50 protein-coding genes (1 of these 50 running past the window's edge) are annotated in these 56,865 nt (G+C 61.3%); 10 read left to right on the top strand and 40 right to left on the bottom strand.

Features of this window, described 5'->3' with window-relative positions; genetic code table 11:
• Together IGW03_RS10935 and IGW03_RS10930 are read right to left on the bottom strand one after the other, a co-directional pair.
• Positions 1–406 (bottom strand): porin (locus IGW03_RS10935; RefSeq protein ID WP_194722578.1); only part of this gene is annotated, 406 nt, incomplete at its 3' end.
• Between the two features lie 349 nt (positions 407–755).
• Positions 756–2,813 carry a UvrD-helicase domain-containing protein gene (locus tag IGW03_RS10930; protein ID WP_194722577.1) on the bottom strand — a complete coding sequence of 686 codons (2,058 nt, stop codon included), beginning with the start codon at positions 2,811–2,813 and terminating at the stop codon, positions 756–758.
• A 212-nt stretch (positions 2,814–3,025) separates the two neighbouring features.
• Between IGW03_RS10930 and IGW03_RS10925 the strand changes: the two genes are divergently transcribed.
• Complete coding sequence (locus IGW03_RS10925) at positions 3,026–4,483, top strand: hypothetical protein (RefSeq protein WP_194722576.1); 1,458 nt, start codon at positions 3,026–3,028, stop codon at positions 4,481–4,483.
• 3 nt (positions 4,484–4,486) lie between these two features.
• Here IGW03_RS10925 and IGW03_RS10920 read toward each other — a convergent pair whose 3' ends face one another.
• Both IGW03_RS10920 and IGW03_RS10915 read right to left on the bottom strand, forming a co-directional pair.
• Positions 4,487–5,383 (bottom strand): amidohydrolase family protein, encoded by an 897-nt coding sequence (locus tag IGW03_RS10920; protein WP_194722575.1) that lies wholly within the window; start codon positions 5,381–5,383, stop codon positions 4,487–4,489.
• A gap of 95 nt (positions 5,384–5,478) precedes the next feature.
• Positions 5,479–5,934 (bottom strand): DnaJ domain-containing protein, encoded by a 456-nt coding sequence (locus IGW03_RS10915; RefSeq protein WP_194722574.1) that lies wholly within the window; start codon positions 5,932–5,934, stop codon positions 5,479–5,481.
• Between the two features lie 209 nt (positions 5,935–6,143).
• Here IGW03_RS10915 and IGW03_RS10910 point away from each other — a divergent pair, with 209 nt between their 5' ends.
• Complete coding sequence (locus IGW03_RS10910; protein ID WP_194722573.1) at positions 6,144–7,355, top strand: EAL domain-containing response regulator; 1,212 nt, start codon at positions 6,144–6,146, stop codon at positions 7,353–7,355.
• A 92-nt stretch (positions 7,356–7,447) separates the two neighbouring features.
• Entirely contained in the window at positions 7,448–7,918 is a 471-nt protein-coding gene (locus IGW03_RS10905) for an SRPBCC family protein (RefSeq protein ID WP_194722572.1), read from the top strand.
• Between the two features lie 434 nt (positions 7,919–8,352).
• Here IGW03_RS10905 and IGW03_RS10900 read toward each other — a convergent pair whose 3' ends face one another.
• Both IGW03_RS10900 and IGW03_RS37975 read right to left on the bottom strand, forming a co-directional pair.
• Positions 8,353–9,705 carry a YsnF/AvaK domain-containing protein gene (locus IGW03_RS10900; RefSeq protein ID WP_228535319.1) on the bottom strand — a complete coding sequence of 451 codons (1,353 nt, stop codon included), beginning with the start codon at positions 9,703–9,705 and terminating at the stop codon, positions 8,353–8,355.
• Positions 9,706–9,819: 114 nt separating this feature from the next.
• On the bottom strand, positions 9,820–10,494 hold the full coding sequence (locus IGW03_RS37975) for a YsnF/AvaK domain-containing protein (RefSeq protein WP_228535317.1): 675 nt from the start codon (positions 10,492–10,494) through the stop codon (positions 9,820–9,822).
• Between the two features lie 274 nt (positions 10,495–10,768).
• On the opposite strand from IGW03_RS37975, the gene IGW03_RS10890 reads away from it, so the two are divergent.
• Positions 10,769–11,371, top strand: coding sequence for a glycine zipper domain-containing protein (locus IGW03_RS10890; RefSeq protein ID WP_194722571.1), 603 nt, complete (start codon positions 10,769–10,771; stop codon positions 11,369–11,371).
• Positions 11,372–11,412: 41 nt separating this feature from the next.
• On the opposite strand, the gene IGW03_RS10885 is transcribed toward IGW03_RS10890, so the two are convergent.
• The 24 genes from IGW03_RS10885 to mnmG form a co-directional block, all read right to left on the bottom strand.
• On the bottom strand, positions 11,413–12,147 hold the full coding sequence (locus IGW03_RS10885; protein ID WP_194722591.1) for an endonuclease/exonuclease/phosphatase family protein: 735 nt from the start codon (positions 12,145–12,147) through the stop codon (positions 11,413–11,415).
• A gap of 8 nt (positions 12,148–12,155) precedes the next feature.
• Positions 12,156–14,309 carry a VTT domain-containing protein gene (locus IGW03_RS10880; protein ID WP_194722570.1) on the bottom strand — a complete coding sequence of 718 codons (2,154 nt, stop codon included), beginning with the start codon at positions 14,307–14,309 and terminating at the stop codon, positions 12,156–12,158.
• A 132-nt stretch (positions 14,310–14,441) separates the two neighbouring features.
• Positions 14,442–15,113 (bottom strand): glutathione S-transferase, encoded by a 672-nt coding sequence (locus IGW03_RS10875; RefSeq protein WP_194722569.1) that lies wholly within the window; start codon positions 15,111–15,113, stop codon positions 14,442–14,444.
• Positions 15,114–15,211: 98 nt separating this feature from the next.
• On the bottom strand, positions 15,212–15,724 hold the full coding sequence (locus tag IGW03_RS10870; RefSeq protein WP_194722568.1) for a class IV adenylate cyclase: 513 nt from the start codon (positions 15,722–15,724) through the stop codon (positions 15,212–15,214).
• 239 nt (positions 15,725–15,963) lie between these two features.
• Complete coding sequence (locus IGW03_RS10865; protein ID WP_323744956.1) at positions 15,964–18,030, bottom strand: primosomal protein N'; 2,067 nt, start codon at positions 18,028–18,030, stop codon at positions 15,964–15,966.
• Positions 18,031–18,742: 712 nt separating this feature from the next.
• The gene (gene hemE, locus IGW03_RS10860; RefSeq protein WP_194722567.1) at positions 18,743–19,825 is read right to left on the bottom strand and encodes a uroporphyrinogen decarboxylase; all 1,083 of its coding nucleotides are present in this window, start codon (positions 19,823–19,825) and stop codon (positions 18,743–18,745) included.
• 157 nt (positions 19,826–19,982) lie between these two features.
• Positions 19,983–20,480: a hypothetical protein gene (locus tag IGW03_RS10855; protein WP_194722566.1), complete on the bottom strand. Its 498-nt coding sequence runs from the start codon at positions 20,478–20,480 to the stop codon at positions 19,983–19,985.
• 34 nt (positions 20,481–20,514) lie between these two features.
• Positions 20,515–21,300, bottom strand: a complete 786-nt coding sequence (locus IGW03_RS10850) for an SGNH/GDSL hydrolase family protein (RefSeq protein ID WP_194722565.1) — start codon at positions 21,298–21,300, stop codon at positions 20,515–20,517.
• Position 21,301: 1 nt separating this feature from the next.
• Positions 21,302–22,108 (bottom strand): polyphosphate kinase 2 family protein, encoded by an 807-nt coding sequence (locus IGW03_RS10845; protein ID WP_194722564.1) that lies wholly within the window; start codon positions 22,106–22,108, stop codon positions 21,302–21,304.
• Positions 22,109–22,402: 294 nt separating this feature from the next.
• Entirely contained in the window at positions 22,403–22,825 is a 423-nt protein-coding gene (locus IGW03_RS10840; RefSeq protein ID WP_194722563.1) for a F0F1 ATP synthase subunit epsilon, read from the bottom strand.
• Positions 22,826–22,971: 146 nt separating this feature from the next.
• Positions 22,972–24,372: a F0F1 ATP synthase subunit beta gene (gene atpD / locus IGW03_RS10835; RefSeq protein ID WP_194722562.1), complete on the bottom strand. Its 1,401-nt coding sequence runs from the start codon at positions 24,370–24,372 to the stop codon at positions 22,972–22,974.
• 61 nt (positions 24,373–24,433) lie between these two features.
• Entirely contained in the window at positions 24,434–25,303 is an 870-nt protein-coding gene (gene atpG, locus IGW03_RS10830) for a F0F1 ATP synthase subunit gamma (protein ID WP_151632305.1), read from the bottom strand.
• 41 nt (positions 25,304–25,344) lie between these two features.
• Positions 25,345–26,880: a F0F1 ATP synthase subunit alpha gene (gene atpA / locus IGW03_RS10825; RefSeq protein ID WP_151632307.1), complete on the bottom strand. Its 1,536-nt coding sequence runs from the start codon at positions 26,878–26,880 to the stop codon at positions 25,345–25,347.
• Positions 26,881–26,939: 59 nt separating this feature from the next.
• Positions 26,940–27,473 carry a F0F1 ATP synthase subunit delta gene (locus tag IGW03_RS10820; RefSeq protein ID WP_194722561.1) on the bottom strand — a complete coding sequence of 178 codons (534 nt, stop codon included), beginning with the start codon at positions 27,471–27,473 and terminating at the stop codon, positions 26,940–26,942.
• Between the two features lie 2 nt (positions 27,474–27,475).
• Positions 27,476–27,946: a F0F1 ATP synthase subunit B gene (locus IGW03_RS10815; RefSeq protein ID WP_194722560.1), complete on the bottom strand. Its 471-nt coding sequence runs from the start codon at positions 27,944–27,946 to the stop codon at positions 27,476–27,478.
• Positions 27,947–28,040: 94 nt separating this feature from the next.
• On the bottom strand, positions 28,041–28,286 hold the full coding sequence (gene atpE, locus IGW03_RS10810) for a F0F1 ATP synthase subunit C (protein WP_151632313.1): 246 nt from the start codon (positions 28,284–28,286) through the stop codon (positions 28,041–28,043).
• A gap of 102 nt (positions 28,287–28,388) precedes the next feature.
• Positions 28,389–29,213 carry a F0F1 ATP synthase subunit A gene (gene atpB / locus IGW03_RS10805; protein WP_194722559.1) on the bottom strand — a complete coding sequence of 275 codons (825 nt, stop codon included), beginning with the start codon at positions 29,211–29,213 and terminating at the stop codon, positions 28,389–28,391.
• Position 29,214: 1 nt separating this feature from the next.
• Positions 29,215–29,553, bottom strand: a complete 339-nt coding sequence (locus IGW03_RS10800) for an ATP synthase subunit I (protein ID WP_194722558.1) — start codon at positions 29,551–29,553, stop codon at positions 29,215–29,217.
• Positions 29,554–29,952: 399 nt separating this feature from the next.
• The gene (locus IGW03_RS10795) at positions 29,953–30,504 is read right to left on the bottom strand and encodes an RBBP9/YdeN family alpha/beta hydrolase (RefSeq protein WP_194722557.1); all 552 of its coding nucleotides are present in this window, start codon (positions 30,502–30,504) and stop codon (positions 29,953–29,955) included.
• 34 nt (positions 30,505–30,538) lie between these two features.
• Positions 30,539–31,438, bottom strand: coding sequence for a ParB/RepB/Spo0J family partition protein (locus IGW03_RS10790; RefSeq protein WP_194722556.1), 900 nt, complete (start codon positions 31,436–31,438; stop codon positions 30,539–30,541).
• 17 nt (positions 31,439–31,455) lie between these two features.
• Positions 31,456–32,226 carry a ParA family protein gene (locus tag IGW03_RS10785; RefSeq protein WP_194722555.1) on the bottom strand — a complete coding sequence of 257 codons (771 nt, stop codon included), beginning with the start codon at positions 32,224–32,226 and terminating at the stop codon, positions 31,456–31,458.
• Between the two features lie 6 nt (positions 32,227–32,232).
• Positions 32,233–32,865, bottom strand: a complete 633-nt coding sequence (leuE, locus tag IGW03_RS10780) for a leucine efflux protein LeuE (protein ID WP_194722554.1) — start codon at positions 32,863–32,865, stop codon at positions 32,233–32,235.
• Complete coding sequence (rsmG, locus tag IGW03_RS10775) at positions 32,862–33,515, bottom strand: 16S rRNA (guanine(527)-N(7))-methyltransferase RsmG (protein WP_194722553.1); 654 nt, start codon at positions 33,513–33,515, stop codon at positions 32,862–32,864. The genes leuE and rsmG overlap by 4 nt, the downstream gene beginning before the upstream one ends.
• 12 nt (positions 33,516–33,527) lie before the next feature.
• The gene (gene mnmG / locus IGW03_RS10770; protein ID WP_194722552.1) at positions 33,528–35,453 is read right to left on the bottom strand and encodes a tRNA uridine-5-carboxymethylaminomethyl(34) synthesis enzyme MnmG; all 1,926 of its coding nucleotides are present in this window, start codon (positions 35,451–35,453) and stop codon (positions 33,528–33,530) included.
• Between the two features lie 337 nt (positions 35,454–35,790).
• Here mnmG and IGW03_RS10765 point away from each other — a divergent pair, with 337 nt between their 5' ends.
• Positions 35,791–36,966, top strand: coding sequence for an iron-containing alcohol dehydrogenase (locus tag IGW03_RS10765; RefSeq protein ID WP_194722551.1), 1,176 nt, complete (start codon positions 35,791–35,793; stop codon positions 36,964–36,966).
• 51 nt (positions 36,967–37,017) lie between these two features.
• Here IGW03_RS10765 and IGW03_RS10760 read toward each other — a convergent pair whose 3' ends face one another.
• From IGW03_RS10760 to IGW03_RS10730, 7 genes are all read right to left on the bottom strand, one after another.
• Entirely contained in the window at positions 37,018–38,004 is a 987-nt protein-coding gene (locus tag IGW03_RS10760; RefSeq protein ID WP_194722589.1) for a branched-chain amino acid ABC transporter permease, read from the bottom strand.
• A gap of 25 nt (positions 38,005–38,029) precedes the next feature.
• Positions 38,030–38,914, bottom strand: a complete 885-nt coding sequence (locus tag IGW03_RS10755) for a branched-chain amino acid ABC transporter permease (protein ID WP_194722550.1) — start codon at positions 38,912–38,914, stop codon at positions 38,030–38,032.
• Between the two features lie 315 nt (positions 38,915–39,229).
• Positions 39,230–40,438, bottom strand: a complete 1,209-nt coding sequence (locus IGW03_RS10750; RefSeq protein ID WP_194722549.1) for an ABC transporter substrate-binding protein — start codon at positions 40,436–40,438, stop codon at positions 39,230–39,232.
• Between the two features lie 44 nt (positions 40,439–40,482).
• Positions 40,483–41,193 (bottom strand): ABC transporter ATP-binding protein, encoded by a 711-nt coding sequence (locus IGW03_RS10745; RefSeq protein ID WP_194722548.1) that lies wholly within the window; start codon positions 41,191–41,193, stop codon positions 40,483–40,485.
• A 2-nt stretch (positions 41,194–41,195) separates the two neighbouring features.
• On the bottom strand, positions 41,196–41,966 hold the full coding sequence (locus tag IGW03_RS10740) for an ABC transporter ATP-binding protein (RefSeq protein WP_194722547.1): 771 nt from the start codon (positions 41,964–41,966) through the stop codon (positions 41,196–41,198).
• Positions 41,967–42,418: 452 nt separating this feature from the next.
• A complete protein-coding gene (locus IGW03_RS10735; protein ID WP_194722546.1) occupies positions 42,419–44,101 on the bottom strand; it encodes a GMC family oxidoreductase in 1,683 nt (560 codons plus the stop codon).
• Positions 44,102–44,450: 349 nt separating this feature from the next.
• Positions 44,451–45,959 (bottom strand): CoA-acylating methylmalonate-semialdehyde dehydrogenase, encoded by a 1,509-nt coding sequence (locus tag IGW03_RS10730; protein ID WP_194722545.1) that lies wholly within the window; start codon positions 45,957–45,959, stop codon positions 44,451–44,453.
• Positions 45,960–46,066: 107 nt separating this feature from the next.
• Here IGW03_RS10730 and IGW03_RS10725 point away from each other — a divergent pair, with 107 nt between their 5' ends.
• On the top strand, positions 46,067–46,942 hold the full coding sequence (locus IGW03_RS10725) for a LysR family transcriptional regulator (protein WP_194722544.1): 876 nt from the start codon (positions 46,067–46,069) through the stop codon (positions 46,940–46,942).
• 354 nt (positions 46,943–47,296) lie between these two features.
• Positions 47,297–48,064, top strand: a complete 768-nt coding sequence (locus IGW03_RS10720; RefSeq protein WP_194722543.1) for a 5'-methylthioadenosine/adenosylhomocysteine nucleosidase — start codon at positions 47,297–47,299, stop codon at positions 48,062–48,064.
• Positions 48,065–48,815: 751 nt separating this feature from the next.
• On the opposite strand, the gene IGW03_RS10715 is transcribed toward IGW03_RS10720, so the two are convergent.
• The gene (locus IGW03_RS10715; protein WP_194722542.1) at positions 48,816–50,789 is read right to left on the bottom strand and encodes an AsmA family protein; all 1,974 of its coding nucleotides are present in this window, start codon (positions 50,787–50,789) and stop codon (positions 48,816–48,818) included.
• A 203-nt stretch (positions 50,790–50,992) separates the two neighbouring features.
• The gene (putA, locus tag IGW03_RS10710; RefSeq protein WP_194722541.1) at positions 50,993–54,685 is read right to left on the bottom strand and encodes a trifunctional transcriptional regulator/proline dehydrogenase/L-glutamate gamma-semialdehyde dehydrogenase; all 3,693 of its coding nucleotides are present in this window, start codon (positions 54,683–54,685) and stop codon (positions 50,993–50,995) included.
• Positions 54,686–54,831: 146 nt separating this feature from the next.
• On the opposite strand from putA, the gene IGW03_RS10705 reads away from it, so the two are divergent.
• Positions 54,832–55,290 (top strand): Lrp/AsnC ligand binding domain-containing protein, encoded by a 459-nt coding sequence (locus IGW03_RS10705; RefSeq protein ID WP_057288946.1) that lies wholly within the window; start codon positions 54,832–54,834, stop codon positions 55,288–55,290.
• 5 nt (positions 55,291–55,295) lie between these two features.
• Here the strand turns inward: IGW03_RS10705 and IGW03_RS10700 are convergent, their stop codons facing one another.
• Positions 55,296–56,288, bottom strand: a complete 993-nt coding sequence (locus IGW03_RS10700; protein ID WP_194722540.1) for a GlxA family transcriptional regulator — start codon at positions 56,286–56,288, stop codon at positions 55,296–55,298.
• A 93-nt stretch (positions 56,289–56,381) separates the two neighbouring features.
• On the opposite strand from IGW03_RS10700, the gene IGW03_RS10695 reads away from it, so the two are divergent.
• Together IGW03_RS10695 and IGW03_RS10690 are read left to right on the top strand one after the other, a co-directional pair.
• A complete protein-coding gene (locus IGW03_RS10695) occupies positions 56,382–56,690 on the top strand; it encodes a DUF1272 domain-containing protein (protein WP_194722539.1) in 309 nt (102 codons plus the stop codon).
• 142 nt (positions 56,691–56,832) lie between these two features.
• On the top strand, positions 56,833–56,865 hold the start of the coding sequence (locus IGW03_RS10690) for a hypothetical protein (RefSeq protein WP_194722538.1). It continues 174 nt past the right edge of the window; only the first 33 of its 207 coding nucleotides appear in the window; it begins with the start codon at positions 56,833–56,835; its stop codon lies beyond the right edge, outside the window.

Here is a 56,865-nt window from a genome sequence, read left to right as displayed (position 1 = left end):
CGGCATTGCCGGCCAGGCCCAGGCCGAACGGGTCGATGTTTTCGACGGCGGTGCGGATGGGGTTGTACTGGCGGCCGAGCTTGACGGCGCCGAAGCCGCCCTGCAGGCCGACGAAGGCCTGGCGGCCGAACAGGCGGCCGCCCTGGCCGAGGGTGCCGTCATCGATGTTGAAGCCGTTTTCCAGGGTGAAGATGGCGGAGAGGCCGCCGCCGAGGTCTTCGGTCCCGCGGAAGCCGATGCGGCTGCCGGACTGCTGGCCGCTCTGCAGGGCGGTGGTGTTGACGCGGCCGTTGTCGATGCGGGCGAGGCCGGCGTCGGCGACGCCGTAGACGGTGACGTTGGTCTGTGCGAAGGAGGCGCCGGCAACCGTGCCGAGTACCGCCAGTGCGATGAGCGATTTTTTCATTCTTGATTTCCCTGATTGATGTGTTGACTGGGCTGCGCGCCTCCTCCGCATGCCTGAACGTGGCTTGCGTGCCTTGCGTACCTTTCCTGTTTGGGCCCGGGAGGCAAGGCGGCCGTCATTTTTTGCGGCACTGTAGCATCGGCCGGCGCAAGCGCTCTACGTATTTGTCGTCATAAGCAAATGCGCCGCGCAGGCATATCGACATGCATTCCGCGATCGATGCTTCGATCTTCAGTGCACGCGATGGAGGCGAGAAGCAACCAGCCGGGATTCTGCCGGCCTCAGATGACCGGGTGATGACATCCCGGCATGCGGGACGGTTGGGAGCGGCGAGTGCGGCGGGCGCGGCTCATGCCGCCTTGGGACGATTCAGCAAGGCCTTGAGGTTGGCCAGCCTGTCCTGCGGCGACAGCTTTTCTTCTTCCTTGGGCACGGCATCGCCTTCGTCGAGCTTCATTTCCTTGATGAAGCGCGAGACGTCGCAGTTGATGCTCTCCCGTGCGCGCTTGCGCCGCTTGCACCAGGTGATGTGCAGGCTGCGCTGGGCGCGCGTGATGCCCACGTACATCAGGCGCCGCTCTTCCTCGATACGCGCCGCGAGCAGCTCGGCCGGCGCATCCGGGTCGCCCTTGTGCGGCAGGATGCCCTCCTCCACGCCGACCAGGAACACATGCGGAAACTCCAGTCCCTTCGACGCATGCAGCGTCGACATGCGCACCGCATCGGGCTCTTCGTCGCGGCCTTCGAGCATGGTCATCAGCGCGACCATCTGCGTCAGTTCGAGCAGGCTCTTTTCCTCATCGGTGCCGTCGCGCCCGCCGGTGCCCTTCTCCTTGAGCCAGGTGGTGAAGTCGAGCACGTTCTGCCACTTCGACTGCGCCTGGCGGTCGTCGAAGGTATCGTAGAGATAGGCTTCGTAATTGATCTCCTTCATCATCTCGTCGAGCAGCTCGGCCGCGTTCTCGCCGCGCTTGGAGGCACGCGCCTCGAGGCCGTTGATGAAGTTGCAGAACTCGCGCAGCGGATGCAGCTGTCGGTCGGCGAGCTTGGATTCGATGCCGCCCTTGAACACCGCCTCGAACAGCGAGCACTGCCATTGCCCGGCGAAGGCGCCGAGCGCCTCAAGCGTCGACTGGCCGACGCCGCGCTTGGGCGTGGTGACGGCGCGGATGAAGGCGGGATCGTCGTCGCCGTTGGCGACCAGGCGCAGGTAGCTGACGATGTCCTTGATCTCGGCGCGGTCGAAGAAGCTCTGGCCGCCGGAGATGGTGTAGGGAATGCGTTCCTTGCGCAGCGACTGCTCGATCACGCGCGCCTGGTGGTTGCCGCGGTAGAGAATCGCATAGTCGGAGAACTTCGCGCGCCGCTCGAACTTGTGCGCCGAGATCATGATCGCCACCTGTTCGGCTTCCTGCTCGTCGTCCTGCATCGCCAGCACCTTGACCGGGTCGCCCAGGCCATGCTCGGACCACAGCTGCTTTTCGAACAGCTTGGGATTGTTGGAGATGACGGCGTTGGCCGCCTGCAGGATGCGGGTGCTGGAACGGTAGTTCTGCTCGAGCTTGATGACCTTCAGGTCCGGGAAATCGACCTGCAGCTGCTTGAGGTTCTCGATCGTCGCGCCGCGCCAGGCATAGATCGCCTGATCGTCGTCGCCGACAGCGGTGAACATCGGCTTCTTGCCGATGCCGGTGACCAGCAGCTTGACCAGTTCGTACTGGCAGGTGTTGGTGTCCTGGTATTCGTCGACCAGAAGGTAGCGCAGCTTGCGCTGCCAGCGGTCGCGCACCGCTTCGTTGTTGCGGAACAGTTCGACCGGCAGGCGGATCAGGTCGTCGAAATCCACCGCCTGGTAGGAAGACAGCGTGGCGACGTAATTGCGGTAGACGCGCGCAGCCTGGTCTTCATCCTCGGTGGTGGCCTGGCGCAGCGCGGCTTCAGGATCGACCAGGCCGTTCTTCCACAGCGACATCATGTTCTGGATGCGGCGCACCACCTGCTTGTCGGTGGTGATCGCGAGATCCTGCACCAGCGAGAAGCAGTCGTCGCTGTCCATGATGGAGAAGCGGTCCTTCAGGCCCAGTTCCTTGGCTTCGCGCCGCAGGATCTGCACGCCGAGCGAATGGAAGGTACAGACGGTGAGCTGCTTGGCTTCCTTCGGCTGCTTGAGCAGCTTGGCGATGCGCTCCTGCATTTCCAGCGCCGCCTTGTTGGTGAAGGTGACGGCGGCGATGTTGCGCGCCTCGTAGCCGCAATCCTCGATCAGGTGCGCGATCTTCTGCGTGATCACGCGGGTCTTGCCGGAACCGGCGCCGGCCAGCACCAGGCAGGGACCGTCCATGTATTTCACCGCTTCGCGCTGCGGCGGATTCATTCCATGCATACCGGGGGAGGAAGGATGTGACATGCGCAAGACCGGAAACCAAAGCGGGTCATTGTAGCAGTGCAGGCTGAATCTCCGCGGAGCGTTGCGGCATTGCGACGAACAGATGGGCAAATTCGATGCTCATGGAACTTTGCGCATTTTCATGCCACAGAGGATGTCTTTTATTGAAATGCCAAGTCTTGGTATTTGCATATCAATCGTCTTCATTCTTTTGTTATGGTGGAAATCCAGTTATGAATTTTCTGAATCTAAATATTCGGTCATGGGGCAGTGCACCGCGTACCTACAATGCCAATGCCGCCGCAGATACTGGACCGCCGACCGTGTCCAATCTGACGCCGGAGCAAATGCCCCCTGCAGCGAACCTCGCTGGCAGGCGCAGCATGTCTCGTCCAAAATGGATTAGCGGGCTCACTATATCTAAAGGCAAAGACGCACCGAAGTTCGATTTGCGTGGTCCCCGACAATTGGGCAAATGGGAACTTAGTCAACCATTGGATGTGAACTTCCGATCGACCTCTGCCGTATTCATAAGCGTATTAAGAAAAAATAACATATTGGAAGCCATTGGCGAGGACCTGAAAAGCGATATTGAAAAAGTTCTCGCTGTTTATTCAGATGATCAATCAAACACTCGGCAGAAGGAGGCAGTTAATAGAAACTTCTTAAAGCTCTATGCGCCACTGTTGAAGAAAAATTCCTATACGACATTCGAAAATCAAGCATTCCGTACATTGATGCATAGAGTGGCCAATGAAATTAATAAGCCGGATTCTGTCAACGCGCTTTCCACCTCTCGTCCACTCGTTTCTCTAGCGTCCACTGCTCTTGCAGTCCCACCCGTTCGCCGCCTTAACTTCGAGGCCACGAATTTAGCCTTCCAGATAATAAGCACTGCGAATGCGCAAAATTTCGTGGCTGACCAAACTGCGGTACGTGTGACTACGCCATCGCCGGTGCTAGTCGAATCAACACCCGTACCGGTTGATGCTTTAGCTGAGGCTGCAACTGCAACTGCAGATTCTGGTCAGAACAGCCGACTACGAAGACAAGCCAAAAAAGCAGCAGGATCAGCGATGAGGTTGGTAACCAACCTGAACAAGATTCATGAGCTTAAATTCTCGAACTTGTCCAAACTGCTTGCAAACGAAGTACCGCGACACAAGCCCTCAACTCAAGTGCCTTCCAACCTTGCCCCCGCAGATCGATCCACAGACGAGCAGTTCCGTCGCGCGGACGAAGCCAATCGTCAGGCAGTGTCGGATATGAGGCAAGGAAACGCACGTTTCAGGACATGGCTTGAGCAACATGACATTGTTGTGGCAACCAATAGGGGTACTGGCCTTAATTGCCTGCTCATATCCTTACTGCAGCATGCCACCGGCGAATATGGAGAAGAGTTTGAACCTCTATTCTCCGTAGCGGCGGAGGTAATTAGGGAAGCTTTGAATATTCCGTCGGGCATGCTGTATTCAGATGATGTCACCGCATCCCGGATCATCAATTGGATCAATACGGAATATGGCACCAATATGGCGTTGATCGAAGTCCAGGCCAATGAATTGGGACAACCTGTTATTACGACGCCTCCAGAGCGGATACCAGACGATGGAGACAAGGTCGTGATCTGGCAGCAGGGTATTCACTTCGAAGCCTTGTACGCCAAAGCCTCTCAGCCGGCATCGTCCTAGCGTTTACTGCAGCCCGAATATCTCCATGCCGTTGCGATAGGCGATCCGCTCCGCCACGTCGCGCGGCAAGGCGCCCAGCATGCGCCGGTAGAACGCAGCCAGGTTCTCCACCTCGCCCCAGCGCGGCGTGATCCAGGTATCGGTGCCGACCACGAAGCGGTTCGGGTATTTCATCAGCAGCTGCTTCCAGCGCGGATTGAGCGTGCCGTCCTGTTCGAGGTCGCCGCGGTAGGACAGTTCGCCGACGATGTTCGGATACTGCTCGAACATCTGTTCGACCTTGTCGAGCGGCGTGCTCATGCCGGTATGCGCCCAGATCAGCTTGACGCCGGGCGCATGGCGCAGGATGCGTTCGACCGCGTCCTCGTCGGAATGCGCATGCAGCCACAGGCCGCGCTCCTTCGCCAGACGCGCGATCCTGGCCATGTAGGGCGCATCGGCGTCCTTGCCGAAGATGTGGAATTCGCCGATGCCGCGGTAGATGCCGCGCTGCAGTTCCTTTTCCACGTACTCGGCGACACCCGTGCTGCTGAACCAGTCATGGCGGTCGGGCTGCACCCGGTAGGGGCGCAGGAAGGGAACGATCTGGATGTCCGGTGCCTTCAGCGCCATCAGGTCGAGCGTGCCGTCGTTCGGCCGGCTGGTGGCGAGCACGCCGCGTATGCCTGTCTTGCGCCACAGGTCGACCACCTGTTTCGGCGACAGCAGGGAACGCGCCTCCACGTTGTAGTGCATGTGCGCATCGAAGAGCGGCAGGCGCTCTTCGGCCTGCGCCGCGGCGCTCATCCAGACAAGGCACAGCGCCGAGGCGATGCGGCCGAACCGGCGGATGGAGCCGCGCGGCATTGCAGTCATGATGCGGGGGCGGGAGTCGATCGGGGCAACGGCGGGTGCGCGCATGGCAGGCTCCTTGAAAGTGCGCTCATTGTGACGCATCGTTGCCGCCGGCGCACGCCGCACTGCGGCCAAAGCACGGTCAAAGCGCAGTGTGCGGCCTATCTGGCGGCGGCGAGCACCGGCTTCTTGAGGACGGAAGCGGAAGCAGTACTGGACGCGGAGTCGGCGGCCTTTTCCGCACCGACGACGTACCTGAATTGCCGGGAAAAGTCTTCGGCGAAGTCAGGCCAGTCCGGAAAGTAGGGGCTGGCGACGATCAGGCCCATGCCGATCACCAGCGACGACACGGCGAGGATGGCGCCTCCGATGTCGAGCATGCGGTTGCGGCGCTGCTCGCGCTGCATCAGGTCGAGATCGTATGCCTGGCGCCGGCCGGGCGAAGACAGCACCAGATAGGCGTGGCGTATGGTCTGCAGCTTCTGCTGTGCCCGCTTGCTCAGCGGCCGCCTGCCGAGGCCGATCAGGTGGCGGTTGAGATGGCGGCGATAGCCGAGTTCGATTTCGATATGGCTGGCCTGGCGGCGCACGTCCAGCAAGTCATACAGTGTTTTCATGAGAAAGTGCATTTCCGACAATGCCTGACGTTATAGCGAAAGGGTTCGGCGCCAACAATCCCGCATTTATGGGACGTTCGCGCATGCAATATCCGAAGCAATGAAATTTTGCCGTGTAGTTGCCACCAAAACTTCGCCGTAGCGCAGCAAGCTGCGGCATAATTTCTCTTCTGCAATGATTCCGCTTCACCCTCGCCGGATCGCATGCCATGAACTCTGAACGTCCCGTCTCCATCGCCGACCTGCGCTTCCTGATCGCGGAAGACGACAATTTCCAGCGCCACTGGCTCAAGGTGATGCTGACCAAGCTGGGCGCCTGCCATGTGGCCGAAGCCGAAAACGGGCGGGTTGCGCTCGACATGCTGCGCTCGGACGAGCCGGTCGACATCAGCTTCATCGACCTGAACATGCCGGAAATGGACGGCATCGAACTGGTCCGGCACCTGGCCAATCTTGAACACCGCACCGCCGTCGTCCTCACCAGCGCGCTGGGATCGGCGCTGCTGTTTTCGGTGGAAACCATGTCCAAGGCCTACGGCGTGCATCTGCTCGGCACCTTTGAAAAACCGGCCACGCCGGAAGTGCTGCAGCAGCTGATCGACCAGTACCGCCCGCGCCCGCCCAAGGGCAAGGAGCGCAGCACCCTGCCCACGTTCACGCTGGCGGAAATCCAGCGCGGCGTGGCGGCCGGCGAGTTCGAGCCGTTCTTCCAGCCCAAGGTGGAGCTGGCCAGCGGCAAGGTCAAGGCGGTCGAAGCTTTCGTGCGCTGGCGTCATCCCCAGTACGGCTTGCTGACGCCGCCGGCCTTCATTCCGACGCTGGAGGCGAGCGGCCACATGGAGTCGCTGACCTGGCTGGTGATCGAGCGTTCGGTGGCGGCCTGCCGCAGCTGGCACGACGCCGGCCTGATGCTGGGCGTGTCGATCAATCTGTCGGTGACCTCGCTGGCCGAACCCGGCCTGGCCGAAAAGATCCTCCAGCATATCGGGCAGCACGGCATCGAAGCGCAATACATCACCTTCGAGATCACCGAACTGATGGCGATGACAGATGTACCGATCTGCCTGGAAAACATTGCCCGCCTGCGCATGAAGGGCTTCGGCCTGTCGATCGACGACTACGGCACCGCGCATTCGAACCTGCAGCAATTGCTGCGCATCCCCTTTCTCGATCTCAAGATCGACCGCTCCTTCGTCGCCGGCGCATCGAAGAACGGGCAGATGCATATCGCGCTCAGCTCCTGCCTGGGTCTGGCGCGCAAGCTGCGCCGCAATTCGGTGGCGGTCGGCGTGGAAACCCGGGAAGACTGGGATCTGCTGCGCGATCTGGGCTGCACCTATGCGCAGGGTTACTACATTGCCAAGCCCATGGAGCGCGATGCGGTGCCGGGCTGGATCGAGGAGTGGTCGCAGTTTTTCTGAACCTGCGCGGCAGGAGCGCCTTCGAAGCGCAAAGACGGTAAGGAGGCAGCACATGCATTACACTGGGCGATTGTCCCGGGCTGCCGTACACCATGAAATTTTCCCATCTCATCGAAATCAACGATCCGCTCAATCCCCTGATCGACACCCTGTCGCGCGAGCAACTCTGGCGCGGACTGGTGATGCGGGCGGAAATGCCGAAGTCCTTCGTGCCTTATCTGGACAAGTGCACCATCCTTGAAAAATCGCCGCTGTCGCTCTCGCGCGAGCTGCATTACGGCACGCTGGTCGTGCATGACCGCGTGACTTTCCTGCCGCAGGAACAGGTGGTGTACCACGTGCCGGCGCAGAACGAGATTCCGGAATCGACACTGAAGATGACGATCGAGGAGCCCGAGCCGAACATCTTTTTCGTCCGCTTCGAATACGACGACGGCGCCAGCGAGGCGCAGGACAATGCGGAAGCCATGTACAACGATTTCCGCAAGTCGGCCTATACCGAGTCGGACATCGACACCATCCGCACCATCCGCGAAATGGCGGAGAAAGGCGAGCTGGGTTAAGGCTTGCCATGAAAAAATCCATCTCCTCTTGGAAGGGGATGGATTTGGTCAAAAAACTAAGCAGGGAAGCAAAGCTTATTTAACGCGCCTGTCTTTCACCCTTCTCCCGCAGGCCGGGCGTAGGCAGGGTTTTGCAAACCATGGGTTTGCACAGCCGGAGCATGGGGCGCCGATCGAGGGCCGAGATGAGGGGGACTGTCAAGACCGCTCTTCGCCACAATCCCCCTCACCCCAACCCTCTCCCGCCTGCGGGAGAGGGAGTGAAATACAGATGCTGCGGTCCTATCAAAACATTTTTGCAAACTTGCTTACATAAAGAACTAAAACCGTATCAAACCGAAGCAGGAGCTTCGGACACATGCAGCCGGCACCGCCGGACTTCATATTTCACCCAAGGCCGCCGCGGATCAAACAGCACCGCGGCAGCTCAGGCATCAGTGCCGTTCGCGGCCGGATACGCGCTCGGCGCCGTAGCGCACCGCATCCTTCACCTTGTCCCATGCGCTTTCGGGATGATTGGTTTCCCATTCCCTGCGCATGCCGGGTTCGGCGTCTTCCCAGCGATAGTTCCTGAAGCGTTCGGTGCCGGCCATGGTCGATCCATAGCGATAGGCGGCATCGTAGTCTTCATAACGGCTGCCGGACTGGCCGTAGGCGGTCTGCCAGTGGGTGCGGTAGTCGGAATCGTCGGCGGTCATGCCGGTGTCGCGGTAATCGGACATCGTGCCGCTCATCGTTGTGTCGCGAGCGCCCGCATGCGTGCCAAGCTGCTCCACTTCAACATCGGTGCGGCGCACGGTGTCGTTGATGTGCTCGGTGCGCTCGGTGGCTTCCTTGCCCACCACGACTTCCTCGACCACGCGAGCGGTCTTCGATACCACGGCTTCCTCGGCGGTCTCGCGCAGCTCAACGGCGCCTTCCTTGATGGCATCGATATCGGCGGCGGTGGCCGGCTGGTCGACCGGATGGCGTTCCACCTTGACATGCTCTTCGCGCAGCTGCACCGATTCATTGACCGGCGTTTCGCGCACGCGCTGGTAGACGCGCACGCCGCCGCGCTGCACTTCGCGCTTGCCGACGTGCAGCTCTTCCTCGACCACCGGAATGCGGGTGGTGTCGGTCTCGCTGCCGCGCAGGGTGCGGTCGCCCAGGGTACGGTCATCCATGCTGCTGTCGCTCATGCTGCTGTGGCGATGCATCGTGGAGTCGTCCGTATCCCTCATGCCGGTCATGCCGGTTGCGGCGGCCGGCGTGGAATCGGCGCTCCAGTCAGTGCGGGAAGTCGATACAGAATCCGAAGCGCTCATGTCGCTCATGGCGTCGCCGATCGACGGTGCGCGCGACTGGCCATACATCGCGCGGTCCTTTTCGATCTCGCTGTCGGTGTACATCGGTGCGCTTTCGTCGTAACGGCTCCAGCCCTGGCTCTTCCAGTGCGAGGAACGCTCGTCGATGTCCACCGGGTCATAGCGGTTCATGATGTCGGTGGCGCGGTCGCGCTGTTCGTCGCTTGCGGCATTGACGCTGAGCACGCAGCTGCCGCGGCGCACGGCTTCGGAGTACATGTCGCGATGGTCGTGATGCTCGTCCATGCCGAACAGGGAACGGAAGAAATCGCCGATCGAAGAGCCGCCGCCCGACGATCCTGCATCATCGCTGGCCGTCATGCCGTCGGCATCCGGGCTGAGCTGCACGTCCGAACGGGAAAAGCCGGCGGAAAGCAATTCATTCATTGCATTCTGCGCCTGGGTATAACTGTCATACACGCCTACTACGGTATTTTCCATGATCAGTCTCTCCAATAAACAGGATTGCCCGGCAACTGCTCCGGGAAGCTCGACTTGAGTGGACAAAACAGGCATAAGCCGTGCCTGCCGCCTTGAACCTCGTATTCAATGCATTCAATGCGGACGGGCGGACGTGCCCTCATCAAAGCGCTCGACGCGGACCTGCTCGGTGCGCAGGCTGACTTCCTGCGAGGCATCGATGGGCCGCTGCTGCCGGGTAATGCGTACCTCTTCCTTGAGCACCAGCTGCTTCTGCACGACCAGCACTTCCTCGAGCACGGGCACCACCAGCGTATTGCCTTCATACCGGGTCTGCGGCGCCTCGCCGCTGACCACGCGGCCCAGCGGCACATGCTCGACCACGAGCTCGTCGTGCATCAGTCGCTGCTCGATGCGTTCGGTGTGCTCGGAAACGGTCTTGTGAAGGCGCACGCCGCGGCCGGTATCGACAAGCCGCTTGTCGACCTGCAGTTCCTCTTCCATTACCGGAAAGCGCATCTGCGTGCCCTGAGGCTGGACCTGATCGGAAGAAACCGCACCGCCGGCTTCGGCCGGCGCGGAACGGAACTGGAAAGGCAGGCGGTAGCTGCCGTCGGGCTGCACGGCGAGCAGGCTGACCGGCACCAGTACCTGCATGCCGTCCGCCAGCCTGATCCAGGCCTGCATGTCGTCGCCGTCCTGCTGCAGGGAAGTAATGGCTGCCGGCGTGCCGTTGAGGTCAACGACCCGCGCATTCGCCAGCTGCCTGCTTGAGGCAGGCGCGCCGGCATTGTCCGGAAAGTGTGCCATGTGAGTGTCATCCATTCTCAGTCGGGAAAAGAGCGTGAATGCAAGGAGCGGGCCGGACCTCGGGCATGGAACAAGGTGCTGATTTGCACTGCTGCACGCGTGAAGAGATGCGGTAAATTTGGACGCCAAATGCTGCGCGATACGCGATTTTTACCAAGCACGCGGCAAAATTTACAGCGCCGCTCTTGCATCTTGCCGGAAAAGGTATTGCCGAAACTATTACTCCGGCTTGCTCTCTTACTCATATTCATGAAAACCAACCAAGGAGCCAGCCATGACGACTATTATTGCAGGCCGATTTCAGGAGCAGTCGGAGGCCACTTACGCAGTGGAGGAATTGTTGCGTGCAGGATTCGACCGCGAGCATCTCTGCTATTTCTTTTGCAATCCTGCCGGCCAGCATGGCGCCTATCCGATCGGCGGCGATGAAAACATGTCGCCCGGCGCCAAGGAGTCCGGCAAGGGCGTTGCCGCCGGCGCAGCCGCGGGCGCCGTGGTCGGTGCGGCCGCCACGCCGGTGCTGGGACCCATCGGTGCAGTGACCGGCAGCCTGGTAGGCGCCCATATCGGCGGCCTGATGGGCAGCATGTCGTCGATGAAGGACCAGAATGAAATGCACGAGGAAGGCAGCCCGGCTCCGAACCCGGTACCGGTGCGCCAGTCGGGCATGATGGTCGCGGTGGCCGTGCCGCAGGATGACGAATACCACGATCGCGCGGTCAACGTGCTGCGCTCGCTCGGCGCGATGGATATCGAACAGGCGCACGGCACCATCGAGAACGGCGACTGGATCGATTTCGACCCGGTATCGCTGCCGCAGCTGGTCGACTATGCGCCGGAACAGTCCCGCCCCAGCGGCCCCAACCAGCGCGCCTGATACAGAGCAATGTCAAGACGGACGGTTGGCCGAGATAACGGCTAACCGTCGATATGCGCAATCAGCGGCAGATGGTCGGAGGCGATGCGCGCCAGCGGCGTCGCATGCACCTTCACATGCACCAGCCTGTGCCGCGGGCGGATCCAGATGCGGTCGAGCGCGAACATCGGGCGCCGTGACGGAAAGGTGCGCGGCGCCGGCACCGCTTCGAAATGCGATACCAGCCAGCGCAGCGACTGCCCCCAGACGAACCATTCATTCAGGTCGCCCAGCAGGATCACCGGCATTTCCTCCGTATCGAACACCTGCAGCAGGCGCCGCACCTGGTCGCGCCGCTCGGGAATGCGCAGGCCGAGATGGGTGGCCACCACGCGCAGCATGTGGCCGTGGCAATTGATGTCGGCATCGAGCGCGCCGCGCGGCTCGCGGCTGCCGAAGGACAGGTCGATGTTGCGCACCGACACGACGGGATAGCGGCTGAGCACCGCGTTGCCGTAGCGCCGCTGCGGCGTGTCGCAGGCGGGGCCTTCGACGCCGAAGAAGCCAGTGGCCTTTTCCAGTTCCCTGAGCACGTTCGGGGTCTTGCTGCCGCCGAGCGGCACTTCCTGCAGGGCGATGATGTCGGCATCGATCTCGCGCAGCACATCGGCGACGCGTTCGGGCGCAAAGCGCCTGTCGCAGCCGACAGCGCCATGGATGTTGTAGGTGCAGATGGTCAGCGGCCACGGATCGGTATCGGGCACCGCGGTCGTTACGCGCGGCGCGGTTGCGCTCATGTCATTCATCAGGCTGTACGTTCCTCTCTCCTGGTTAGCAGTTTCTGCAGGCCGAGCGCGACGGCGATCAGCGACAGCGCCACGCCGACGAGAACGGCAACGGTGCTCGGGCTCGGGTTGCGCACGGCTTCGGCAAGGTGATGCACGAAGGTCACGGTCATTGCGATGCCGGGCAGCATGCCGATCAAGGTGCCGATCAGGTAGTCGCGCAGGCGGATATGCGATGCGCCGGCCACCAGGTTGACGACGGTAAAGGGCGCGACCGGCAGCATGCGGATGACGACGACGGCGACAATGCCGCGCCTGGCCAGCCGCTTGCTCAGGCGGTTGATGCGCGGACCGAGCACCTTCTGCACGGTTTGCCGGCCCAGCCAGGCGCCGATGCCGTAGCTCACCGCGGCGCTCAGCAGCGCGCCCGAGATGGCATACAGCGATCCTACGACGGGGCCGAAGACGATGCCGGTCACGGCGATCAGCAGCATCACCGGCACCATCGCCAGCCCGGCCACCACATAGCTCGCCACCACCGCGACCGAGGTGAACGGCAGTTCATCCAGGTTGCGGGCGAAAGCGATCAGCGATTCGAGATTCACCCACTCGCGCAGCGGCGTCCACTTCCAGGCGACGGCCAGCAGCGCCAGCGCAATGGCAAACAGGCCGATGCCGGCCAGGCGGCGCGGCACCGGCTTGCGGGCGTCGTTGGGCAGGATTTCACTCACGAGTTCATCCGGATTGATCGGCTTTTCCGGATCGAAAAGCGCCTGTTCCGGAATCAGCGCATCCAGTTCGGGCGTGGTCTCGGGATTCATGTCCTGCAGGCTGCGGCCGTCGGTGCGCAGCGCCGCCACTGCGGCATGCAGGCTGTTGCGCCTGGCCATTTCCGCTTCGACCCGTTCGGGCCCGGTATCGAGATGCTCGCCGAGCAGGCGGCTGCGCAGCCGCGAGATCGCGCGCTGTATTCGCGCATCGCCGCGCGCTTCAATGGTGATGTTGCATTCGGTGTCGGTGGCCATCGAGCGGCTGCTGAGATTGGCCGAGCCGATGGAAAACAGGTCGTCGTCGACCGCGAACACCTTGCTGTGCACGTTCAGGCACTGCGGCGCCAGGCCGGGAATGTGCGGACACATCATCCGGTAGCGGCCGTAGCGGTCGGCCGCCTTGAGACGGCCGTGGGCACGGGCGCGCAGCACGCCCATGGTGGCCTGTTCCAGCCAGCCGCTTTGCGTCTGCGGCGAAATGATCAGCACTTCCGGCCCCTGCGGTTCCTGCAGGCGCTGGGCCAGCGCATTGGCAATCGTGCCGGAGGTGAAATACTGGTTTTCGAAGAAGAGATGCTGCCGCGCGGAAGCGATTGCATCCAGATGCAGCTGCAGGATTTCATCCACGCCTGCCCTGCCCTCGAATTCCGGCTCGGTGCGCGAGATGGCGATGTCGATATCGGTCAGATCCGGCTCGACATGCTGCGGCCAGGGATCGTGGTCGGAAGGACAGACCACGACCGGCGTCTCGTTGCATGCATGCTGCCAGCGCATGCGCGCCAGTTCGCCGAGGGCGCGCGCGGCATCGCCGTCCACCATGGCCTGCACGTCGTGAAAGGGCGCATGCGGCTTGCCGTCGCTGTCGCAGCGCAGCGGCGCATTGCAGGCATGTTCCGAGGTGTCCCAGCGGCTGCGGGTCAGGTCGAGTCCGCCGACGAAGGCCACGCGGTCGTCGACCACGACGATTTTCTGGTGATGCGAGCCGCCGATCGGATGCTTGTCGTCCATGCGGAACGCCAAGCGTCGATGCGTGCGCCAGTCGAGCTTGTAGACAGGCAGCCATTCGCGCTCCAGCGCGTACAGCATCGCAAAATCCCAGTTGAGTACATAAATGCGCAGGCTGGGCCGCGAGGCCACCACCTGATGCAGGAATTCACCGAGCGGCTCGGCAAAGCCGTCGTTGGCGCCTTCAGGCACCAGGCGCATGCGGCTGTCGATGTCCCAGCTGAGAATGAAGACACTGTGGCGGGCATTGCGGATGGCTGCGCGTACCGCGCGGAAATAGGGCTCCGCATCGACCAGCATGCTGAAGCGATGGGCGCGCTCGATGCGCCAGCAATTGCGCCCGGGCTGAAGGAAGCCGGGCGGAGAATCGGTGAGTTCGGAGCGCTGTTGCAAAGCCATGCGTATGCTGTCAAGAAGGAAACTGTGAGCGTTCGACGCGGCGCCCGGGTTGAAGTTTCTCGGCTTGATGCAGGACGCGTGCCTGCCCGCTTTCTTGCCTGCCGGCGACTTTGCGGGAAGAAAAGTTGCGCTTCAGCTCAGCAACGCATATTCGCCGCCGCGTTCAAGCGCGCGCCGGTAGGCGGGCCGCTCGTGGATGCGCTTGAGGAACTCCATCAGCTTCGGGCGGGAGGCATCGAGGCCGGCGCGCGCGGCGGCGGCTTCGAGCGGAAAGCTCATCTGGATGTCGGCGGCGCTGAATTCGTCGCCGGCGAACCAGGGACGCTGTGCCAGTTCGGCTTCGAGGAAATCGAGATGGCGGGTGATCTGCGGCTGGATGAAGCTGCTTTTCGCGCGCCCGGCGATGGCGCGGGCGATCGGTTTCACGAAGAACGGCATCGGACCGTGCTCGATACGGTCGAACACCAGCTTGAGCAGCAGCGGCGGCATCGCCGAGCCCTCGGCGTAATGCAGGTAGTAGGTATAGCGCAGCCGGTCTTCGCTGCCGCGCGCCGGCGCGAGCCGGCCATGGCCGTAGCGGTCGACCAGGTATTCGACGATGGCGCCCGACTCGGCAATGGTCAGGCCTTCGTCGGTAATCACCGGCGATTTGCCCAGCGGATGCACCTGGCGCAGCGAGTCCGGCGCGAGCATGGTCTTGGGATCGCGCTGGTAGCGCTTGATGTCGTATTCCAGTCCGAGTTCTTCGAGCAGCCAGAGCACGCGCTGGGAGCGGGAGTTATTGAGATGATGGACGATGATCATGGGGCGGTAATCCTCCTGGCGTCGATGGCTGGACAATGGGTAATGGACAATACGGCTTGCCGATTGTGCCATGTCCGCCCCGGTTCGGTCTTACCGCTTCAGCCGGCCCGCATCAGATCGAGGTAAGCGCCTTCGACCAGCTGATCGCCGGAGATACCGAGCCGTGCCATCAGCTCATGCGCGATTTCGATGCCCTGCTCCGCAGTCTGCCCCTCGCCAAGCACCACTTCCAGTTCCATGAAGTCGCCCAGGCCTTCGACGCGGTCGAGATGGATGCGGGTGGCGCCGGCCAGGTAAAGCGTGCGCTGCTTCCTGACGCGGCCGATCTGGCCATAGGCCTCGCTCAGCGTGGCGCGCAGTTCGTCGGACGCCGCGGTCGGCGTGATCAGGTAATACGACTCTTTCGGCCCTGCGGCATCGGCGCGCCGGTAGAAGATCAGTTCGCCCTTGTTTGCGGAGAATGCCCGCAGCTTCAGGCGGCCGTTGGGACAGGCGAAAAAGGTATCGTCCTGTGCAATGGCGATCGGGCCTTCGTCGGCAATGGATGCGGCCCGGGCTTCCAGTTCGTCGAGGCGCTCGACGCGTGCCTTGATTTCGATATTGCGTGACATGTTTTTAGCAGGGAATCAAGAGTTGTTTGACGCGTTGTGCTTCCTCCCTTCTCCCTTCTCCCTTCTCCCTTCTCCCGCAAGCGGGAGAAGGGTCGGGGATGAGGGGGTGTGCCACAACACCGCTCTTCGTTACAACCGCCCTCACCCCAGCTCTCTCCCGCCTGCGGGAGAGGGGGCAAATGCAAATGCAAATGCAAATGCATCAGGGCTTGTCAAAGAGCTCTATGCACTGCCTACGTTTAAATATCCACCGGGTCGACTTCCAGCGACCACTTGGCGCGCGTCTTCGTCGCCCGCAATTCCGCCATCCATGCCTTCAGAAAGGCTTGCAGCGCAGGGCGCGAGGGTGACTCGACCAGCAGTTGGGCGCGATCGACGTTGGAGACGCGGGTCACCGTCATCGGAATCGGATCGTTGATGATGATGCCTTCATGTTCCACGCATTGCGCGGCATGCTGCAGGAAGTCGAGCGCGGTCTGCAGTTCCCTGGCCTCGGCGCGCATCAGCGCCTGGTACATGAAGGGCGGCACGCCGGCCTGGCGGCGCTCGTCGAGCAGCTCGCCGGCGAAGCGGTCGTAGTCGTGCGCCATCACCGCGCCGTACAGCGGATGCTGCGGATAGCGCGTCTGGATCAGCACTTCGCTGGCATTGCCGCCCTCCTTCTGCCCGGCGCGCCCGGCGCGTCCGGCCACCTGCATGAGCTGCGCGAACAGCCGTTCGCTGGCACGGTAATCATGCGAAAAGAGCGCGGTATCGGGATTGAGCACGCCGACCAGCGTGAGGTTGCGGAAGTCGTGACCCTTGGCCACCATCTGCGTGCCGATCAGGATGTCGACATCGCCGCGGTGCACGCTGTCGAAGGCCGCCTGCGCGCTGCCCTTGAGCCGCGTGGAATCGGCGTCGATGCGCATGATGCGCGCCTGCGGGAATACCCGCTGCAGGCCTTCCTCGACGCGCTGCGTTCCGCGTCCCAGCGGCTGCAGGTCAATGTTGCCGCAGGTGGGGCAGGAACGCGGAATGCGCAGCTCCAGGCTGCAGTGGTGGCAGCGCATCCGGTGTTCGGGCTTGTGCAGCACCATGAAGGCGGTGCAGCGCGGGCAGTTGCCGATCCAGCCGCAGGCGTCGCAGGCCAGCACCGGCGCATAGCCGCGCCGGTTCAGGAAGAGCAGCGACTGTTCGCCGCGTTCCAGTCGCAGCTTGAGCGCGCTGACCAGCGTCGAGGTCAGGCCTTCTCCCGGCTTGTCGCGCTCCATGTCGATCAGCCTCACCTTCGGCAGCACTGCCGCCTGCGATGCGCGCTCGCGCAGCTCCAGCTGCCGGTAGCGTCCCGACTGCGCGTGATGCCAGGTTTCCAGCGACGGCGTCGCCGAGCCGAGCACGATGGGAATCGAGAGCTGGCGCGCGCGCCAGACCGCCAGGTCGCGCGCCGAATAGCGCAGCCCTTCCTGCTGCTTGTAGGAGGAATCGTGTTCCTCGTCGATGATGACCAGCTTCAGGTGCGGCAGCGAAGCCATGATCGCCAGCCGCGTGCCGAGCACGATGCGTGCATGGCCCTGGTGGGCGGCCAGCCAGTTGGTCAGGCGTTCGCCCTCGGCCAGGCCGCTGTGCAGGGTGGCGATGGCAACGCCGGGAAAACGCGCCCGCACATTGCCTTCCAGCTGGGGCGTGAGATTGATTTCCGGGATCAGGATGAGGATCTGCGCATCCCTGCCCTGCTCTGCGGCGGCGGCCAGCAGGCGCGCGGCGGCCTGCAGATAGACCTCGGTCTTGCCGCTGCCGGTCACGCCGTACAGCAGCGTGGGCGCAAAGCCTTCGGCGGCGGCGATGGCTTCCACCGCCTGCTGCTGTCCGGCGTTGAGGCGCGGCGCATCGGCCGGCGCGGGATCATGCAGGTGTTCGAGCTTGCCGAGCTTTTTGAGCGCGCGGTCGAGTGAAACGGATTTCTCGCTGCGCAGGTTCTTCGGCAGCGCCGGAATCGCGACCTCGCCGAGCGGTCGCTGATAATAGTCGGCGGCGAAACGGCACAGGTCCAGCCATTGCCCGGTAAGCGGCGACAGCTGTTCGCGGACGGCGATTGCGGTCTTGATCTTGTCGGCAGGGACATCCGTCTCGTTTCCGACCTTGACGATGATGCCCATCGCTTCGCGCCGTCCGAACGGCACTAGCGCGAGTTGGCCGACCTGCGGAATATTTCCTTCCCCTGACCACCGGTAGTCGAAACAGGTGTCGAGCGGGGTGTCAAGCGCAACGGTAATGAAAACGTCGGTCACGAAGTTAAAGTAATTCTTCAAAGGTTGCGCTAACACTGCGATTCATAAGGCTTTTTTCCGATGTCCACAAAGGCTGTGGATAACTTTGTGGAGAACGCCTGCTTGACATCGAAGAGGCCCAAGTACGATGCGGGTTTCCACGAATTGCCCAAATGAAATGCAAAAAATTTCCCTTTTAAAATCAATGACTTGAAAAGTCAAATTTTTCAGGGGAAATTATCACAACGAAAAAAAGTTGTTGCTATGCACAAAGACATGGTTGGCCGGATTGTGTGAATAAGTGAACGCGAACAACGATGTTTGTCAATGCATTTTCCCCATTGCATGATGATCGATGCGGGTGTCGGGACCGTCCGGCTTTTCCTGACGGATAGCCGGCTTGCGGCGCATCAAATCCGCATGACCGTACGGAAATTTAACGTTTTTCTTAAGGAAATGCTGTAAATACCGGTTTCATAAGTGCTTTTTCAACTATCCACAAATTCTGTGGATAACTTTGTGGAAAAGCGCCTCACAAGGGTCGGGAAAGCTTGATTTCATGCGGTTTTCAATAAAATGCCGTATTGAAAAGCAAAAATAGATGCCTTTAGAATCAATGACTTACAATACCAATACTCATGGGAAAGATGGCCGCCGAACAACATTTGCGACCCTGTTTCACACCCTCTTCGATTGTGAATAAACGTGGATTGCTGTCCGGAACTGTTACGCCCGTGATAGTTATTCACAGGCGTTTTTCGGTGCATTTTCAGCCGCGTTGCCTGCGGCTAAAACTGTGGACAGCCTCCACGAGTGCCGTCACCGATTCGGGCGGCGTGAACTGGGAAATTCCGTGTCCCAGATTGAAGACATGGCCGTTGCCGGCGGTCGGCGTTCCATAGGAAGTGAGGAGCTTTTCGACTTCGGCGCGGATCTGGTCAGGACCGGCAAACAGGATGTTCGGGTCAAGATTGCCCTGCAGCGCGACTTTGTGGCCGACGCGCGCACGCGCCTGGCCGAGGTTGACCGTCCAGTCGAGGCCGACCGCATCGGCGCCGCTGTCGGCGATCTGCTCGAGCCACAAACCACCGCCCTTGGTAAAGACGATGGCGGGAATCTTTTCGCCGGCATGCTCCCGCTTGAGCTGGCCCAGCACTTCGCGCATGTAGGCCAGCGAAAACTGCTGGTAAATGCCGTCGGCGAGTACGCCGCCCCAGGTATCGAAGATCATGACGGCCTGGGCGCCGGCCTCGATCTGGGCGTTCAGGTACGCCGCCACGGCCGCCGCATTCGTCTTGAGAATGTGGTGCATCAGGTCGGGCCGGTTGTAGAGCATGGTCTTGACGGTGCGGAAATCGTCGGAGCCGCCGCCCTCGACCATGTAGCAGGCCAGCGTCCAGGGACTGCCGGAAAAGCCGATCAGCGGCACCCGGCCGTTGAGCGCGCCGCGGATCTGGGTGACGGCGTCGAACACATATTGCAGGGAGCCTTCCGGCGGCGCCTGCAGGGCCATGACGGCTTTTTCGTCGCGCAGCGGATGCTCGAACTTCGGGCCCTCGCCTTCGGCGAAATACAGCCCCAGACCCATTGCGTCTGGCACGGTGAGGATGTCGGAGAACAGGATGGCGGCGTCGAGCGGGTAGCGGTCCAGCGGCTGCAGCGTCACTTCGGTGGCGTAGTCGGGATTCTTCGCCAGACCCAGGAAGGAGCCGGCGCGCTTGCGGGTGGCGCAGTATTCGGGCAGGTAGCGCCCGGCCTGGCGCATCAGCCACAGCGGCGTGTATTCGGTCGGCTGGCGCAGCAGGGCGCGCAGGAAAGTGTCGTTCTTCACGGGGGCGAAATTAGATGGCATAGGCAGACTCTCAGTGATCCGCCATTATCGCCGATGCGGGGCGATTCGACTGCATGCCTCATCCCAGGGACTCATATTTCCTGTTGCTGCATTCACGATCGCGCGGTAGCCGTTTCCTGTTCAAGCGCACGGCCTAGTCCTGCCATGCCGGGCATTGTTACCTTGCGACCAGGATGCCCTGCTGCTCTTCATCGGCGACGCGGCGGATGTAGGTCGCGAAATCGGGGTCCTCGCCGCGCAGCAGCTGCGGCAACAGGTAGTAGAAATCCTCGCGCCGGCACCACTCGCGCATGTAGTCGTCCCAGGAGTTCCAGCGCCGCAGGGCAACGCCGCTCAGGTCCTCTTCATACGAAACGATGTAGGCGCGCTCGAACAAGGCGATCAGCATCTCGAAGATGATGAGCATGCGCTCGCGCTGCTGGTCGGTCAGGTTGCTGCTCTTGGCCGTGGTGCGCAGCTGCAGGTCGGGATTGTCGAGCACGATTTTCAGGAAATCGCTGTAGGCATTCTGCAGCATCTGGTAGGCCTCTTCATCCTCGGCGTCGCGCTCCTTGCGCTGCTCGTAGAGAAACAGAAAGATCGCGAACGGCAGGCCGAACACCGTCACGACGAAGCTGGCGGTTTCCCAGACATCGGGATTGAACAGGAAATTCATGGGGTTCTCGAACGCAATAATGCTTGGTTTGTTCTTATCGTACCGGCAATCCCTGCGATGAAGGAAGATTCCGCGGCGCATCGCTTGCAGGCAAGCGAGCCATGCAGGCCTCTGCCAGCAGTTCGGCCCAGGCGCAATAGCCGGCCGCGGAAGGATGGTAGCCGTCGCACGCGAGCAAGGCGGGATTGCGCACATCCAGCGCAAGCGGCACATGGAGCGCGATATCGCTGGCGGCGGCAACCCGGCGCAAGGAGGCGTCCAGGCTGCTTGCCTTCAGGCCCATCACATAGCGCAGCGGCTGGGGCAGCACCGGCAATGCCGACATGGGCGGCACGCCCGACAGGAGAATCCGATGCGGCGTGCAGCGCCGGGTCAGTTCGGCCAGCAAGACGGCAATATCGCGCTCCCAGCGTGCCGTTGAATGAAATGACGTGGTGTCGTTGACGCCGAACGCCACGAGCACGAGATCGACGTGCCGTTCCGGAATCCCGGGCAGCAGCTGGTCGAGCGCGTCGGCGACGGTTGCGCCGTTCCTGCCGCAGGCTTGCCAGCGCACCGGTCGCTTCGCGCGCCCGGCAAGGGCGGCGGCGAATTGGCCGCCGATGGCTTCTTCATGATGGTCTACGCCGACGCCGGCCACCGTCGATTCACCGATCGCCAGCATCGACAGCGGAGCGCCGGCATGGCCGGCACCGGCGATGCCCTCCGCGGGGCCCGACGCCTCGGGCAAACGCAAGGCGAGACGCCGCGTACGCCTGCCCTGGGCAATCAGGCAGGGCAGGATTGCAAGCGCAACGAGTTCCGGCAGGAAGCGCCGCATGCTATTCGATCTTGAGCCTGGCGAGTTCCGGCTTGGGCGGCGGATAGGCCAGCCGCATGTTTTCCATGGTCTCCAGCACGACGCTGGCTATGGCCAGGTTGCGGTGCGTCTTGGAATCGGCCGGAATGACGTACCAGGGAGCATGTTCGGCATCGGTTTCGCGTATCGCCCGTTCGTAGGCCTGCTGGTAATCGTCCCAGTACTTGCGCTCCTCGATGTCCTTGGGATCGAATTTCCAGTGCTTTTCCGGATTGTCGATCCGCGCCTGCAGCCTCTCCTTCTGTTCATCCTTGGAGATGTGCAGGAAGAATTTCAGGATCGTGGTGCCTGTTTCCGCCAGCATTCTTTCGAAATCGCGGATCTGCGCGTAGCGGCGGCGGCATTCCTTTTCGTCGATCCAGCCATGCACGCGCGTCACCAGCACGTCTTCGTAGTGGCTGCGGTTGAAGATCAGGATTTCACCCTGGGCGGGTACCTGCTGGTGTATGCGCCAGAGATAGTCGTGCTCCTTCTCGACGTCGGAAGGCGCCTTGAAGGCAACCGTCCGTATGCCCAGCGGATCGATGCGGCCAAACACGCCCCTTACCGTGCCGTCCTTGCCGGACGTGTCCATGCCCTGAAGGACAATCAACAGCTTGCGCCTCCGCTCCGCATACAGGACATCCTGCAGGTCGGCGATGCGCTGAGCCATTTGCTCCACCTGCGCCTTATCCTTTGCCTTGTCGCCGTTGCTGAAGGGTTTTTCGCCGGCAGCCTTGTCGCTGACCTTGAAGTTTTTGCCTATGCGCAGATCATCCGGTTTTGCCATCGTCTTTCCTCGCTTGATAGGTGCCTCGCAGGCTCATGCTTCATACGCCCATTTATGGGCCGAGCCTGATTTCATCGTCCATTTATTGGATAAAGCCTATCACGCCCGTAGGGTTCCTGGATTTGAGAACCGGCATACCTTGCCAAGACTTGGCAGAATCGGACGGGGAAAACGCTGCGCCGGGGATGGAGAGCGGACAAGTTCGGACAGGCCGGAAAAGAAAGAGGCAGCCGAAGCTGCCTCTTTATCTGATGCCTTGCTGCATTGCCGCTTGCTGCATTGCCGCTTGCTGCATTACCGCTTTTGACGCAGCTTCTGGATGGCGGCCAACTGTGCAACGGCTGCAGCCAGTTCGGCTTGGGCCTTTGCATAGTCGATCGATGCATCCTTGTTCGACAATGCTTCTTCCGCCAATTTCTTCGCTTCTGCCGCCTTGGCTTCGTCGAGGTCGCCGCCGCGGATGGCCGTATCGGCCAGCACGGTGACGCCGTTGGGCTGCACTTCAAGAATGCCGCCGGCGACGAAGACAAATTCATCTTCGCTCTGGCCTGGCACCTTGATGCGTACCGCACCCGGACGAATGCGCGTGATCAGCGGCGTGTGCTGGGGATAGATACCCAGTTCGCCTGCTTCACCCGGCAACGCGACGAATTCGGCTTCGCCGGCGAAGATTTCTTCTTCGGCGGAGACGACGTCTACGTGAATAGTGTTTGCCATGTCGGAACCTTAAGTGTTCGTTCTATAGACCCGCCCCGAAAAATGAACCAATTTTCGGACCGAATCAATAAGATCCACGGTGCGCATGCCGCCGCACCGGGTCGCTGATCTGCTTCTCCCCCGTGAAGGGAAGAAGCAAAACCGCTTTACTGGATCTTCTTGGCCTTCTCGATGGCTTCTTCGATCGTGCCGACCATGTAGAACGCCTGTTCCGGCAGGTGATCGAGTTCGCCGGAAGCGATCATCTTGAAGCCCTTGATCGTGTCCTTCAGCGAAACGTACTTGCCCGGGGAACCGGTAAACACTTCAGCAACGTGGAAGGGCTGGGACAGGAAACGCTGCATCTTACGTGCGCGTGCCACGACCAGCTTGTCTTCCGGAGCCAGTTCGTCCATGCCCAGAATCGCGATGATGTCGCGCAGTTCCTTGTAGCGCTGCAGCGTGCCCTGAACGGCGCGTGCGGTCTCGTAGTGCTCCTGACCGACGACGTTCGGGTCCAGCTGGCGCGATGTGGAATCGAGCGGATCGACCGCGGGGTAGATACCCAGCGCAGCAATGTCACGGCTCAGAACGACGGTGGAGTCGAGGTGAGCAAAGGTGGTTGCCGGAGACGGGTCGGTCAAGTCATCCGCAGGGACGTACACGGCCTGGATGGACGTGATCGAACCGGTCTTGGTCGAGGTGATGCGCTCCTGCAGGCGGCCCATTTCTTCGGCCAGCGTCGGCTGGTAACCCACCGCGGAAGGCATACGGCCCAGCAGCGCGGACACTTCGGTACCGGCCAGCGTGTAGCGGTAGATGTTGTCGACGAAGAAGAGAACGTCACGGCCTTCGTCACGGAAGGATTCCGCAATGGTCAGACCGGTCAGCGCCACGCGCAGACGGTTGCCCGGCGGCTCGTTCATCTGGCCGTACACCATTGCGACCTTGGAGTTCGCGAGGTTGTCCAGATCCACGACCTTGGAATCGGCCATCTCGTGGTAGAAGTCGTTGCCTTCACGAGTACGCTCACCGACGCCTGCGAACACGGACAGACCCGAGTGCGCCTTCGCGATGTTGTTGATGAGTTCCATCATGTTCACGGTCTTGCCCACGCCCGCACCGCCGAACAGACCGACCTTGCCGCCCTTTGCGAACGGGCAGACCAGGTCAATCACCTTGATGCCGGTTTCGAGCAGTTCCTGCGACGGCGACAGTTCGTCGTATGCGGGAGCCTTGCGGTGGATCGATGCGGTGGTTGCCGCATTGACCGGACCGCGCTCGTCGATCGGGTTGCCCAGCACGTCCATGATGCGGCCCAGTGTTGCGGGACCGACCGGCACGGAGATCGGTGCGCCGGTGTTCTGGATGGTCATGCCGCGACGCAGACCGTCGGAAGAGCCCAGCGCAATGGTACGGACGATGCCGTCGCCAAGCTGCTGCTGCACTTCGAGTGTCAGCTCGGAGCCTGCCATCTTCAAGGCGTCGTACACCTTGGGCATGGCATTGCGCGGAAATTCCACGTCAACGACGGCGCCGATACACTGAACGATTTTGCCTTCAGCCATTTTCGTTCCTTCAATATTTTTAAGTTTTAAGATTCTTTACAAGCAGTCGCCTGGAGCCTGATCACACCGCTGCCGCGCCGGCAACGATCTCGGACAGTTCCTTGGTAATCGCAGCCTGGCGGGTCTTGTTGTAGACCAGTTTCAGTTCGCCGATCACGTTACCTGCGTTGTCCGAAGCGGCCTTCATCGCGACCATGCGCGCCGATTGCTCGGACGCCATGTTTTCCGCGACAGCCTGGTAGATCAGCGCTTCGACATAGCGCACCAGCAGTTCATCGATGACGGTCTGCGCATCCGGCTCGTAGATGTAATCCCATGCGTGGGACGACTTGTCCGCTTCCATCCGCTCGGCCGACAACGGCAGCAACTGATCCATCATCGGTTCCTGGCGCATCGTGTTGATGAACTTGGTGTAGCACAGGTAGACCGCGTCGAGCTTGCCTTCCTGGTACGCATCCAGCAACACCTTGACCGGGCCGATCAGCTTTTCCAGGTGCGGCGTGTCGCCGAGCTGGATGGCATGCGACACGACCTTGGCGCCGATACGTCCGAGGAAGCCGAAACCCTTGTTGCCGATTGCGACTGCTTCAACTTTTTTGCCCTGGCCTTCGAGCTCACGCACCTTGTTGGTCACCTGACGCAGCACGTTGGTGTTCATGCCGCCGCACAGACCCTTGTCGGTCGTGACGACGATGATGCCCACCGTTTTTGCTGCGTCCTGCTTGACCAGGAACGGGTGTGTGTACTCGGGATTGGCCTGCGACAAGTGAGCGGCGATATTACGAATCTTGTCACTGTAGGGACGTGCCGAACGCATCCGATCCTGCGCCTTGCGCATCTTGGATGCGGCGACCATTTCCATCGCCTTGGTGATCTTCTTCGTATTCTCTACGCTCTTGATCTTGCCGCGTATCTCTTTACCTGCAGCCATGAGTACTTACTCCTTTAGCCTTCGCCTTAAGCTCCGGCGGCTCAGAATGTTTTCTTGAAGTCGGCGATCGCGGCAGCCAGCGTTGCTTCGCCGTCCTTGTCGAGTGCCTTGGAATCTTCAATCTTCTGCAGCAGGGCGCCGTGGCTGGTCTTCATGAAGTTGTGCAGGCCGGATTCGAATGCCAGCACGCGCTTCACTTCGATGTCGTCGAAGTAGCCCTTGTTCACTGCGAACAGCGACACGGCCATCAGCGAGATCGGCAGCGGCGAATACTGCGGCTGCTTCAGCAGTTCGGTCACGCGTGCGCCGCGGTCGAGCTGCTTGCGGGTGGCTTCGTCGAGGTCGGAAGCAAACTGCGCAAACGCCGCGAGTTCACGGTACTGCGCCAAGTCGGTACGGATACCGCCGGACAGGCCCTTGATGACCTTGGTCTGGGCTGCACCGCCGACGCGGGACACCGAGATACCTGCGTTGATTGCGGGACGGATACCTGCGTTGAAGAGCGAAGTCTCCAGGAAGATCTGGCCGTCGGTAATCGAAATCACGTTGGTCGGAACGAACGCGGAAACGTCGCCTGCCTGTGTTTCAATGATCGGCAGCGCGGTCAGCGAACCGGTCTTGCCCTTGACTTCACCGTTGGTGAAGGCTTCGACGTAGTCGGGGTTCACGCGAGCAGCGCGCTCGAGCAGACGGGAGTGCAGATAGAACACGTCGCCGGGATAAGCTTCGCGGCCCGGCGGACGGCGCAGCAGCAGCGAAACCTGACGGTAGGCGACAGCCTGCTTGGACAGATCGTCATAGATGATCAGCGCGTCTTCACCGCGGTCGCGGAAGTATTCGCCCATCGCGCAGCCGGAGTAGGCCGACACGTACTGCATCGCGGCGGATTCGGAAGCGGAAGCGGCGACGACGATCGTGTACTCGAGGGCGCCGTTCTGTTCCAGCGCGCGCACGATGTTCTTGATGGTCGATGCCTTCTGGCCGATCGCGACATAGATACATGTCATGTCCTGGCCTTTTTGGTTGATGATGGTATCAACCGCAACGGCGGACTTACCGGTTTGACGGTCGCCGATGATCAGTTCGCGCTGGCCGCGGCCGATCGGCACCATCGCGTCGATCGCCTTCAGGCCGGTTTGCATCGGCTGGGAGACGGACTGACGCGCGATAACGCCCGGAGCGATCTTTTCGATCGGGGCTGTCAGCTTGGTGTTGATCGGGCCCTTGCCGTCGATCGGCTGACCCAGTGCGTTGACGACGCGGCCGCGCAGTTCGGGGCCGATCGGCACTTCCAGAATGCGGCCCGTGCACTTGACGGTGTCGCCTTCGGAAATGTGTTCGTACTCACCCAGAATAACGGCGCCGACGGAGTCGCGCTCGAGGTTCAGCGCGAGGCCGAATGTGTTGCCAGGGAACTCCAGCATCTCGCCTTGCATCGCGTCGGAGAGACCGTGGATGCGGCAGATACCGTCGGTCACGGAAATGACCGTGCCCTGGTTGCGAATTTCAGCGGAATCGCCAAGGCCTTGAATCCGGCTCTTGATCAGTTCGCTGATTTCAGACGGGTTGAGTTGCATGTTAACTCCTAATATTTTTCACTCTGCCTGGCCTTGTGCCAGGGATCAGAAGCAGCCAATCACGACGCGAGGGCCACGTACATTTTCTGCAGCTTGGCGCGCACGGAAGTGTCGAGCACTTCGTCGCCGACGGCCACGCGGACGCCGCCGATCAGGGAAGTGTCAACCTTTACGGTCGGATTGAGCTTGCGGCCAAATTTCTTCTCCAGCGTCGCGATCAGATCTTGCACCTGCGCATCCGTCAGTTCGAATGCGCTCGTGATTTCCGCATCTGCCGCGCCTTCGGATGCGTTCCTCAACGCATGAAACTGCGTGCCGATTTCCGGCAGCAGCGTGAGGCGTCCGTTTTCGACGAGCATCGCGACGAAGTTTTTGGCTTCCGGGCTGATGTTCGACTTCAACAGGGACAGAAAGGTATCGACGACCTGCGAATCCGTAAGTTTCGGATTGGAGGCGAAAGACTTGACGTCGGGAAGAGCGGCAACCGCTGCCATTTCCGACACGACATCGGTCCAGGCTGCAAGGTTGCCGTTTTTGGCAACACGGAACAGTGCTTCTGCGTAAGGGCGAGCAATGGTTGCGAGTTCGGCCATGATTACAGCTCAGTCTTGAGTTGGTTCAGCAGGTCGGCGTGAGCCGCTGCGTTAACCTCACGCTTGAGGATCTGCTCGGCGCCGGCAACTGCGAGGGCAGCGACCTGGGCGCGCAGTTCTTCGCGTGCACGAGTGACTTGCTGTTCTGCATCGGCCTTGGCGGCGGCGAGGATGCGCGCTGCTTCGTCGGATGCGGATTTCTTGGCGTCTTCGATAATTGCCTGCGCACGCTTTTCGGCGTCGTTGATGCGCTTCTGGCCTTCGTCGCGGGCGGTAGCCAGTTCGGCTTGCGCACGCTTTTCGGCGGCAGCCATTTCTGCCTTGCCCCGGTCTGCGGCAGCCAGACCGTTCGCAATCTTCTCGGCGCGCTCGTCGAGCGCTTTCATCAGCGGCGGCCACACGAACTTCATTGTGAACAGCGCGAGGATGAAGAAGACCACGAACTGTGCAATCAGGGTTGCATTTAAGTTCACGGTGTTTTCCTTCTCAGAATAACGAGAGCCGAACCCAGGACAGGTCCGGCGACTGGAAATCGGGCGGGTGTCGGAGACACCCTAATGCGCCGGATTAGCCCGCAACGAACGGGTTCGCGAAAGCAAACAGCATCGCGATACCAACACCGATCAGGAACGCAGCGTCGATCAGACCAGCCAGAACGAACATCTTGGCTTGCAGAGTGTTCATCAGTTCAGGCTGACGAGCGGATGCTTCGAGGTATTTGCCGCCCATGATCGCGATACCGATACAAGCACCGATAGCACCGAGGCCGATGATCAGACCGCAAGCCAGAGCAACAAAAGAGATATCAGTCATTTGAATTCCTTCAAAAAGTTAAAGTTGAAAAGTTAAAACCAAAATACCCAAAAACGTACTTCTTTACGTACTGCCTATCTTTCGATTCTTTACGGGGCCGGATCAGTGGCCTTCATGCGCCTGGCCGATGTAGATCAGGGTCAGCATCATGAAAATGAATGCCTGCAGGAACACGATCAGGATGTGGAAGATCGCCCACACCGAACCGGCCACGATATGGCCGAAGAAGCCGAAGATGGTGGCGGTGGATCCAAGCAGCGCGATCAGAAGGAATACGAGTTCGCCTGCGTACATGTTGCCCCAGAGTCGCATGCCGAGCGAAACGGTACGAGCGATGTATTCGATGAAGTTGAGCAGCAGGTTGAAAGGTGCGAGCCAGATGCCGAAAGGCGCGGCGAACAGTTCATGCACCCAGCCGCCGATGCCCTTGATCTTGACGTTGTAATACAGAACCAGGGCGAGGACGCCGAGCGCCATGCCGAGCGAACCGTTGAGGTCGGCGGTAGGAACGACGCGGTGATGGATGTCGATGCCGATCAGGCGGAAGATGCCTGCGAACAGGTCGACCGGCAGGAAGTCGAGGGAGTTCATCAGCGCGACCCAGACGAAGACGGTCAGCGCCAGCGGAGCGATGAAGGAACGGTTGCCGTGAACGATGGACTTGGACTGGTCTTCCACCAATTCGACCAGAATTTCGACGGCGGCCTGGAAACGGCCCGGTACGCCGGAAGTTGCCTTGCGGGCAGCGCTCCACATCAGGAGGCAGCCGATGACACCGGCGAAGATGGACCAGAAAATCGTGTCCATGTTGATGATCGAGAAATCGACCATCTTTTCCTGGTGATGGCTTTGGAGGTGACCGAGGTGGTGAACGATGTATTCTGACGCCGTTGGCGCGTGTGATGCCGCTTCAGTGGTAGATGCCATGTCAGTGCCTAAATAATAAGATGATGTAACTTTTCAGCGCCACGATGAAAGCGGCGATCAGCGCCAGCCAGTTCAAATCGCGGTACAGCCAGACCACCGCAGCCAGTGCTGCGACAGTCAATGCAATCTTGATAAATTCGCCGATGAAAAATGTCATCGGATTGACAGCGCCCGGCTTGCGTGCACTGATGAACAGCCGCAAGGCGAACAAGCCGTTTGGCACCACACAGCACAGTCCGCCCAGGAGCGCCGACACCAGCGCATGCACTCCGCCCAGCAAACCGGCAACCAGTCCGGCGATGACCGTAGTTGCTAATTGCATGAGGACGATGTGCAGCATGAGAGTCCGAGTCGTGCAATCCGTCGGTTTGAAAAAATCGCTTTCAAAACCGGCTACGGGCCGCGGTGTTTCAAGGTGGTGCGTCTTGTCAAACCACGGGATTATAAGTGTTTTCCGCAGCCAGCGTCAAACAATTGCCGGGCTTCAATCGGCTTTCCGGCTACAGTAAAACTACGGTATGACGCCCAGGATTTCGGCATTGCATCACTTTCCATCACCGCTCGCCGAATAGGGCGAATCGGTCTTCTTTACTGGAGTCATCTTAGGAAATTGCGCCTCTGAATCCAATTACCGCGGAAGTCATGGCGCACTGCCTGAAGGCGGGCCTGCGCCCGGAGCAGCTTGAATTGCGGCACTTGCTTATCAAGTACCCGCGAGCGTGAAACAAATCGGCGAGTGTCATGCCGCCAGATTTTGAAGCCATTCGCGTCCCTGCTGCCAGTCCGCCAGGCCGCTGTCGCCGTTGATATGGCCGCGCTCGCCGATGTCGTGGAACCCGGCGCCCCAGGCGTCTGCCCAGCTGCGGGCCCGGGCCAGCGCGCACCAGGGATCGTTGGACGAGGCAATCACCTTCGCCGGGAAAGGCAGGCTGGTAGTCGGCATGGGAGCAAAGCCCGTGACGAAAGCCGGGAAGTCTTCTCGCTCCACATCTGGCGGTGCCACCAGCAGGGCGCCCTTCACCTTGGCGGCATGCGGGTCATTGCCGCGCTCGCTCGCCCACCAAGCGGTCAGGGCGCAGCCGAGGCTGTGCGCCGCAAGCAGCACCGGTCCCTGGGCCGAGGCAATGGCAGCATCCAGGGTTGCTACCCAATCCTCCCGGTTTGGCTCATTCCATTCGTTCTGCTGGACGCGCCTGGCATGTCCCAGCTTCTCTTCCCACACGGTTTGCCAATGCCCCTTGCCGGAATTGAACAGGCCGGGAAGAATGAGTACGTCGGGTTTCGTGGTCATGATACGAGTGAAGAATGCGCCAGGTCTTCAAGACTCAGGCCGGCTGCTTTTCGACGCGCAGCTTGGCGATCAGATCGTCGAGCGCATCGAGATTGGAAAAATCGATGATCAGCTGGCCCTTGTTCCTGGCGCCGAGCTTGATCGATACCTGGGTGGCGAGCGTATCCGACAGTTCTTCTTCCAGTCTGGCAATATCGCGCGACTTTTCCTTGCCGGGTTTCTGCTTGTTGGCGGCGGCCTGTTCGGTGCTGGCGCGCACCACCAGCTTCTCGGCTTCACGCACCGACATGCGCTTGGCCACGATCTGGTTGGCGAGGTTGATCTGGGTCGCGGAATCGACGGCGAGCAGCGCGCGTGCATGGCCCATGTCGATATCGCCGGCCATCAGCATGGTTTGCACCGGCTTGGCCAGGTTCATCAGGCGCAGCAGGTTGGAGACCGCGCTGCGCGAGCGCCCGACCGCGTTGGCAGCCTGCTCATGGGTGAAGTCGAAATCCGAGATCAGGCGGTGAATGCCCTGTGCTTCTTCCAGGGGATTGAGATCTTCGCGCTGGATGTTTTCGATGAGCGCCATCGCCGCGGCGGCCTGGTCGTCGACATCCTTGACCAGGACCGGCACTTCGGAGAGGCCGGCGATCTGGGCGGCGCGGAAGCGGCGTTCGCCGGCAATGATTTCATACCTGTCGGACCCGCTGTTGACCGGGCGTACCAGGATGGGCTGCATCAGTCCCTGGGCCTTGATGGAAGCGGCCAGTTCGTTCAGCGCACCCTCGTCCATGCGCGTACGCGGCTGGTACTTGCCGGCCTGCATCTGCGCGACGTTCAGAGTCGACGGCGCACCCGATACATTGGGCACCGCTTCGGCAAAGTCGGAGGAACCGCCCAGCAATGCGTCGAGTCCGCGTCCGAGTCCCTTGGATTTCTTAATAGCCATGATCAGCCTTACAGTGCCTAGAATGTATGAATGCGCTCGACCATTTCGGCGCCGAAGGCAATGTAAGCCTGCGCACCCTTGGAAGCTGGATCGAACACGACGCCCGGCATGCCGTAAGACGGCGCTTCGGCCAGCCGGACATTGCGCGGGATGATGCTCTTGAATACCTTGTCGCCGAAATGCTGTTCCAGCTGGGCCGATACCTGCTGCGACAGAGTCATGCGCGGATCGAACATGACACGCAGCAGACCGATGATCTTGAGGTCGGTGTTGAGCTTGGCATGCACCTTCTTGATGGTGTTGACCAGATCCGACAGGCCCTCGAGCGCATAGTATTCGCACTGCATCGGGATGATGACGCCGTGTGCGGCGCACAGGCCGTTCAGGGTGAGCATGGACAAGGCCGGCGGGCAGTCGATGAGCATGAAGTCGTACTCGCCGTCGACTTCGGCGAGCGCCATCTTGAGGCGCTTCTCGCGGTTGTCGAGTTCCACCATTTCGACTTCGGCACCGGCCAGTTCGCGGTTGGCCGGCAGGATGTCGAACTTGCCGGTTTCCGATGTCTTGCGCGCCGTCCTCACGTCGCTCATGCCCAGCAATACCTGGTAGACCGAATGTTCCAGGTCGGCCTTGTTGACGCCCGCTCCCATGGTGGCGTTGCCCTGGGGGTCGAGATCGATCAGCAGAACGCGCTGATTGAGCTGAGCCAGTCCGGCGGCGAGATTGACGGCAGTAGTTGTCTTGCCGACGCCGCCCTTCTGGTTGGCGACGCAGAATATTTTGGCCATTTGTTCTTAGTTGGTGGTGAGTTTGATGCCGAAGCCGATCAGGAACATGCCTGCCGCCTTCGATGCAAAGCGCGCGACACGCTGGTTCTGGCCCAGGCGTTTTGCTGCAGCGTTGCCGACGAGGACAAGCAGGCTGCCATAGAACAGCGTGCAACAAGAGATTACCGCACCCATCGCCAGAAAGGTGACGCTTCCCTGATGCGTCCCCGGATCGATGAACAGCGGGAAGAAGGCCATATAGAACACGATGGCTTTCGGGTTGATGAGCGTGACGAGGAAGCCGCGGCGGAAATCGGCGGCATTGGAAAAGGGAACGGGTGCGGCAGTGCCGTCCTTCCCGGCTGTCAGCAATTTGTAGCCGAGCCAGGCAAGGTAGGCAGCGCCGACATACTGCAGGCCGTGGAACAGCATGGGGTTGGCCTGCAACAGGGCTGCAACGCCGAGCGCCGCCAGCAGCATCAGTACCGCATCGCCGGCCATGAGCCCGGCCAGCGAAGCATAGCCGCCGCCGATGCCGTGCTTGCCGGTGCTGGTCAGCACACAGAAAGTGCCGGGGCCGGGCAGCATGAGAAACACCATGGTGGCGACAATCATCTGCCAGACATCTGTAATGCCCAACGCATGAAATGCTTCTGTCATGACTCCCCTTCCCTTTCGATGAAAACCAGATGGCGTTCCGCGTCCAGGCTCGGCACCTTGAGCGGCTGCACCTGCGTCACTTTCCAGCCGGCGGGCAGCCGGGCGATTTCTTCCTGCGGCATGACGCCCTTGAGCGCAATGAAACGCCCGCCCTGCTGCAGCAGGTGGTGAGACCAGGTGATGAAATCCTTGAGTTCGGCGAAGGCGCGCGACGTGATGACGTCGAACGGCTGTTGCACCTGCAGCTGCTCGACGCGCGCAGTGTGAACGGTGACATTCGACAGGCCAAGTTCTGCCTTCGCCTGCGTGAGAAAGGCTGTCTTCTTGTGCACGGTGTCGATCATCGATACCCGCATGTCCGGCCTCGAGATGGCGAGCACCATGCCCGGCAAGCCTCCTCCTGCTCCCACATCGAGAATGTTGGCGGCGCCGGCGAATGCCGGCACCACGGCCAGCGAATCGAGCAGGTGCTGCGTCACCATCTGCGCAGGATTGCGAACGGCGGTCAGGTTGTACACCGCATTCCACTTGTTCAGCAGGTTCAGATAATCCATGAGCTGCCCGATCTGGGCATCGCTCAGATCGAGTTGGAGTGCTTGTATGCCGTTGACGAGCGTGGCTGTGAGTTCATCCCGAGGAAAACCTGTCATGGGGTCGCTTCCTCAAGCCGCTGCCGGAGCGGAGGCAAATTCCTTGAAGCCGCCCTTCTTGAGGTGAACCAGCAGCAGGGAAATTGCTGCAGGCGTCACGCCGGAAATGCGCGAGGCCTGACCGAGAGTTTCCGGACGATGCTTGTTCAGCTTTTGCCTCACCTCCATGGACAAGCCGCGGACTTCCATGTAATCAAGCTCCACGGGTAGTCGCAAGTTTTCATAATGATCATGGCGTTCGACTTCCCGCGCCTGCCGATCGATATAGCCGGCATACTTGACCTGGATTTCCACCTGCTCCCGCACCGCCTCGTCAGCCACGCCCGGCCCTGCCAGATCCTGGCCCTCCGCACCCTTGAGGGTCATCAGGTTTTCATAGGTCACATTCGGGCGTCGCAGCAGATCAGTGAGTGCATACTCACGTTCAATCGCTTTTCCCAAAACGCGTTCGGCTTCCGCTGCAGGAATGATGCGGGGATTGACCCAAGTGGATTTGAGTCTTTCCATTTCGCGCGCTACCGCTTCCCGCTTTTTCTCGAACATTTCCCATTGCGCATCGCTTACGCAACCCAGTTCGCGCCCGATTTCCGTCAGGCGCATGTCGGCGTTGTCTTCACGCAGGCTGAGGCGGTATTCGGCGCGGCTGGTGAACATGCGATACGGTTCCTGCACGCCCTTCGTGATCAGATCATCTACCAGCACGCCGAGATAGGCTTCATCCCGGCGTGGTGTCCATGACTCACGGCCTTGGGTTTGCAATGCAGCATTAATCCCTGCCAGCATACCCTGTGCCGCCGCCTCTTCATAACCCGTCGTGCCGTTGATCTGGCCGGCAAAGAAGAGACCCTGAATCGCCTTGGTCTCCAGCGAAGCCTTCAGGCCGCGCGGATCGAAATAATCGTATTCGATTGCGTAGCCCGGTCGAAGGATATGAGCATTTTCCAAGCCGCGCATGGAATGCACGAGTTCGAGCTGTACATCGAATGGCAGGCTCGTCGAGATGCCGTTCGGGTAGAACTCATTGGTCGTCAACCCTTCCGGCTCAAGGAAAATTTGATGCGCGGACTTGTCGGCAAAGCGATGGATCTTGTCTTCGATCGACGGACAATAGCGCGGGCCGACTCCTTCGATGACGCCGGTGTACATCGGGCTGCGGTCCAGCCCGTTGCGGATAATGTCATGCGTGCGTTCATTGGTGTGCGTGACCCAGCACGGCAGCTGCTTCGGATGCATGGCCACCGAACCCATGACGGAAAAGACCGGGATCGGATCCAGATCACCCGGCTGCTCATCCATGACGGAAAAGTCGATGCTGCGGCCGTCGATGCGCGGCGGCGTTCCAGTCTTCAGGCGGCCTTGCGGCAACTTGAGCTCTTTCAGGCGCGCGGAAAGCGATACTGCGGGCGGATCGCCGGCGCGGCCAGCGGCATAGTTGTTCAAGCCTACGTGGATCTTCCCGTCCAGGAAAGTACCAGCAGTCAGTACCACTGCCCGGCTGCGGAACTTGATGCCAACCTGAGTAACGGCTCCGACGACGCGGTCGCCCTCCACCATCAGGTCGTCGACTGCTTGCTGGAACAGCCAAAGATTTGGCTGGTTTTCCAGGCGGCTCCGAATCGCCTGCTTGTAAAGGATGCGGTCAGCTTGAGCGCGGGTGGCACGGACGGCCGGGCCTTTAGACGAATTAAGAATGCGAAATTGTATGCCCGCTTCATCGGTGGCAATCGCCATCGCGCCGCCCATGGCGTCGACTTCTTTCACCAAGTGCCCCTTGCCGATACCGCCAATAGACGGATTGCATGACATCTGTCCAAGCGTTTCGATATTGTGAGTCAGTAGCAGGGTCTTCTGCCCCATGCGTGCGGAAGCAAGGGCCGCTTCGGTGCCGGCATGACCGCCGCCGACGACGATGACATCAAACTCGGAAGGAAAGAACATGGTGCGCCTGTTTTGGGACAGAATTGGGATGGAAATGTGAAGCAGACAGAGGCGAGATTATAAGCGGTTTTCCTTCCTGAACGCAGACCAAGTCCAGACTTGTCGTATTTGTTTCACGTGAAACACTTGAGCGAGATATTGCGCTTGACACCCGTCCCCTGCTCCCAGCGACCAAACTGGAGGGCAGATGTTTCACGTGAAACATAGGGATCTTCAGTGCAGCAGGGTCGGTACAGCGTTATGATGGAGCCTGATTTCAGCGCTGCCTGACCGTACACTTGCTCGGCCCGAGCGTGCTTGATCTGCATTTTCATTAATAACATGACCTGGAGACTTTATGGATACGAACGCCAGCTTTGCGCCTTTCAACTTCAGCACGGTGCCCAATATTGTGTCGGAGCCAGGAATGGCAAAACGTCTTGGAGAGTTGGTCGCCCAGCACTTTCCGGGAAGCCGCCGCGCCCTGCTAGTTACCGACAACGGGTTCCTGAAGACCGGCTTGGTCGACGCCCCGATTGCAAGCCTCAAAAGCGCGGGACTGGATGTGGCCATCTATTCGGACGTCGTTGCCGATCCGCCGGAAGCCGTTGTCCTGAACGCAGTCGGTCAGGCATGCCAGCATGAAACAGACTTGGTGATCGGCCTGGGCGGCGGCAGTTCAATGGATGTCGCCAAGCTGATTGCGGTACTTGCCGGCAGCAATCAGGAGCTGAAGACCATGTACGGCATCGGCAACGTCAAAGGAGACCGCCTACCCTTGGTTCAGATCCCGACAACCGCCGGTACGGGTTCGGAAGTCACGCCGATCTCCATCGTCACTACGGGCGCGACGACAAAAATGGGCGTCGTCTCGCCAAAGCTCTATGCCGATCTCGCCATTCTGGATGCAGAGCTGACTCTCGGCCTGCCAACCAAGGTCACAGCCGCAACGGGCATCGATGCCATGGTGCATGCGATCGAAGCTTATACCACCAAGCACAAGAAGAACCCGCTATCGGACATGCTGGCCCAAAAGGCATTGGAGTTACTGTCCAGAAATATCCTTGTTGCATGCGAGGACGGGAAAAATCTGGCGGCGCGGCAAGCCATGCTGCTCGGCGCCATGCTCGCCGGTCAGTCCTTTGCGAATGCACCCTGCGCCGCCGTCCATGCCCTCGCCTATCCGATCGGCGGCATTTTTCACGTGCCACATGGACTGTCGAATTCCCTGGTGCTGCCGCATGTCTTGCGCTTCAATGCGCCGGCGGCAGCCGGGCTTTATGCCGAACTGGCCGATATCGTTGCACCAGGAGGCAGCGGCAGCGCGGAAGCGAAGACCGAAGCTCTGATACGGCAGATGGACGAGATCGCGCGCCGTACCGGCATCGAGACCCAGTTGCGGCAGGTTGGCGTCGCCGAGGCCGACCTCGACCGGATGGCGGACGATGCCATGCTCCAGACGCGCCTGCTGACCAACAACCCGCGCGAAGTCACGCGTGCAGACGCCCGCGCCATCTACGCGGCGGCTTTGTAATTCAGGAAGGGAAGAAAGCCGGCAGCAGGACGCTGCCGGCGAAGCCAGGATTTAGTGCGAGGAAGACGATGCAGCCGTACCGCGCTTGAACAGCGCAGCGATCTCGCCGACGATGCCGCGACGGAAGGCCAGCACGCAGATGATGAAGATGAAGCCGGTCACGATAGTCACCGATTCACCGATCGAGCGGAACCATTCGATGCTGGTCAGGGTGGCGAGCCAGTTGCCGAGATCGCCCAGCTTGTTTTCCAGCGCAATGATCAGGATCGCGCCGACGATCGGGCCGACCAGAGTGCCCAGCCCGCCTACCAACGTCATCAGCACCACCAGGCCGGACATCGACCAGTGCACGTCGGTCAGCGTCTCGAAACCGAGCACTACGGTTTTAGTAGCACCTGCCAGGCCAGCCAGGGAAGCCGACAGCACGAAGGCCAGCAGCTTGTAGCGGTCGACGTCGTAACCGAGCGAGATCGCACGCGGCTCGTTTTCCTTGATGGCCTTGAGCACCTGGCCGAACGGCGAATGCACGGTGCGCATGATCAGCGCGAAGCCGGCAATGAAAATAGCCAGCACCACGTAGTACATCGTCATGTCGCTGCCCAGGTCGACCGCACCCAGCAGGCGCCCGCGCGGCACGCCCTGCAGGCCGTCCTCGCCGCCGGTGAACTTGGCCTGCAGGAAGACGAAATACAGCATCTGCGCCAGCGCCAGCGTGATCATCGTGAAATAGATGCCCTGGCGGCGGATCGCCAGGCTGCCCATGATCAGTCCGATCAGCGCAGCCACCGCGATGCCGGCCAGGATGCCCAGTTCGAACGGCAGGCCCATCACCTTCAGCGCGTGGCCGGTGATGTACCCTGCCCCGCCGAAGAAGGCCGCGTGGCCGAAGGACAGCAGACCGGTGAAGCCGATCAGCAGGTTGAAGGCGCAGGCAAACAGCGCAAAGCACAGCACCTTCATCAGAAATACCGGATACACCACGAAGGGTGCGGCCAGCGCGATTGCGATGGCGATTGCATATCCAAGCGTCTTATTCATCATTGAACCTCTCAAACCGTAATCTTTACTTTTCCTTGCCGAACAGGCCGGCGGGACGAATCATCAGCACGATGGCCATGATGATGAACACCACGGTAGCCGACAGCTCGGGATAGAACACCCGCGTCAGGCCTTCGATCACGCCCAGGCCCAGGCCGGTGATGATGGAGCCGAGAATCGAGCCCATGCCGCCGATCACCACCACCGCAAACACCACGATAATCAGGTTGGAGCCCATCAGCGGCGACACCTGGATGACAGGCGCGGCCAGCACGCCGGCAAACGCCGCCAGCGCCACGCCGAAGCCGTAGGTCAGGGTCACCATCAGCGGCACGTTGATACCGAAGGCTTCCACCAGCTTGGGGTTCTCGGTGCCGGCGCGCAGATAGGCACCGAGCTTGGTCTTCTCGATCACGAACCAGGTGGCGAAACACACCACCAGAGACGCTACAACGACCCAGGCGCGATATTTCGGCAGGATCATGAATCCGAGGTTGAATGCGCCCGACAGCGCCTCTGGGACCGAATACGGCTGACCTGAGACGCCATAGAACGAGCGGAACAGGCCTTCGAGCATCAGGGTGATGCCGAAGGTCAGCAGCAGGCCATAGAGATGGTCCAGCTTGTACAGCCAGCGCAGCATCGTCTTTTCGATGATGACGCCGAACAGGGCCACAAGAATGGGCGCCGCGACCAGCATCACCCAGTAGTTGACCTGGAAATAGTTCATGCCCATCCAGGCCAGGAAGGCGCCCACCATGTACAGCGCGCCGTGGGCAAAGTTGATTACGTTGAGCAGGCCGAAGATCACCGCGAGGCCGAGCGACAGCATCGCGTAGAAGGAGCCGTTGACCAGGCCGAGCAGGAGCTGGCTGAGCATGGCCTGTAGAGGGATGCCGAATATTTCCATAGACGATAAGAGAAATTGCTTGAATGCGAACGCTTTTCCGGGATGCCGGAAAGGCCCGAACAGGGATGCAGATGGAATGTGCCGGCTGGAGCAGTTTCAGTCTGGCCGGTCCACTCCCTTCCCTCTCCCCTTCCCTGCGATGGGAAAGAAATCATGACGCCAACTTTGTTGCCAATAACGCAATAACGGGAGCGGTGAACTAGCCATCCGCTCCCATGCGTTACCGGCACGGCAGGCCGGCGGCCTCTTCACCGGCCGGCTGCCGCATATTGCGAACTACCGTATTGCGTACTGCTTGTCTTGACTAAGCCAGGCTTACTTCCACAGCGCGCACTTCGACTCGGCCTTGGTGGTGAATGCCTGGTCGCCGGGGATGGTCTGCACGACCTTGTAGTAATCCCACGGATACTTCGATTCGGCCGGTGTCTTCACCTGCATCAGGAACATGTCGTGCACCATGCGGCCGTCGGGACGGATCACGCCGTTCTTGGCGAACATGTCGTTGATCTTGGCGTTCTTCAGCTGTGCCATGACCTTGTCGGCATCGTCGGTGCCGGCTGCCTTGACCGCGTTCAGGTACTGCATGGTGGCCGAATAGTCGGCCGCCTGCAGGCTCGACGGCATCTTCTTCATCTTCTCGAAGTAGCGCTTCGACCACTTGCGGGTCTCGTCGTTCTGGTCCCAGTACCAGGCGTCGGTCAGGTACATACCCTGGGTGAGCGCCGGTGTCAGCGAATGCACGTCGTTGATGAACATCAGCAGGCCGGCCAGCTTCATGCTCTTGGTGATGCCGAACTCGTTGGCTGCCTTGATCGCATTGATGGTGTCGCCGCCGGCGTTGGCCAGGCCGAGGATCTGCGCCTTGGACGACTGCGCCTGCAGCAGGAAGGACGAGAAGTCGGACGCCGACAGCGGATGGCGGACCGAACCGGCCACCGTGCCGCCGGAAGCCTTGACCACGTTGGTGGTGTCGCTTTCGAGGGAGGCGCCGAACGCATAGTCGGCGGTCAGGAAGTACCAGCTCTTGCCGCCCTGCTTCACCACTGCGGAGCCGGTGCCCTTGGCCAGCGCAACCGTGTCATAGGAATAGTGGACGGTGTAAGGCGTGCATTCCTCGTTGGTCAGGCGAGCGGTACCTGCACCGATGGAAATGAAGGGCTTTTTCTTCTCTGCGGCGACTTTCGCCATCGACAGGTTGGTGCCGGAATTGGTGCCGCCCACCAGCATGTCGACGCCTTCGCGGTCGAACCATTCGCGCGCCTTGGAAGCGGCGACGTCGGCCTTGTTCTGGTGGTCGGCGGTGATCAGCTCGATCTTCTTGCCGTTGACCGTGCCGCCGAAGTCGGCGATCGCCATCTTGATGGCTTCCGCGCCGCCCTGTCCGTCGATGTCGGAGTAGAGGCCGGAAATGTCGGTGATGAAACCGATCTTCACCACATCGCCGGAAATCTGGGCCGATGCGGAACCGGCCATGGCCAGCGAAAGGGTCGATGCGACAGCGACTGCAATTGCTTTCAACTTCATTTCAATCTCCTTGGTTATACATAGCCATTGTGTGGCTTGCTTCTTTATACCCCGAGCAGCGAATTCAGCACGGGCATTTTGTTATTCAGTTCGGATGCAGCAAAGGTTTCGACGATCTGTCCGTGTTCCATCACATAGAAGCGGTCCGCCAGCGGCGCGGCGAAGCGGAAGTTCTGTTCGACCATGACGATCGTATACCCCTTCGCCTTCAATGTGGTGATCATGCGTGCCAGCGCCTGCACGATCACCGGCGCCAAGCCTTCGGAAATCTCGTCCAGCAGCAGCAATCGGGCGCCGGTGCGCAGGATGCGCGCCACCGCCAGCATCTGCTGCTCGCCGCCGGACAGCCGCGTGCCCTGGCTGTTGCGGCGCTCCTTCAGGTTCGGAAACATGTCGTAGATCTCTTCGATCGACATGCCGCGGTCGTTGGACGAGACCTGGGGCGGCAGCATCAGGTTTTCCTCGGCTGACAGCGACGAAAAAATGCCCCGCTCTTCGGGGCAGTAACCTACGCCGAGATGGGCGATCTTGTGGGTCGGAAAGCCGATGGCCTCGGTGCCGTTGATCTTGATCGAGCCCTTGCGAGCTCCGGTCAGTCCCATGATGGCGCGCATGGTGGTGGTGCGTCCGGCGCCGTTGCGCCCGAGCAGGGTCACCACCTCGCCCTGGCTGACCGAGAGATTGACGTCGTGAAGGATGTGCGATTCGCCATACCAGGCGTGAAGATTCCTGATTTCCAGTGCCGGTACAGCCATGTTCAATGCGCTCCTTCCAGTGCGCCGCTGGTGGTGCCCATGTAGGCTTCCATCACCTGCGGATTGTTCGATACTTCCTCGTACGTGCCTTCGGCCAGCACCGCGCCGCGCTGCAGCACCGAAATGCGGTCGCTGATGCCCGAAATCACGCTCATGTTGTGCTCCACCATCAGGATGGTGCGTCCGGCCGAGACCTTCTTGATCAGTTCGGTCACGCGGTGCACGTCTTCATGGCCCATGCCCTGGGTCGGCTCGTCGAGCAGCATCAGTTCCGGCTCCATGCCCAGCGTGGTGGCGATTTCCAGCGCGCGCTTGCGGCCGTAGGGCAGATCGACCGTCATCGTGTCGGCGAACGTTTCCAGATCCACCTGCTGCAGCAGGGCCATCGCGCGGTCGTTCAAGGCATTGAGTTTCTTTTCGCTCTGCCAGAAGGCGAAGGAATTGCCGAGCGGGCGCTGCAGGCCGATGCGCACGTTTTCCAGCACGGTCAGGTGCGGAAAGACGGCGGAAATCTGGAAGGAACGAATGATGCCCTGGCGCGCGATCTGCGCGGGCTTGGCCATCGTGATGTCGCGGCCGTTGAATAGAATCTGTCCCGATGTCGGGACCAGGAACTTGGTAAGCAGGTTGAAGCAGGTCGTCTTGCCGGCGCCGTTGGGGCCGATCAATGCATGGATATGCCCACGCTGCACCTGCAGGCTAACGTTATTGACAGCAGTAAACCCCTTGAACTCCTTGGTCAACTGCCGCGTCTCCAAAACCACATCCGCCATGGGTTCTCCCTGTTGACTGTTATTAGAGCGGTTTCACCCTGACCTGCCTGCCGATCCCGGGCAGATTGCCGCTGGCACTGCGTTGCGCCTCCTTGCCATGGCTTGGCCATGTCGCGTCGTCACGCCTTGTTCCAGCGGCAATCTGCCTCGGCCTCGACCAGGCCGGTCAAGGCGAAACCGCTCTAGCAGAAGGTCGTGCATAACGAAGATGCACTGTACACAGTACGACTGGGGGGGTGGCAATACAGCAGAGAATTCATCCACCGATTGTTTGGCCTGTATCAATCCTTCTGAGTTGTATGAGTATATTGACTACAAGCAAGTCGAGCCAATGTTAGCATGAAGAAAACAGCAGTGTCAGCTAATCCTTTCCGAAACGACAAGCGCTCCTGAACGAGGAGCGCTTGTCATGTTCGGCAAGCTGGCTCTGCACCCAGCCGGCCTATGGCCGATTACACCGATGCCGGCACGGCTTCCTCGACCGTATTGACGATGATGCTGCCCTGTCCGCGCCGCGCCGCCTTGATCCACTCGGCCGCCTTTTCCGCGATCATGATGGTGGGCGAATTGGTATTGCCCGAGGTGATGGTCGGCATCACCGAGGCATCGACCACGCGCAGGCCGCGTATGCCCTTCACCCTCAGCTGGCTGTCGAGTACCGCCATCGGATCGTCGGCACGGCCCATGCGGCAGGTGCCGACCGGATGGAAGATGGTGGTACCGATATCGCCCGCCGCTTTCGCCAGCTCTTCCTCGGTGCGGTAATGCAGACCCGGCTTGAATTCCTCGGGCATGTATTTCTGCAATGCCGGCGCGGCGACGATATTGCGCGTGAGGGTCAGCGCATTGGCCGCGACCTTGCGGTCTTCCGGCGTGCTCAGGTAATTCGGCGTGATCTTCGGTGCCGCGAACGGATCGGCGGAAGCGATGCGGATGTGACCGCGCGCGGTAGGCCGCAGGTTGCAGACGCTGGCGGTAAAGGCCGGGAAAGGATGCAGCGGTTCGCCGAAACGTTCCAGCGACAGCGGCTGCACATGGTATTGCAGGTTGGGCGTCGGCTGCGAAGGATCGGAGCGGGTGAAGGCGCCCAGCTGTGACGGCGCCATCGACATCGGTCCGCTGCGCGACATCGCATATTGCATGCCGATGCGCATCTTGCCGAACCAGTTGGCGGCCATGGTATTGAGCGTTTTCGCCCCCTTGATGCGGAAGGCCATGCGCAGCTGCAGATGATCCTGCAGGTTTTCGCCGACGCCGGGCAGGTCCGCGATCACCGGAATGCCGTGTTTGTGCAGCAATTCGCCCGGACCGATGCCCGACAATTGCAGGATCTGCGGCGATCCGACCGCGCCCGCGGTGGAAATGGTTTCATGCACGCATTCGGCGAACCATTCCCGTCCGCCGCCGGTGAATTCGACGCCGGTGCAGACCTCGCCCTGCTCGCTTTTCTGGATGCGCAGCCGCTTCACATGGCAGCCGGTCATGATGTCGAGCTTGCCCTTGCGGCCATGCGTCGGCCGCAGGAAGGCGCGCGCGGTGCTCCAGCGCAGGCCCTTCTTCTGGTTCACTTCGAAATAGCCGCAGCCTTCATTGTCGCCGCGGTTGAAGTCTTCCACATTCGGAATCCCGGTCTGCGCCGCCGCTTCGCGGAAGGCATCGAGGATTTCCCAGGACAGGCGCTGCTGTTCCACCCGCCATTCTCCGCCGGCGCCGTGAAATTCGCTCGGACCCTTGTGATGATCCTCGGTTTTCTTGAAAACCGGCAGCACCTTGTCCCAGCGCCAGCTTTCGTCGCCGGTGAAGTCCGCCCACAGGTTGTAATCCCTGGCCTGGCCGCGCATGTAGATCATGCCATTGATCGACGACGATCCACCGACGACCTTGCCGCGCGGGTAGATCAGCGCGCGGCCGTTCAGGCCGGCATCGGCTTCGGTGCGGAACAGCCAGTCGGTGCGCGGATTGTCGATGCAGTAGAGATAACCCACCGGAATGTGGATCCAGACATAGTCGTCCTTGCGCCCTGCTTCCAGCAGCAGCACCGAAACGTCCGCATCCTGGGCCAGCCGGTTGGCCAGCACGCAGCCGGCACTGCCGGCACCGATGATGATGTAGTCGTATTTTCCAGCGGATTCCATGAATGCTCCTGTGTGCTCCCGCGTTTCTCTGCGATTTTGCTGCCGTTCTCAGGCTTTCCGGTGTGCCGAAGACCGGCTGGTGAAGCTTTGCGGTTTTTTATATTGAAGTTGATGTATACAAATAGTAGTAATGGTTAACTGCCTGCCCTGCCTGTGGATAAGCCGGTAAACCGGTTTCGATTCAAGTGCTTGCCGCAAGCATAAGCACTTGAACAACAGGTGTATTGGAAGAGGATGGATTCGGGATAAAAAATCGGTTTTCCGTTTTTCCTGGCTTGTCCCGTTTACATCCACCCGCTATCCAAGGATTTATCCACAGTTGCCGGCAGGCGAAACCCTACCTTTCTTGTTACTTTGCCACCGGCATCGTGAATTCCGCACCCTTCACGATGGAATCCGGCCAGCGCTGCATCACCGACTTGTAGCGGGTGTAGAAGCGGATGCCTTCCTCGCCGTACGCATGGGTATCGCCGAACAGCGAACGCTTCCAGCCGCCGAAGGAATGCCAGGCCATCGGCACCGGGATCGGCACGTTGATGCCGACCATGCCGACTTCGATGCGGCGCGAGAATTCGCGCGCGGTATTGCCGTCGGAGGTGAACAGCGACACGCCGTTGCCGAATTCATGGGCATTGATCAGCTGCACCGCCGAAGCGAAATCGGGAACGCGCACCACGCACAGCACCGGGCCGAAGATTTCTTCCTTGTAGATCTTCATCTCGGGCGTGACATGGTCGAACAGCGTGCCGCCGAGGAAGAAGCCGTTGTCATGGCCAGGCACCTTCAGGCCGCGGCCGTCGACCAGGAGGCGCGCGCCGGACTGCACGCCATCCTCGATGTAGCCCTCGATCTTGGCCTTGTGCTGGGCGGTGACCACCGGACCCATTTCGGCATCGGCTTCCATGCCGTTCTTCACCTTCAATGCCTTCACCCGTGGAATCAGCGCCTCGACCAGCTTGTCGGCCACGCCGCCGACCGCCACCGCGACCGAGATCGCCATGCAGCGCTCGCCGGCCGAACCGTAGGCCGCGCCGATCAGCGCATCGACCGCCTGTTCCAAGTTGGCATCGGGCATGACAACCAGGTGATTCTTCGCGCCGCCGAGCGCCTGCACGCGTAGCGGATAAGGCCCCTTGCGCTTGGCGCCTTCGGTATAGATGTATTCCGCGATCGGCGTGGAACCGACGAAGGACACCGCATTGACCTGCGGATGCTGCAGCAGCGCATCCACCGCTACCTTGTCGCCCTGCACCACGTTGAACACGCCGTCCGGCAGGCCGGCGCGCTTCAACAGGTCGGCGATCAGCAGCGAGGGCGAAGGATCGCGTTCGGAGGGTTTCAGGATGAAGGTATTGCCGGTCGCGATCGCCACCGGCGCCATCCACATCGGCACCATGAAGGGGAAATTGAACGGCGTGATGCCGGCGGTCACGCCCAGCGGCTGGCGCAGCTGCCAGTTGTCGATGCCGCCGCCGATGTTGTCGGTGAACTGGGTTTTCATCAGCTGCGGAATGCCGCAGGCGAATTCCACCACTTCCAGGCCGCGCGTGACTTCGCCCTTGGCGTCGGAAAACACCTTGCCGTGTTCGCGGGTGATCGCGGCGGCGAGGTCGTCATGATGCTGTTCGATCAATTCCTTGAATTTGGACAGGATGCGCCCGCGCTTCAACGGCGCGGTATCCGCCCAGGCCGGCGCCGCCGCCTGCGCAGCCGACACGGCGGCGTTGACTTCCTCCACGCTGGCCAGCGCCACTTGGGCGCTGACTTCGCCGGTGGCCGGATTGAACACGTCCTGCTTGCGGCCGCTGGCCGATTCCGTCACGCGACCGCCGATGTAATGTTGAATAAGCTGCGTCATAAGGATTCCTTTGGCTAAGTAACGATTTTTCAGCAGGATATCGCCAATGTGGCGTGGAATCCAATCAGTTATTATCAAAGCGATATAAGCATCTCTTATGGTGAATCATGGACCTGACCCAGTTGCGCGCCTTCGTCACCATTGCCCGCGAAGGGAACCTGACCCGCGCCGCCGAACGCCTGCACCTGACGCAGCCGGCGGTGAGCTTGCAGATCAAGTCGCTGCAGGCCAGCCTCAACCTGCAGCTCTTCCACCGCACGCCGGCCGGCATGGTGCTGACCGATGACGGCGCCAAGCTGCTGCCGATCGCCGAGCGAGTGATGGAAAGCGTGGCCGAATTCCGGCAGCGCGCCGCCGCGCTGCATTCCACGTTGTCCGGCGCCCTGTCCATCGGCACCATCCTCGACCCGGAATTCATCCGCCTCGGGCCTTTCCTCAAGCGCCTGGTCGAGACTTATCCCCAGTTGTCCACGCAATTGCAGCAGGGCATGTCCGGCTGGGTGCTGCAGCAAGTCAGGGGCGGCGAGCTCGATGTCGGTTTCTATCTCGGCAATCCCGGCAAGGAATTCCATGCGCAGGTGCTGACTTCCTTCACCTACAACGTGGTCGCGCCGCAGGGATGGAAGGCGCGCGTGGCCGGCAAGGACTGGGCGGCGCTGGCCGCCCTGCCCTGGATCTGGACGCCGCCCGAATCGGCGCACAACCGCCTGCTTACCAAGACCTTCGCCCAGGCCAAGGCGGTGCCGAACAAGGTGGCGCTGGTCGACCAGGAAATGTCGATGCTGGACCTGGTCAAGTCCGGCGTCGGCCTGTCGCTGATCCGGGAATCGATTGCACTGCGGGAAGCCCATGCGCACGGCCTGGTGATCGCGGACAAGGTCAGCCTGTCGACCGAGCTGTCATTCATCGCGCTGGCCAAGCGCAGGCACGAGCCGACGATTGCGGCGGTATTCGGCCTCTTGCAAGGAATCTGGCCGCGCTGACAACATTTCACTATCCGCGGCTGTGGATAAGTCTTTGGAAATGCGCTTGAGCGCTTGGGGACAATGCCGGATTTCTCTCCGAAGGAGTTTTTTGTCCAGATTCTGTCCTTTTCCCATACAGGCGTTATGCAGGCGTTTATGCATGCGCTAAAAAGTTGATTGCAAAGCGGTTTACCGTGTTATCCACAGAAAGGTGGGCAGGTTAACAACTACTACTATTTTTAAATACCAAATCTAATTTAAAAACCGTCACTTCTTCATCGGCCGGGGCGTGCTGCGGAATGCAGAAATGAAAGAAGACGCCGTACACTTGCCAGCCAAGCATTGTTCAACCCTTCACCAACAGGATTTTTCATGGCTCCACCGATTCCCCGACTTGGCTTGATCAGCGCGTTGCACCAGGAACAGGCTGGCCTGATCGACAGCATGGCGCAGCCGCAGACCGTCAACCGTGCGATGCGCGACTATGTCAGCGGCCATTTGTGGGGCATCGATACGGTGTGCGTGCTGTCGCGGATCGGCAAGACAGCAGCAGCGGCAACCGCCGCCACCCTGATCGAGCGCTTCGGCGTGACGCACATCGTGTTCACCGGCGTGGCAGGTAGCGTCGATCCGGGAGTCGGGGTCGGCGATATCGTGATTGCCGATGCGCTGGTGCAGCACGACATGAATGCATCGCCGCTGTTTCCGCGGTTCGAGGTGCCGCTGCTTGGGCAGGCCTTGTTTTCCTCGGACCGCCATCTGAGCGACTGGCTGTTCGAGGCGGCCGGGCGGTTTGTTGCCGAGGATGTGGACAAGATGGTGGCGGAGGCGGACCGGGAACTGTTTCGGCTGAACCGGCCGCAGGTGCACCGGGGGCTGATCGGCAGCGGGGACGAGTTTGTTCACGGGCCGCAGCGGCGCGGGGAGCTGCGGCAGGCGTTTCCGCAGTTGCTGGCGGTGGAGATGGAGGGGGCGGCGGTGGCGCAGGTTTGTTTTGAGTTCGGAGTGCCGTTTGCGGTGATTCGGACGATTTCGGATGGGGCCGATGAGTCGGCGCCGGGGGATTTCATGCGGTTTATTGAACGGGTGGCTTCTAGGTATTCGTTTGGGGTGGTTCGCAGGCTTTGCGGGTTGGGGTGAGGTTGGGAGTTCGTAGGTTGCTTGGACCTTGGTTTATTCGTGGAGGCTAGCCGGGGGTGGCCCGGCGGCCACCTACTTTCTTTGCTTCGCCAAAGAAAGTAGGCAAAGAAAGGCGACCCATCTACCGCCGCCCCTTTGGGGTCCCCAGAAGGAAGTGGCACCAAGCGGGAAGCGCGGAAACTCGCCTTCGGCTCAGACAACCGCGCTTCTTTATCCGCTTGGCACCACTTCCTTTTGGCGTCGTTAGAAGGGGATATTTCACAGCCTCTTTGTGCTGGCTTGGTCTGGGGTCTTGGTTGTCTGTTCGGCGCTGGTTTCTGGATGTTGGAAACTGTCTCTCCCTTGCGACCGCCCTCACCCCCGACCCCTCTCCCGCTTGCGGGAGAGGGTAGTCGACCGCCGGCTGCTAATTCAGACCAAGCTTGTGCACAGAGGCTGTTAGCTTCCCCCTCTATCGACGCCAAAAGTGTTTGGCGTAAAGCGGATAAAGAAGCGCAGACTGTCTGAGCCGCAGGCGAGTTTCTGCGCTTCCCGCTTTATGCCGAACACTTTTGGGAACCCCGCAGGGGCGGCGATAGGGGTGTCGCCTTTCTTTGCTTACTTTCTTTGGCGAAGCAAAGAAAGTGAGTGGCCGCCGGGCCACCCCCGGCAAGCCCCCACGGAGAAACCAAAGTCCAAGTAATCTCCGAACTACTCCTCCCAATGCAGACACTGAAGTCCTCACCATCAGCAAGTAAGGCCGCCCAAACCCTCACTTCCCAGTCCCCTCCAACAACTCCCCACACTGATTCCCCTCCTCCGGCCCCACATGCACCAACGGAATCAACGCCGCCACCACCGGCCCCAGCAACCCCAGCGCCGCCGCAGTCCCCGCCTTCAACGCCAGCATCCCCCGATCCACCGTCACCTCCCGCTTCCTGAAATTCCCATCCACATGAATCGGCGACCTGAGCGAAATCAGCCGCCATCCCTTGCTCTCCGGATAAACCGTCATCGCCACCTTTTCCTTGCCGAAGTCGATCATGCCGTCGACCTTGATCTGCGCCTCCTCGGTATCGATGACGAAAGCGCGCGGCCGCATCACTCCCTTGGCAATCTCGACATCGCTCAGCGCGCAATTGATCTTCACCTGCTTGTCGCCGAACATCTGTGCCGCCACCAGGCTGCTCACATTCAGCCCGATCTTGTCGAGGAACAGCCTGCTGACCGTGCCGCCGTTGACCACCGAACGCAGCTCCCCGTCGGCACCCGCCAGCAGTCCGGCAATCGACTTGCCGCTGGCGCGCAGCGAGGCGTCGGCATTGATTTCCCCGGTGCTGCCCTTCATCAGCGGATCGTCGAACAGCCTGCCGAGTTTCAGATGCCGTGCCGACAAGCTCATCTCGCCGCGCAGCGGCTGCCTGCCGCCGTCGAGCCGCAGCTTGCCGCTCAGCTTGCCGCCGGCAATTCCCGCTTCCAGCGGCGCCAGCGTGAGCACGCCCTCTTCCAGCCGGATACGCGTGACCAGGCTGTCGACCGGCAGCAGCTCCCTGCGCGCCACGCTGTGGGCGGTGAATTCGATATCGGTATCGATCTTCCTCCAGCGCTCCGGCCGCCAGGGGCTGTCCGGCAGCAGCCGGTCGGACGGCTTGGCTTCCGGTTTGCCGGCGGTATTGATGCCGACCAGCGGCGCCAGATCGCCGAACTGCAGCCGTTTGGAGACCACCTTGCCTTCCAGCCGCGGCCTGTCCAGCGCCTGGCTGCCGTGGCCGTCCGTTCCGGGCATCTTGAGCAGGAAGCGCAGCTCGCCGGCAATATCGGTCGTGCCGATGCGGCCGTCGAAGTCGCGATAGTTCCAGGAGACGCCGGGCGTTCCCGTCAGCCTGCCGCGAGTGGTATAGGGCCGTGTATCCGGCAAGGCGATGCCCAGCAGCGGATAAAGCTGCGCAAGGCTGGCGCCGGCCACATTGACCTGCAGATCCACCATCGGGCCGTCGCGCGGCCGGTCGAGGAAACCCTTGGCCTCGACATGGGTCTGCGCTCCCGGCTTGCCTATCTTCAGGCCGGTTTCGATCGGATAGCGGGCCTCGCTGCCCTGGATGGCCAGCATGCCGGAGCGGCCCTCACCGCGGATGGGCTCGTCCTGGTAATGGCCGCTGATGCGCCATCCCAGCAGGTAGGGATCATTGTCGCTGCCGTCGATGGTGTCGACTTCCCCTTTCAGCTCAAGCCGGCGCGCTTCATCGGAAAGCCGCACGCTGCCCTTGTTGACCGCGATCCGGCCGATGCGGGTCTGCCATCCCGACTCGTCCTTGGGCTTGAAGGTCCAGTTGCTGCTGCCGTCCTTGCGGCGCACGAGCAGCACATCCGGCGCATCGAGCGACAGGCTGGGAATGCGCAGTTCGCGCCGCAACAGGCCGAGGGGATTGACGGAAAAGCGGATGTGTTCGGCTTGGGCCATTACCGGCTGCGACGACCAGGCGGCATTGCCGAGCACGATGTCGTCGGCCTGCAGGTGCGGCCATGGAATCCAGGAGCGCCAGCCGGTTTGCCCTTCTGCCGGACGCCAGCCTATCGACAGATTGCCGCGGATCTCGAACGTGCGGCCGCTGGCTTCGGAGATGCGTTCGCCTATCCAGGGACGGGCGCGGTTCCAGTCGAAGGTGAGGAGACAGGCGACGACAATAGCAATCACTGCAGCAAGGCCCAGGCTGCCGCCAATGACTGTTTTTGTCGCGCGTGACATGCCAATAAGACGTTGGCGGACTGTCAATGGTTCGGGGAAAGGGTGAGAGCAATGCAGCGAAGCTGATGCGCCTCATTGCTTCTTCTACACGGCAATCAGCGCATTGCGACAGGCGGTGCAAAGCGCTCGCCCAAAAAGAAACAGGGCGGGAAAAATTCCCGCCCTGCCGCTTCATGCCGCAACCGCCTGCGCGGCGGCGAAGCTTATGCGCCGAGCGTCATCAGGCTGGCATTGCCGCCTGCGGCAGTGGTATTGACGCAGACCGCACGCTCTGCCACCAGGCGCCACAGGGCGATCGGCTCGGCTTCCGCGGTTTCCACCAGCGGCACCAGGGCGCCGTCGCGCGCCGCCAGCCCGGCCAGGGTATGCGCCAACTGCGACGCATCGACCAGCGCGATCTGCAGCGGTGTCTGCGGCAGCTGCTTGATCTCCACGGTGGCGACCGCGCGCTTGACTTCCTGCGGCAGGCCAACCGGCAGCAGGCGCGCCGTTTCCGCCGTCATCACGGCGCTATTGCCGGTGGCAAATACCGCAGCCAGCTGGTTCAGCAGCGCCGGCGTGGTCGACGCTGCGCAAAGCACCGCGCCGCGCGGCGCGAAACTGAGCGTATTGCGTTCGCCGGTCGGGCCGGGCAGCACCAGGGCGGTATTGAGCAGCGTCGCATGCGCATAGCTGTCCGCCAGCGCGGCGATGCGCTCGTGGCCGTGCGTGCCGGCCCAGGCCAGCAGGCTGTTGAAGGCCGGCTGCGCGGAGGCCGCATCCTTCTGGTGGATGGTGTGCGCCGCCTGCGTCACGGTGGCGTTGCGCTGCAGCCGCTTGAGATAGAGCGGGCCGCCGGCTTTCGGGCCGGTGCCGGACTTGCCTTCGCCGCCGAACGGCTGCACGCCGACCACCGCGCCGACGATGTTGCGGTTGACGTAGATGTTGCCCACATGCGCGCGCGTGGTGATGAAGTCGATGGTCTCGTCGATGCGCGAATGCACGCCCAGCGTCAGGCCGTAGCCGGTGGCATTGATCGCTTCGATCAGCGCCGGCAGCTCGTCGCGGCGGTAGCGCAGCACGTGCAGCACCGGGCCGAACACTTCGCGCTGCAGTTCGGAAAGCGAGTTGATTTCAATGACAGTCGGCGGCACGAAGGTGCCGTTGTCGCAGCCGGACGGCAAGGTCAGCTGGTGCACCTTGCTGCCCTTTGCCCGCATGCCATCGATGTGGCGCAGCAGGCCCTGCTGCGCTTCGGCGTCGATGACCGGGCCGATGTCGGTGGCGAGGCGGTCCGGGTTGCCGATGCGCAGTTCCTGCATCGCGCCCTTGAGCATCTTCACCGTCTTGTCGGCGATGTCAGCCTGCAGGCAGAGCACGCGCAGCGCCGAGCAGCGCTGGCCGGCGCTGTCGAAGGCGGAAGTGATGACGTCCGTCACTACCTGTTCCGGCAGCGCGCTGGAATCGACGATCATCGCATTCTGGCCGCCGGTCTCGGCGATCAGCGGAATGTCGCGGCCTTCCTCGGCGGTGCGCTTGGCCAGCACGCGGTTGATCAGCTGCGCGACTTCGGTCGAGCCGGTGAAGATCACGCCGCGCACGCGGCTGTCGGCAGTCAGGCGGGCACCCACCACTTCGCCGCGTCCCGGCAAAAACTGCAGCGCGCCGCGCGGAATGCCGGCCTCATGCAGTAGTTGCACCGCGCGGTGCGCGATCAGCGGCGTCTGCTCGGCAGGCTTGGCCAGCACCACGTTGCCGGCGGCGAGCGCGGCGCTGACTTCGCCAATGAAGATCGCCAGCGGGAAATTCCAGGGGCTGATGCAGACTACCGGGCCGAGCGCCGCGGCGTTCGGTGCCTGGCGGGTTTCGGCGGCGTAGTAGCGCAGGAAGTCGACCGCTTCGCGCACTTCGGCGATCGCATTCGGCAGCGACTTGCCGGCTTCGCGGATGGCCAGCGCCATCAGTTCCAGGCTGTGTTCTTCCAGCAGATCGGCGGCGCGCACCAGCGCATCCGCGCGCATGGCCGGCGGCGTGGTCTGCCAGTCGGTGGCATAGGCCTGCGCCTGCTGCAGCGCGGTTTCCACTTCCTCGGCGCCGGCTTCGATGACCTGGCCGACGACATCGGCATGGTTGGCCGGATTGCGCACCGCCTGGGCGGGACCGCCGGCGACGGCGCCGCTGCCCAGGAGCGGGACAGCCTGCCATTGCCTTGCGGCGAAACGGGTGAAGGCGGCATCGATGCCGGCCAGCGTGTTTTCATTGCTCAGGTCGAAGCCGGCGGAATTGCGGCGCTCGGCGCCGAACATGTCGACCGGCAAGGCGATGTTCGGATGCATGGCGCCGTCCAGCCTGGCGGCGACGTCCAGCGGATCGGCGATCAGGGAATCGATGGCCACGTTCTCGTCGACGATCTGGTTGACGAAGGACGAGTTGGCGCCGTTTTCCAGCAGGCGGCGCACCAGGTAGGCGAGCAGGGTTTCATGCGAGCCGACCGGCGCATAGATGCGGCAGGGCTTGTTGAACTTGTCGGCGCCGACCACCTGGTCGTACAGGGTTTCGCCCATGCCGTGCAGGCACTGGAATTCATAGTCGGTCACGCCCTGCTCCTGCGCCCAGGTATAGATGGACGACAGCGTGTGCGCGTTGTGGGTGGCGAACTGCGGATAGATCACGTCGGTCGAGGCCAGCAGCTTCTGCGCGCAGACCAGATACGACACGTCGGTGTAGACCTTGCGGGTGTAGACCGGATAGCCGGGCATGCCGTCCACTTGGGCGCGCTTGATTTCCGCATCCCAATAGGCGCCCTTCACCAGGCGCACCATGAACTTCCGGCCGCTGCGGCGGGCCAGGTCGACCAGGTAATCGATGACGAACGGGCAGCGCTTCTGGTAGCCCTGCACCACGAAGCCGATGCCGTCGAAGCCGGCCAGTTCCGGGTCATGGGCAAGCGCTTCCATCAGGTCGAGCGAGAGCTCCAGGCGGTCGGCTTCTTCCGCATCGATGTTGAGGCCGATGTTGTAGCGCTTGGCCAGGAGGACCAGCTGCTTCATGCGCGGCAGCAGCTCTTCCATCGTGCGCGCGCGCTGGGCGCGGGAATAGCGCGGATGCAGCGCCGACAGCTTGATCGAGATGCCGGGACCGTCCTTGATGCCGCGGCCGTTGGAGGCGCGGCCGATCGCATGGATCGCCTGTTCGTAGGCGGTGTAGTACTTGGCGGCGTCTTCCTCGGTCAGCGCCGCCTCGCCCAGCATGTCGTAGGAATAGCGGTAGCCGCGCTTTTCATTGTCGCGGCTGTTGTCGAGCGCTTCCTCGATGGTCTGGCCGGTCACGAACTGGTTGCCCAGCATGCGCATGGCCAAGTCCACGCCCTTGCGGATCAGCGGCTCGCCGCCCTTGGCGATCAGCTTAGTCAGCGCCGAACCCAGGCCCTGCTCGCTGTTGGTGCCCACCAGCTTGCCGGTGATCAAGAGGCCCCAGGTCGCCGCATTGACGAACAGCGACGGCGATTCGCCCAGGTGCTTGCGCCAGTCGCCCTTGCTGATCTTGTCGGCGATCAGGCGGTCGGCGGTCTGGTGGTCGGGAATGCGCAGCAGCGCCTCGGCCAGGCACATCAGCGCCACGCCTTCTTCCGACGACAGCGAGAATTCATGCATCAGCGCGTCCACCCCCGAGGCGCGGGTACGCTTCTGGCGCACCGCTTCGACCAGCTTGCGGGCCATCTGCTGGATGCGGGCCTGCGATGCATCGCTGGTTTTCGCCTGGCCGAGCAGCCACTGCACCGCTTCGCGCTCGTCGCGCCGGTAGACGGCGGTGATGGCGGCGCGCAGCGGGGTCTGGTCATGGTTGACGTCGGCATGGAAAGCCGAAAACGGAACGGAAGCGCTGGCGCGCGGTGCTTGTTCGGTAGCGGTGAGCATGGAGGGATCGAATCAAAAGGATGAAAAATAATGATTCGATTGTAGGTAGGATCGCTAAGGATTAATTCTGGAAATCTTGTTCGCTATCTGAATTTTGTATTTTGTGGGACAATCCAACCGAAGAAAATTTTCGTAGTTTTACTGTCATGCTCGACAAGATCAGCAAAAAAATCCTCTCCGAACTGCAGAACGATGGCCGCATCAGCAATGTCGAGCTGGCGTCGCGCGTCAACCTCTCGCCCGCAGCCTGCCTGGAGAGGGTGCGCAAGCTGCAGGAGGCTGGCTATATCGTCAACTACACCGCGCAGCTCAATCCGCAGCTGCTCGACGTGTCGCTGCTGGTCTTCATCGAAGTCGTGCTCGACCGCACCACGCCGGAAGTCTTCGAAGCCTTCAAGCGCAGCGTGCAGGTGATCCCGGAAGTGCAGGAATGCCACATGGTGGCCGGCGGCTTCGACTACCTGGTCAAGGCGCGCGTCAAGGACATGAACGCCTACCGCGAATTTCTCGGCAAATCTCTGCTGCAGCTGAAAGGCGTGCGCGAAACGCACACCTATGCGGTGATGGAAGAAGTCAAGAACACCACCAAGCTGCCGATCCGCTGAATCCGCTAAGCTTCCCGCTCTTCAGGCCTTCGGCGGGTTTCCCGGCTGCGGGTTTCCCGGAACAGCTGCGGACTCACGCCGAAGCGCCGCTCGAACGCCTTCGATAACCTCCCCGCGGTGCCGAATCCCGCCTGAGCCGCGATCTGCTTCAGGCTGGCCGGCGTCGCCAGCAGTTCGCGCGCCCGGTCCAGGCGCAAGGTCTCCACCATTCGGGCCGGCGTCTCGCCGACCGCGTCGGTAAAGCGCCGGTAGAAGCTGCGTTCCGACATCGCCATGCGCGATGCCAGCTGCGGCACGTCGAGCGGCTCATCCAGGTGCGCTGCCATCCATTCGATCAAGTCCGAGAACGGCGCCCCGGCCCGGCTCTGCAGGCGCAGCATCGGGCTGAACTGGGACTGGTAGCCCGGCCGTCGCGCATACAGCACCAGGCGCTCGGCGATGCGGTTGGCCGCCGACGCGCCGAGATCGTATTCCACCATCGCCAGGCACATGTCGATGCCGGTGGTCACGCCGGCCGACGTCCAGATCCGGCCGTCCTCGACATAGAGCGCTTCGGAATCGACCCGCACCTCCGGGAAATGCTGGGCCAGCCATGCGCAGGCCGACCAGTGGGTAGCCACTTTCCTGCCCGCCAGCAGGCCCAGCCGCGCCAAGAGCAGCGCACCGGTGCACACCGAACCGAAGCGCGCCGCGCCTTGGTGCGCCCTTTCCATCCAGCTGCGCAGCTCCGGCTGCTCCGCAAGTTTGAGCAGGGCGTCTTCATCGCCGCCGGCCACCAGCAGGACAGCGACGTCCTCGGCGGCGACGCCGGCAAGTGCATCGCTCATCAGCACTGCAGCGCTGCTGCTTTTCACCGGGCCGCCGGCCGGCGACACGATGCGCACGTCGTAGTGCGGCGATGCACAGGCATCGTTGGCGGCGGCGAAGACCGCGGCCGGGCCGGTGACGTCGAGTATCTGGACGTCGTCGTAGACGAGAATGACAACCAGTTTGGGCATTGGCAGAATTTAACGCTTTTTTGTCATTTCCGCCAAAGCGGACCATCCTACAATGGCCGCACCTGCTCACCACCCTTAACGAAAGGTTTTGCCATGCTCGAACTGCGACCAACCTGCGAACACTGCAACAAGGCGCTGCCGCCGTCTTCCGCCGACGCCATGATCTGCAGCTTTGAATGCACTTTTTGCCGGGAATGCGCGACGCAGGTTCTCGGCGGTGCCTGCCCGAACTGCGGCGGCGGATTCGTTCCGCGCCCGGTGCGCCCTGCAAGCAACTGGAAAGGCGACAATTTCCTGGGCAAATACCCTGCCTCCGCGACCGTCAAGCACAGGCCGGCCGACCTTGCCGAGCATGCTTTATTGCTGGCCAGACTCGATAATCTTGCAGCGGAGAAGCGTTAAGGCGGCCAAGCGGCGAAGCAGAACCAAAATGCGCAGCTTCGCCGGGTCCCCTTTGAGCCCCGTCAACAAGCTTGGCCATCGAATCGGTAAAACAACAGAAAAGATAGGCGATGTTCGACGATAGATGACGGGAGATATTGCTATGACCTGGTTCCATGCTTTTCCCTGGCAATGG

Origin of the sequence: Noviherbaspirillum malthae, from assembly GCF_015352985.1 — a bacterium.
Taxonomy (GTDB): Bacteria; Pseudomonadota; Gammaproteobacteria; order Burkholderiales; family Burkholderiaceae_D; genus Noviherbaspirillum; species Noviherbaspirillum malthae.
Note: the sequence above shows the minus strand (reverse complement) of the source record. Positions and strands in the feature narration are given on the sequence as shown.

Bases quoted from the DNA above. Each gene is read 5' to 3' on its own strand.
- IGW03_RS10760 (WP_194722589.1), bottom strand. From the start codon at position 38,004: ATGAATAAGACGCTTGGATATGCAATCGCCATCGCAATCGCGCTGGCC.
- IGW03_RS10890 (WP_194722571.1), top strand. From the start codon at position 10,769: ATGACGACTATTATTGCAGGCCGATTTCAGGAGCAGTCGGAGGCCACT.
- IGW03_RS10740 (WP_194722547.1), bottom strand. From the start codon at position 41,966: ATGGCGGATGTGGTTTTGGAGACGCGGCAGTTGACCAAGGAGTTCAAG.
- IGW03_RS10925 (WP_194722576.1), top strand. From the start codon at position 3,026: ATGAATTTTCTGAATCTAAATATTCGGTCATGGGGCAGTGCACCGCGT.
- IGW03_RS10765 (WP_194722551.1), top strand. From the start codon at position 35,791: ATGGATACGAACGCCAGCTTTGCGCCTTTCAACTTCAGCACGGTGCCC.
- IGW03_RS10910 (WP_194722573.1), top strand. From the start codon at position 6,144: ATGAACTCTGAACGTCCCGTCTCCATCGCCGACCTGCGCTTCCTGATC.
- IGW03_RS10885 (WP_194722591.1), bottom strand. From the start codon at position 12,147: ATGAGCGCAACCGCGCCGCGCGTAACGACCGCGGTGCCCGATACCGAT.
- IGW03_RS10900 (WP_228535319.1), bottom strand. From the start codon at position 9,705: ATGGAAAATACCGTAGTAGGCGTGTATGACAGTTATACCCAGGCGCAG.
- IGW03_RS10845 (WP_194722564.1), bottom strand. From the start codon at position 22,108: ATGGCAAAACCGGATGATCTGCGCATAGGCAAAAACTTCAAGGTCAGC.
- IGW03_RS10905 (WP_194722572.1), top strand. From the start codon at position 7,448: ATGAAATTTTCCCATCTCATCGAAATCAACGATCCGCTCAATCCCCTG.
- IGW03_RS10745 (WP_194722548.1), bottom strand. From the start codon at position 41,193: ATGGCTGTACCGGCACTGGAAATCAGGAATCTTCACGCCTGGTATGGC.
- IGW03_RS10875 (WP_194722569.1), bottom strand. From the start codon at position 15,113: ATGATCATCGTCCATCATCTCAATAACTCCCGCTCCCAGCGCGTGCTC.
- IGW03_RS10785 (WP_194722555.1), bottom strand. From the start codon at position 32,226: ATGGCCAAAATATTCTGCGTCGCCAACCAGAAGGGCGGCGTCGGCAAG.
- IGW03_RS10915 (WP_194722574.1), bottom strand. From the start codon at position 5,934: ATGAAAACACTGTATGACTTGCTGGACGTGCGCCGCCAGGCCAGCCAT.
- atpG (WP_151632305.1), bottom strand. From the start codon at position 25,303: ATGGCTGCAGGTAAAGAGATACGCGGCAAGATCAAGAGCGTAGAGAAT.
- IGW03_RS10700 (WP_194722540.1), bottom strand. From the start codon at position 56,288: ATGCCCAAACTGGTTGTCATTCTCGTCTACGACGACGTCCAGATACTC.
- IGW03_RS10695 (WP_194722539.1), top strand. From the start codon at position 56,382: ATGCTCGAACTGCGACCAACCTGCGAACACTGCAACAAGGCGCTGCCG.
- IGW03_RS10855 (WP_194722566.1), bottom strand. From the start codon at position 20,480: ATGAATTTCCTGTTCAATCCCGATGTCTGGGAAACCGCCAGCTTCGTC.
- atpB (WP_194722559.1), bottom strand. From the start codon at position 29,213: ATGGCATCTACCACTGAAGCGGCATCACACGCGCCAACGGCGTCAGAA.
- IGW03_RS10715 (WP_194722542.1), bottom strand. From the start codon at position 50,789: ATGTCACGCGCGACAAAAACAGTCATTGGCGGCAGCCTGGGCCTTGCT.
- atpA (WP_151632307.1), bottom strand. From the start codon at position 26,880: ATGCAACTCAACCCGTCTGAAATCAGCGAACTGATCAAGAGCCGGATT.
- IGW03_RS10800 (WP_194722558.1), bottom strand. From the start codon at position 29,553: ATGCTGCACATCGTCCTCATGCAATTAGCAACTACGGTCATCGCCGGA.
- hemE (WP_194722567.1), bottom strand. From the start codon at position 19,825: ATGCCATCTAATTTCGCCCCCGTGAAGAACGACACTTTCCTGCGCGCC.
- rsmG (WP_194722553.1), bottom strand. From the start codon at position 33,515: ATGACAGGTTTTCCTCGGGATGAACTCACAGCCACGCTCGTCAACGGC.
- IGW03_RS10820 (WP_194722561.1), bottom strand. From the start codon at position 27,473: ATGGCCGAACTCGCAACCATTGCTCGCCCTTACGCAGAAGCACTGTTC.
- putA (WP_194722541.1), bottom strand. From the start codon at position 54,685: ATGCTCACCGCTACCGAACAAGCACCGCGCGCCAGCGCTTCCGTTCCG.
- IGW03_RS10725 (WP_194722544.1), top strand. From the start codon at position 46,067: ATGGACCTGACCCAGTTGCGCGCCTTCGTCACCATTGCCCGCGAAGGG.
- mnmG (WP_194722552.1), bottom strand. From the start codon at position 35,453: ATGTTCTTTCCTTCCGAGTTTGATGTCATCGTCGTCGGCGGCGGTCAT.
- atpE (WP_151632313.1), bottom strand. From the start codon at position 28,286: ATGACTGATATCTCTTTTGTTGCTCTGGCTTGCGGTCTGATCATCGGC.
- IGW03_RS10735 (WP_194722546.1), bottom strand. From the start codon at position 44,101: ATGGAATCCGCTGGAAAATACGACTACATCATCATCGGTGCCGGCAGT.
- IGW03_RS10850 (WP_194722565.1), bottom strand. From the start codon at position 21,300: ATGCGGCGCTTCCTGCCGGAACTCGTTGCGCTTGCAATCCTGCCCTGC.
- IGW03_RS10920 (WP_194722575.1), bottom strand. From the start codon at position 5,383: ATGCGCGCACCCGCCGTTGCCCCGATCGACTCCCGCCCCCGCATCATG.
- IGW03_RS10880 (WP_194722570.1), bottom strand. From the start codon at position 14,309: ATGGCTTTGCAACAGCGCTCCGAACTCACCGATTCTCCGCCCGGCTTC.
- IGW03_RS10750 (WP_194722549.1), bottom strand. From the start codon at position 40,438: ATGAAGTTGAAAGCAATTGCAGTCGCTGTCGCATCGACCCTTTCGCTG.
- IGW03_RS10795 (WP_194722557.1), bottom strand. From the start codon at position 30,504: ATGACCACGAAACCCGACGTACTCATTCTTCCCGGCCTGTTCAATTCC.
- atpD (WP_194722562.1), bottom strand. From the start codon at position 24,372: ATGGCTGAAGGCAAAATCGTTCAGTGTATCGGCGCCGTCGTTGACGTG.
- IGW03_RS10730 (WP_194722545.1), bottom strand. From the start codon at position 45,959: ATGACGCAGCTTATTCAACATTACATCGGCGGTCGCGTGACGGAATCG.
- IGW03_RS10755 (WP_194722550.1), bottom strand. From the start codon at position 38,914: ATGGAAATATTCGGCATCCCTCTACAGGCCATGCTCAGCCAGCTCCTG.
- IGW03_RS10705 (WP_057288946.1), top strand. From the start codon at position 54,832: ATGCTCGACAAGATCAGCAAAAAAATCCTCTCCGAACTGCAGAACGAT.
- IGW03_RS10870 (WP_194722568.1), bottom strand. From the start codon at position 15,724: ATGTCACGCAATATCGAAATCAAGGCACGCGTCGAGCGCCTCGACGAA.
- IGW03_RS10840 (WP_194722563.1), bottom strand. From the start codon at position 22,825: ATGGCAAACACTATTCACGTAGACGTCGTCTCCGCCGAAGAAGAAATC.
- IGW03_RS37975 (WP_228535317.1), bottom strand. From the start codon at position 10,494: ATGGCACACTTTCCGGACAATGCCGGCGCGCCTGCCTCAAGCAGGCAG.
- IGW03_RS10930 (WP_194722577.1), bottom strand. From the start codon at position 2,813: ATGTCACATCCTTCCTCCCCCGGTATGCATGGAATGAATCCGCCGCAG.
- IGW03_RS10720 (WP_194722543.1), top strand. From the start codon at position 47,297: ATGGCTCCACCGATTCCCCGACTTGGCTTGATCAGCGCGTTGCACCAG.
- leuE (WP_194722554.1), bottom strand. From the start codon at position 32,865: ATGACAGAAGCATTTCATGCGTTGGGCATTACAGATGTCTGGCAGATG.
- IGW03_RS10790 (WP_194722556.1), bottom strand. From the start codon at position 31,438: ATGGCTATTAAGAAATCCAAGGGACTCGGACGCGGACTCGACGCATTG.